47 protein-coding genes (1 of these 47 cut by a window edge) are annotated in these 49,622 nt (G+C 37.1%); 25 read left to right on the top strand and 22 right to left on the bottom strand.

The genetic code is table 11. The annotated features are described in order from the left end of the window. Positions 1–275: 275 nt before the first annotated feature. Positions 276–1,079, top strand: a complete 804-nt coding sequence (gene proC / locus AC106K_RS25730) for a pyrroline-5-carboxylate reductase (protein ID WP_482448450.1) — start codon at positions 276–278, stop codon at positions 1,077–1,079. On the opposite strand, the gene AC106K_RS25725 is transcribed toward proC, so the two are convergent. Next, positions 1,069–1,482 (bottom strand): VanZ family protein, encoded by a 414-nt coding sequence (locus tag AC106K_RS25725; protein WP_482448449.1) that lies wholly within the window; start codon positions 1,480–1,482, stop codon positions 1,069–1,071. The genes proC and AC106K_RS25725 overlap by 11 nt on opposite strands. 55 nt (positions 1,483–1,537) lie before the next feature. Between AC106K_RS25725 and lnt the strand changes: the two genes are divergently transcribed. Next, entirely contained in the window at positions 1,538–3,172 is a 1,635-nt protein-coding gene (lnt, locus tag AC106K_RS25720; RefSeq protein WP_482448448.1) for an apolipoprotein N-acyltransferase, read from the top strand. 151 nt (positions 3,173–3,323) lie between these two features. On the opposite strand, the gene AC106K_RS25715 is transcribed toward lnt, so the two are convergent. Beyond that, positions 3,324–5,033: a T9SS type A sorting domain-containing protein gene (locus AC106K_RS25715; RefSeq protein ID WP_482448447.1), complete on the bottom strand. Its 1,710-nt coding sequence runs from the start codon at positions 5,031–5,033 to the stop codon at positions 3,324–3,326. 242 nt (positions 5,034–5,275) lie between these two features. On the opposite strand from AC106K_RS25715, the gene rpmB reads away from it, so the two are divergent. From rpmB to AC106K_RS25685, 6 genes are all read left to right on the top strand, one after another. Further along, positions 5,276–5,518, top strand: a complete 243-nt coding sequence (gene rpmB, locus AC106K_RS25710) for a 50S ribosomal protein L28 (protein WP_002976757.1) — start codon at positions 5,276–5,278, stop codon at positions 5,516–5,518. Between the two features lie 6 nt (positions 5,519–5,524). Next, the gene (gene rpmG / locus AC106K_RS25705; RefSeq protein ID WP_027373683.1) at positions 5,525–5,707 is read left to right on the top strand and encodes a 50S ribosomal protein L33; all 183 of its coding nucleotides are present in this window, start codon (positions 5,525–5,527) and stop codon (positions 5,705–5,707) included. A gap of 20 nt (positions 5,708–5,727) precedes the next feature. Next, complete coding sequence (locus AC106K_RS25700; protein WP_065722020.1) at positions 5,728–5,877, top strand: DUF4295 family protein; 150 nt, start codon at positions 5,728–5,730, stop codon at positions 5,875–5,877. 89 nt (positions 5,878–5,966) lie between these two features. Then, the gene (locus AC106K_RS25695; RefSeq protein ID WP_185287671.1) at positions 5,967–6,434 is read left to right on the top strand and encodes a RidA family protein; all 468 of its coding nucleotides are present in this window, start codon (positions 5,967–5,969) and stop codon (positions 6,432–6,434) included. A gap of 15 nt (positions 6,435–6,449) precedes the next feature. Next, on the top strand, positions 6,450–7,403 hold the full coding sequence (gene ftsY, locus AC106K_RS25690) for a signal recognition particle-docking protein FtsY (protein WP_065399143.1): 954 nt from the start codon (positions 6,450–6,452) through the stop codon (positions 7,401–7,403). 72 nt (positions 7,404–7,475) lie between these two features. Beyond that, positions 7,476–7,736, top strand: a complete 261-nt coding sequence (locus AC106K_RS25685) for a GlsB/YeaQ/YmgE family stress response membrane protein (protein ID WP_047096617.1) — start codon at positions 7,476–7,478, stop codon at positions 7,734–7,736. Between the two features lie 77 nt (positions 7,737–7,813). Here AC106K_RS25685 and sppA read toward each other — a convergent pair whose 3' ends face one another. Further along, on the bottom strand, positions 7,814–9,571 hold the full coding sequence (sppA, locus tag AC106K_RS25680; RefSeq protein ID WP_482448446.1) for a signal peptide peptidase SppA: 1,758 nt from the start codon (positions 9,569–9,571) through the stop codon (positions 7,814–7,816). 20 nt (positions 9,572–9,591) lie between these two features. Between sppA and folK the strand changes: the two genes are divergently transcribed. The 6 genes from folK to fmt all read left to right on the top strand — a co-directional run bounded on the left by folK (position 9,592) and on the right by fmt (position 17,459). Further along, positions 9,592–10,008 carry a 2-amino-4-hydroxy-6-hydroxymethyldihydropteridine diphosphokinase gene (folK, locus tag AC106K_RS25675; RefSeq protein ID WP_047096619.1) on the top strand — a complete coding sequence of 139 codons (417 nt, stop codon included), beginning with the start codon at positions 9,592–9,594 and terminating at the stop codon, positions 10,006–10,008. Between the two features lie 16 nt (positions 10,009–10,024). Next, positions 10,025–11,146: an OmpA family protein gene (locus AC106K_RS25670; protein ID WP_482448445.1), complete on the top strand. Its 1,122-nt coding sequence runs from the start codon at positions 10,025–10,027 to the stop codon at positions 11,144–11,146. Positions 11,147–11,199: 53 nt separating this feature from the next. Beyond that, entirely contained in the window at positions 11,200–12,726 is a 1,527-nt protein-coding gene (locus AC106K_RS25665) for an OmpA family protein (protein WP_482448444.1), read from the top strand. Between the two features lie 212 nt (positions 12,727–12,938). Further along, positions 12,939–14,375, top strand: coding sequence for an OmpA family protein (locus AC106K_RS25660; RefSeq protein ID WP_482448442.1), 1,437 nt, complete (start codon positions 12,939–12,941; stop codon positions 14,373–14,375). Between the two features lie 78 nt (positions 14,376–14,453). Then, positions 14,454–16,361 (top strand): RecQ family ATP-dependent DNA helicase, encoded by a 1,908-nt coding sequence (locus AC106K_RS25655; protein ID WP_482448440.1) that lies wholly within the window; start codon positions 14,454–14,456, stop codon positions 16,359–16,361. A 147-nt stretch (positions 16,362–16,508) separates the two neighbouring features. Continuing rightward, complete coding sequence (gene fmt / locus AC106K_RS25650; RefSeq protein ID WP_482448439.1) at positions 16,509–17,459, top strand: methionyl-tRNA formyltransferase; 951 nt, start codon at positions 16,509–16,511, stop codon at positions 17,457–17,459. A 176-nt stretch (positions 17,460–17,635) separates the two neighbouring features. On the opposite strand, the gene AC106K_RS25645 is transcribed toward fmt, so the two are convergent. The 3 genes from AC106K_RS25645 to AC106K_RS25635 all read right to left on the bottom strand — a co-directional run bounded on the left by AC106K_RS25645 (position 17,636) and on the right by AC106K_RS25635 (position 20,501). After that, positions 17,636–18,217, bottom strand: a complete 582-nt coding sequence (locus AC106K_RS25645) for a Crp/Fnr family transcriptional regulator (RefSeq protein ID WP_482448437.1) — start codon at positions 18,215–18,217, stop codon at positions 17,636–17,638. A gap of 90 nt (positions 18,218–18,307) precedes the next feature. After that, positions 18,308–19,429: a 3,4-dihydroxy-2-butanone-4-phosphate synthase gene (gene ribB / locus AC106K_RS25640; protein WP_047096626.1), complete on the bottom strand. Its 1,122-nt coding sequence runs from the start codon at positions 19,427–19,429 to the stop codon at positions 18,308–18,310. Positions 19,430–19,496: 67 nt separating this feature from the next. Continuing rightward, positions 19,497–20,501, bottom strand: coding sequence for an LLM class flavin-dependent oxidoreductase (locus tag AC106K_RS25635; protein WP_482448436.1), 1,005 nt, complete (start codon positions 20,499–20,501; stop codon positions 19,497–19,499). A 263-nt stretch (positions 20,502–20,764) separates the two neighbouring features. Here AC106K_RS25635 and AC106K_RS25630 point away from each other — a divergent pair, with 263 nt between their 5' ends. From AC106K_RS25630 to AC106K_RS25620, 3 genes are all read left to right on the top strand, one after another. Beyond that, the gene (locus tag AC106K_RS25630) at positions 20,765–21,151 is read left to right on the top strand and encodes a hypothetical protein (protein ID WP_482448434.1); all 387 of its coding nucleotides are present in this window, start codon (positions 20,765–20,767) and stop codon (positions 21,149–21,151) included. Between the two features lie 69 nt (positions 21,152–21,220). Then, positions 21,221–21,952, top strand: coding sequence for a hypothetical protein (locus AC106K_RS25625; RefSeq protein WP_482448432.1), 732 nt, complete (start codon positions 21,221–21,223; stop codon positions 21,950–21,952). Positions 21,953–22,193: 241 nt separating this feature from the next. Then, the gene (locus AC106K_RS25620) at positions 22,194–23,033 is read left to right on the top strand and encodes a M12 family metallopeptidase (RefSeq protein ID WP_482448430.1); all 840 of its coding nucleotides are present in this window, start codon (positions 22,194–22,196) and stop codon (positions 23,031–23,033) included. A 32-nt stretch (positions 23,034–23,065) separates the two neighbouring features. On the opposite strand, the gene AC106K_RS25615 is transcribed toward AC106K_RS25620, so the two are convergent. After that, positions 23,066–25,192, bottom strand: coding sequence for a helix-turn-helix domain-containing protein (locus tag AC106K_RS25615; protein WP_482448428.1), 2,127 nt, complete (start codon positions 25,190–25,192; stop codon positions 23,066–23,068). A gap of 82 nt (positions 25,193–25,274) precedes the next feature. Between AC106K_RS25615 and AC106K_RS25610 the strand changes: the two genes are divergently transcribed. Beyond that, the gene (locus AC106K_RS25610; protein WP_482448427.1) at positions 25,275–25,727 is read left to right on the top strand and encodes a hypothetical protein; all 453 of its coding nucleotides are present in this window, start codon (positions 25,275–25,277) and stop codon (positions 25,725–25,727) included. A gap of 149 nt (positions 25,728–25,876) precedes the next feature. Here AC106K_RS25610 and AC106K_RS25605 read toward each other — a convergent pair whose 3' ends face one another. Beyond that, positions 25,877–26,413 carry a gamma carbonic anhydrase family protein gene (locus AC106K_RS25605; RefSeq protein WP_047096633.1) on the bottom strand — a complete coding sequence of 179 codons (537 nt, stop codon included), beginning with the start codon at positions 26,411–26,413 and terminating at the stop codon, positions 25,877–25,879. Between the two features lie 167 nt (positions 26,414–26,580). On the opposite strand from AC106K_RS25605, the gene AC106K_RS25600 reads away from it, so the two are divergent. The 3 genes from AC106K_RS25600 to hemH are packed head-to-tail and all read left to right on the top strand — an operon-like array spanning position 26,581 to position 29,040. Then, the gene (locus tag AC106K_RS25600; RefSeq protein ID WP_482448425.1) at positions 26,581–27,459 is read left to right on the top strand and encodes a NifU family protein; all 879 of its coding nucleotides are present in this window, start codon (positions 26,581–26,583) and stop codon (positions 27,457–27,459) included. Positions 27,460–27,465: 6 nt separating this feature from the next. Next, complete coding sequence (locus AC106K_RS25595) at positions 27,466–27,996, top strand: NADPH-dependent FMN reductase (protein ID WP_482448424.1); 531 nt, start codon at positions 27,466–27,468, stop codon at positions 27,994–27,996. A 15-nt stretch (positions 27,997–28,011) separates the two neighbouring features. Then, complete coding sequence (hemH, locus tag AC106K_RS25590) at positions 28,012–29,040, top strand: ferrochelatase (RefSeq protein WP_482448423.1); 1,029 nt, start codon at positions 28,012–28,014, stop codon at positions 29,038–29,040. 81 nt (positions 29,041–29,121) lie between these two features. On the opposite strand, the gene AC106K_RS25585 is transcribed toward hemH, so the two are convergent. From AC106K_RS25585 to AC106K_RS25520, 14 genes are all read right to left on the bottom strand, one after another. Further along, positions 29,122–31,083 carry a M4 family metallopeptidase gene (locus AC106K_RS25585; protein ID WP_482448422.1) on the bottom strand — a complete coding sequence of 654 codons (1,962 nt, stop codon included), beginning with the start codon at positions 31,081–31,083 and terminating at the stop codon, positions 29,122–29,124. 139 nt (positions 31,084–31,222) lie between these two features. After that, the gene (locus AC106K_RS25580) at positions 31,223–33,085 is read right to left on the bottom strand and encodes a glycosyl hydrolase family 28-related protein (protein WP_482448421.1); all 1,863 of its coding nucleotides are present in this window, start codon (positions 33,083–33,085) and stop codon (positions 31,223–31,225) included. A gap of 26 nt (positions 33,086–33,111) precedes the next feature. Further along, a complete protein-coding gene (locus tag AC106K_RS25575) occupies positions 33,112–36,201 on the bottom strand; it encodes a phage tail protein (protein ID WP_482448420.1) in 3,090 nt (1,029 codons plus the stop codon). After that, entirely contained in the window at positions 36,198–36,614 is a 417-nt protein-coding gene (locus AC106K_RS25570) for a hypothetical protein (protein WP_482448419.1), read from the bottom strand. The genes AC106K_RS25575 and AC106K_RS25570 overlap by 4 nt, the downstream gene beginning before the upstream one ends. Positions 36,615–36,619: 5 nt before the next feature. Further along, positions 36,620–40,804: an AAA family ATPase gene (locus AC106K_RS25565; RefSeq protein ID WP_482448417.1), complete on the bottom strand. Its 4,185-nt coding sequence runs from the start codon at positions 40,802–40,804 to the stop codon at positions 36,620–36,622. A gap of 53 nt (positions 40,805–40,857) precedes the next feature. Beyond that, positions 40,858–41,034: a hypothetical protein gene (locus AC106K_RS25560; RefSeq protein WP_482448416.1), complete on the bottom strand. Its 177-nt coding sequence runs from the start codon at positions 41,032–41,034 to the stop codon at positions 40,858–40,860. Between the two features lie 35 nt (positions 41,035–41,069). After that, on the bottom strand, positions 41,070–41,549 hold the full coding sequence (locus AC106K_RS25555; RefSeq protein WP_482448415.1) for a hypothetical protein: 480 nt from the start codon (positions 41,547–41,549) through the stop codon (positions 41,070–41,072). 1 nt (position 41,550) lies between these two features. Continuing rightward, a complete protein-coding gene (locus tag AC106K_RS25550) occupies positions 41,551–42,018 on the bottom strand; it encodes a hypothetical protein (RefSeq protein ID WP_482448413.1) in 468 nt (155 codons plus the stop codon). Between the two features lie 35 nt (positions 42,019–42,053). Continuing rightward, on the bottom strand, positions 42,054–42,383 hold the full coding sequence (locus tag AC106K_RS25545) for a hypothetical protein (protein WP_482448412.1): 330 nt from the start codon (positions 42,381–42,383) through the stop codon (positions 42,054–42,056). A 13-nt stretch (positions 42,384–42,396) separates the two neighbouring features. Next, entirely contained in the window at positions 42,397–43,095 is a 699-nt protein-coding gene (locus tag AC106K_RS25540; RefSeq protein ID WP_482448410.1) for a DUF6808 domain-containing protein, read from the bottom strand. Then, positions 43,092–43,412: a hypothetical protein gene (locus tag AC106K_RS25535; protein ID WP_482448408.1), complete on the bottom strand. Its 321-nt coding sequence runs from the start codon at positions 43,410–43,412 to the stop codon at positions 43,092–43,094. Before AC106K_RS25535 ends, AC106K_RS25540 begins: the two co-directional genes overlap by 4 nt. Continuing rightward, positions 43,412–43,834, bottom strand: a complete 423-nt coding sequence (locus tag AC106K_RS25530; protein WP_482448407.1) for an N-acetylmuramoyl-L-alanine amidase — start codon at positions 43,832–43,834, stop codon at positions 43,412–43,414. Before AC106K_RS25530 ends, AC106K_RS25535 begins: the two co-directional genes overlap by 1 nt. A gap of 70 nt (positions 43,835–43,904) precedes the next feature. After that, positions 43,905–44,849 carry a hypothetical protein gene (locus AC106K_RS25525; protein ID WP_482448406.1) on the bottom strand — a complete coding sequence of 315 codons (945 nt, stop codon included), beginning with the start codon at positions 44,847–44,849 and terminating at the stop codon, positions 43,905–43,907. A gap of 35 nt (positions 44,850–44,884) precedes the next feature. Beyond that, positions 44,885–45,841 carry an HK97 family phage prohead protease gene (locus AC106K_RS25520; protein WP_482448404.1) on the bottom strand — a complete coding sequence of 319 codons (957 nt, stop codon included), beginning with the start codon at positions 45,839–45,841 and terminating at the stop codon, positions 44,885–44,887. A 183-nt stretch (positions 45,842–46,024) separates the two neighbouring features. Between AC106K_RS25520 and AC106K_RS25515 the strand changes: the two genes are divergently transcribed. The 4 genes in view from AC106K_RS25515 to AC106K_RS25500 are tightly spaced (at most 17 nt apart) and all read left to right on the top strand, a layout consistent with a single transcriptional unit that may run on beyond the window. Further along, positions 46,025–46,492: a transcriptional regulator gene (locus AC106K_RS25515; protein WP_482448403.1), complete on the top strand. Its 468-nt coding sequence runs from the start codon at positions 46,025–46,027 to the stop codon at positions 46,490–46,492. After that, a complete protein-coding gene (locus AC106K_RS25510) occupies positions 46,492–48,009 on the top strand; it encodes a hypothetical protein (protein WP_482448401.1) in 1,518 nt (505 codons plus the stop codon). Before AC106K_RS25515 ends, AC106K_RS25510 begins: the two co-directional genes overlap by 1 nt. 17 nt (positions 48,010–48,026) lie before the next feature. After that, positions 48,027–48,452 carry a hypothetical protein gene (locus AC106K_RS25505; RefSeq protein ID WP_482448400.1) on the top strand — a complete coding sequence of 142 codons (426 nt, stop codon included), beginning with the start codon at positions 48,027–48,029 and terminating at the stop codon, positions 48,450–48,452. A gap of 2 nt (positions 48,453–48,454) precedes the next feature. Further along, a protein-coding gene (locus AC106K_RS25500) for a phage portal protein family protein (RefSeq protein ID WP_482448399.1) crosses the window boundary here: on the top strand, positions 48,455–49,622 show its 5' portion. The gene runs 104 nt beyond the window's last position; only the first 1,168 of its 1,272 coding nucleotides appear in the window; its start codon is at positions 48,455–48,457; its stop codon lies beyond the right edge, outside the window.

The raw sequence follows: 49,622 nt of genomic DNA, 5'->3' as shown, positions 1-49,622 counted from the left end.
ATACACGAAATAGTTCGTTTCTATGCATTCGTTTAGTTCACTTTATTTTCTCTGGTTCTTCAGAATTTAATTAGTATCTAATTTATTACTAAATCCTTTTGCAAATCTAAAGGCATTCGTGGCAATAAAAAACTGCATTACTCTTACTTAGCCTACTCTATTTTCTTATCCTTAAAAAAACTTTACCATTTGTGGTTCCCAGCAGCAATACTTTATCATAAACCATCTCTCATCCCCAGAAAAATACTTATTTTAGCTAAAAAATTACAATAAAGATGAAAATAGCTATTCTTGGAGCCGGAAATATGGGGCTTTCTTTTTCAAAATCATTCCTGAAATACGAACTTATCAAACCTGAACATCTTCACCTGATTATCAGAAGTCAGGAAAAAATATCCAAAATAGCAGAAGAATTTCCCAAATCAACCGTTTCCACTTTTGATGAAGTAAATGAACTGGATGCTGACCTGATCATTATCGCTGTAAAACCTCAGGATTTTCAGACAGTAGCTCAAAACATCCGTTTTACACTGAAAGAAAACCAGATGATCTTATCCATCATGGCGGGAATCAATATTGAAAAAATTCAAAACCTACTCAAACATCCTTCGGTAGTAAGGGCTATGCCCAACTCTCCTACTCTTTTGGGAATGGGAATTACAGGGTATACGGCTGCGGAAGGAATTTCTTTCAGCCAGTTAATCAATATCGAAAGATTACTCAACAGTACCGGAAGATCGGTCTATCTGGAAAATGAAGAGCTTCTGGATGGTGTAACAGCTCTATCTGGTAGCGGTCCTGCTTATTTTTACTATATCATTGATGCAATGATCAAAGCAGGAATTGAGATGGGAATTGAAGAAAACCTTTCCAAGCTTTTTGTAAAACAGACCATGCTGGGTGCTTATCATCTGATCAACAATTCTGATAAAAGTTTAGAAGAACTGATCAAAGATGTGGCATCCAAAGGCGGAACTACAGAGGCCGCTTTAAAGACTTTTGAAGATAACAGTTTCAAAGAAATTTTAAAGCAGGGAATCCTTAATGCAGAAAAACGGGCTAAGGAACTCAATAGCTAAGACGCTTTTCAATAAACCTACATATCTTCCATCCAAGATACACCCCGAAAGTATTCAGGATAATATCATCTATCTCAAAGATCCCCATTCTTGTAAAGTATTGGAGGGCTTCCACGATGACAATGGTTGAGATAAATGTAAAGATAAGGGTCTTAAAATCATTCAGTTTTGGAAAAACCCATCCCAGAAAGCCAAAAGGAACAAACATGACGACATTTCCTACTACAATAACTACGATATCTTTCCATGATTTAGCGCCCTGAATAAATTTAATGGTCGCAAACACAGGTTCCACAGTAATAAGATTATCTTCATACTGAAAACGGCCCATTCCCAGAAACATCAGGTAGAGCAAAAATAAAGTATAGGGTAGAATAACAGCTTTATAAATTTTCTTTAACATCTGGTGCTAATATATTCATTTCAAAAACATTAAATTTGTGTATTAAAATAATTTAATGAAATACGTTCTGCTTACACTTATTTCAGCAATGCTGCTGTCGGTCTCATGGCCAACTTATGGGGTTCCGTTTTTTATATTTTTCGCTCTTGTTCCGCTTCTGATGATGGAACATGGAATTTCAAAATTTTCAGATTATAAAAGAAAAGGCTGGATCGTCTTTTGGCTGTCTTACCTTTGTTTTGTGATCTGGAATATAGTGACTACAGGATGGCTATATGGTTCTAAAAATCCTGACGGAAGCCATTCTCTAATGGCTGTTGTATTCCCGGTTTTGGTCAACTCCCTTCTCTATTCATTGGTATTTCAGTGTTATCATTGGTACAAAAATGCCCAGGGAACCTATTGGGGTCTTGGATTTTTAATTGCTATCTGGATGAGTTTTGAAAAATTCCATCTGGGTTGGGAACTGACGTGGCCGTGGCTGAACTTAGGGAATGTATTTTCAGAATATCCTAAACTGATCCAGTGGTATGATACCCTGGGAGCAACCGGAGGAAGTTTCTGGATTCTCCTGATCAATGTCTTGATTTTCTATACGGTGAGAACATGGGAAGCGGGCAGAAAGAAAAAAGATCTGATTAGAAATTCATCTATTGTTGCCGCTTTCATTGTACTTCCGATGATTATTTCAGTGATCAAATACAATAATTTTGATGAAAAACCAACCGGACAGGTCAATGTACTGATGCTGCAACCTGATCTTGATCCTTATGCTGAAAAATATTCCAAAGACAGTCTTACGATTGAACAGGATCTGCTGGCACTTGCTGAGAAAAACTCAACGGGAAAAATAGATTATTATATGGCACCGGAGACAGCCCTTCCCGGCAGAGGCTCTATCTCTGAAACCGCTTTTGAAAAGAGCTTGCTTTTAAACAATATTAAAGAATTTCTGACCAAACATCCGGGATCTGTCTTTGCAACAGGAATCTCTTCACACCGTTTTTATTATAATCCTGCTGACTTGCCTAAAGAGGCATATCAGATCAACAGTGGGGTTTGGGTGAGCAGCTACAATACCGCTATTCAACTTGTTCCCAATCAGAAAGTACAGGCTTATCATAAAGGAAAACTTGTACCGGGTGTTGAAATATTCCCTTATATGAGTGTTTTAAAACCACTTTTAGGAGATGCGATGCTGAATCTGGGTGGAACTGTAGCCTCTCTGGGGACAGATAAAGAAAGAGTTGCTTTTTCAAATCCTTACAATAAAGGTAAACTGGCCCCTATCATCTGCTATGAAAGTATTTATGGTGAGTTTGTGACAGACTATGTAAAAAAGGGAGCCAATTTCTTAGGTATTATGACCAACGATTCCTGGTGGGGAGTTACGGAAGGACACAAACAGCTTTTATCTTACGCCAAACTAAGAGCTATTGAAACCAGAAGAGAAATTGCCCGTGCTGCCAACAGTGGAATTTCTGCCCACATCAATGCAAAAGGTGAAATCATGGCTGATACTTTTTATGGAGATCAGACAGCATTGTTTGCCAAAGTAAACCTGTACGATACGATGACGTTCTATACCAGAGCGGGTGATCTTCTTTCAAGGTTTTCCCTGTTTGCTTTAGGATTTTTACTGTTTTATTATCTTATTGAATGGTTCAAAAAGAAAACAAAGAAAGCCTAATTTTAAACATTAATTGCACAAATTTCTGAACGAATAACACAAAATCTGTGTGATCAATAATATTGAAGACACTAGATTTTATTCCAAAAAAAAGAGAAAAGCCAGCTGGACGTCTGGCTTTTCTCATTGATAGAAGATAGAATTGATTCAATTACTTAATCGTAAGTTTTCTTGTGGTTATTTCGTTTTTTATCTTCAGTTTTAATAGATATACACCTTTAGGCAAGTGGGACACTTCAATAGTCTGGTCTCCACTTAGGTTGACATTCAGTCTTTTTCCATCCATTGAATACATTTCAACTTCGGAAACTTTTTCTCCTCTTATATATACTTTATCAGCTACAGGGTTCGGATAAATGACCAGTTTTGCTGCTGTTTTTCCTTCTTTCACTCCCAGTGTACCATTCGTAGAAGCGTCAGAATACGTTTTTGAGGCATCAATTGATTTTACACTCCAGTATACTGTTTCTATGGCCGGATCAAGGTCCAGGAACCATGAAGGAGTCGTTACTACATATTTGGCAATATTCTGAGCTCCCTGAGTAGTTCCTACTGTTATTTCATACTGTAAAGCATTTACTGGTGTTTTATCATCTGTTGCCCCGCTCCAGGTAAAATTGAACCTGTTTCCATTTTTTGTTAAGTTGAGTTGAGTAGGCGGAGTTGGTTTTAAATTGACTTCTGTAGAATTATTTTTAAAAACTTTTGCCAGTGAAGGTAAATCAGCAGAATTCCAGTCGAATCCACCCAGCAGAATATCCAGATGATGATCATTATTAAAATCAAATAAATGAACATGTCCCGGGCCTCCCAGTTCCGTTACTCCAGCCAGTGTACCTTCTACAAAACTCTGACTGGAAGGGGTATACAAATAAGTTTTCACAACTGCATTATAATTTTTATTTCCTGAGATAATAAAATCATAATAGCCATCATTATTAAGATCTCCTACGCTAAGCGTGGCATCAGAAATATCGTTTTCTGCAATCTGATGTGGCGTCAGCGTTCCTGTTCCATCATTCATCAGCACTGCAAAATAACCTTCATCATTCTCATCACTGCCTATTACGACTATATCCTGAAATCCGTCAGCATTAAAGTCTGCAAAATCAATTTTCCCTACAGACATCGGTGGAAGATCCTGGGTATGAGTCAATACTCCAGCCTGGTTCATGTATACTTTTGAAACCGGGCTGCCATCAATATCAGATCCTATGATCACAAGATCCAGAAGCTGGTCGTTATTAAGGTCAACGACTTTAAAACTTCCGTTTTGAGTTCCATCCACCCAGTTCTCGGTCATATCAAAACCTGCTCCTGTATTTTTATAGTAATCCAATGTATTCTTGAACCCGTTTCCATGAGCATACTGAGTCCCATTAAGCGCATAATCCGGTTTTCCGTCATGATTGAAGTCAAAAACTTCCAATGATCCGTAAACCTTTCCCGGAAGCTCAGTTTCTTTCACAAATCCCGTTCCTGTATTTTTAAAACGATACTGTTTATAATTCACAATATCCATATAGCTAAGCCCTGTGGAAACAATATCCATCAGACCGTCATTATTATAATCGATAAATTTTATATCTCCCAGGTGAGTCACATCTCCACCCAGATCAGCATAGGGCACCAATGTTGTCCCATTATTCTGATATACCTCATTATAGGTACTGTCTACATTCCCGTCCCCGTCTGAATCTATTGCTCCGTTCAGTACAATATCCAATGTTCCGTTGTTGTCTATATCAGCAATATCAGCGGCAGAATAGTAAAAATTTTTCATGCCGGTCTGTATTTCCGTAAAGTTCTGTGCGGCGAGACAGATTGGGAGCATCGACAATAAAATAGAAATCCTCTTCATATTATTTTTATTTAGATTAATTAAAAACAAAGATAGAATATTAAATTTTCTTGTTGGAAAAAAGCCTGTATGAAATATATCAGCACTGATTATCTGGTATATCCCGGAAATTCGGATATTTTAAAAATTCAATATTATTAATCAGCCACTTATTTGCAAATATTTTCCAAAAGATTTGTCTATCTAAAAAATTCTTCGTTATTTTGCACTCTCAAATATTATACAAATAAGAACATCGAGATATGTCAAGAATTTGCCAAATAACAGGAAAGCGTGCAATGGTTGGTAACAACGTTTCTCACGCTAATAACAAAACGAAGCGTCGTTTTGAAATTAACTTATTAGAGAAGAAGTTTTACCTTCCGGAGCAGGATAAGCACGTAACACTGAAAGTATCAGCTCATGGATTGAGAGTGATTAACAAGATTGGAATCGAGGAAGCTATTGAAAGAGCTACTAGAAACGGATTGATTAAAAAGAATTAATAAATCATGGCAAAAAAAGGAAATAGAGTTCAAGTAATCCTTGAATGTACAGAGCACAAAGAAAGTGGTATGCCAGGAATGTCTAGATACATTTCTACAAAAAATAAAAAGAACACTACAGAGAGATTGGAATTGAAAAAATACAATCCTGTTCTTAAGAGATCTACCCTTCACAAAGAAATTAAGTAATTTATAAATAATAACTTACCATGGCAAAGAAAGTAGTAGCAACCCTACAAACTGGGTCTAAAAAAATGACTAAAGTGGTGAAAATGGTGAAGTCTTCTAAATCAGGAGCTTACGTTTTCGAAGAAAAAGTAATGAATGCTGACGAAGTTGATGGTTATTTGAAAAAATAATCCGTACTTTGTTTACAATATAAAAAACTACTCATATTTTGGGTAGTTTTTTTGTTATCTTTGTGCACCAGATTATTAATCAATAATGTATGAGAAAGATTCTTGTTCTGGTTTGCACCGTAACTTTTCTATTTTCATTCAGTCAGAAAACAATGAACCCTACAGAATATAAAAGTTCGCCAAAAGTTTTCAGCATCCAAGGACTGTCACAATCGGTAAGCATTGATTGTGGAAGTTCTAAAATGATTTTATTATCCGGGCAGGTTCCTTTAGATTCTGAAGGCAATCTGGTGGGAAAGACTGTAGAGGAACAGACGCATCAGGTCTTTAGAAATATAGAGAATATCCTGAAGGAATATGGAGGTACCGGAAAAGATATTGTAAAATTAGGTATCTTTATTACAGACATCTCCAAAACTCCGGATTTCAGAAAAGTAAGGGATTTGCATGTCAATACACAAACTCCTCCTGTAAGCAGCCTTGTGGAAGTGAGCCGGCTTTTCAGAGATGATGTCCTTATAGAAGTGGAAGCCACAGCAGTGATTAAAAATAAATAAGAATAAACTAAAACTATGAGTTGGTTTAAAAATATTTTCAAAAAGGAAGAAAAAGAAACTTTAGACAAAGGATTGGAAAAATCCAGTCAGGGATTCTTTGAAAAAATGACGAAAGCCGTAGTCGGTAAAAGTAAAGTAGATGATGAAGTCCTGGATGATCTGGAAGAAGTACTGATCGCATCTGATGTAGGTGCCTCTACTACGATCAAGATCATAGAGAGAATTGAAGAGCGTGTTGCCAGAGACAAATATGTTGGGGTAAACGAACTTGATACTATTCTTCGTGAAGAGATTTCCGGATTGCTGCTTGAAAATCCACATGCGGGTACTGGAAATATTGATACGTCCAAAAAACCATATGTCATCATGGTGGTAGGAGTAAACGGAGTAGGAAAAACAACCACTATCGGAAAGCTGGCCCATCAGTTCAAATCAGAAGGTAAAAAAGTAGTTCTCGGAGCAGCAGATACCTTCAGAGCAGCTGCTGTTGATCAGCTTACCATCTGGAGTGAAAGAGTGGACGTTCCTATTGTAAAACAGGGAATGGGTTCTGACCCTGCTTCTGTAGCATTTGATACCGTACAAAGTGCCGTAGCCCAAAATGCTGATGTGGTCATCATTGATACCGCAGGAAGACTTCATAACAAAATCAACCTGATGAATGAGCTTTCCAAGATCAAAAGAGTAATGCAGAAAGTAATTCCTGATGCTCCTCATGAGATCTTATTGGTTCTTGACGGGTCTACAGGACAGAATGCTTTCGAGCAGGCAAAACAATTTACAGCAGCAACGGAAGTAAATGCTTTGGCAGTAACCAAACTGGACGGAACAGCAAAAGGAGGTGTTGTAATCGGTATCTCCGATCAGTTTCAGATTCCTGTAAAATATATCGGAGTCGGTGAAAAAATGCAGGATCTACAGCTGTTTAATGGTACGGAATTTGTAGACTCATTCTTCAAGAAAAGATGATTTATATCATGTTTTCCCTTACATTAGTAAACAAATCATTTTTAAATATTAACAATAAAAAAATTTGCAACTATGGGATTTATAACATGGATTTTATTCGGTCTTATTGCTGGAGCAATTGCTAAAATGATCATGCCTGGAACTCAGGGAGGCGGATGGCTAATCACCATTATCCTTGGAATTTTAGGCGCATTTGTAGGAGGAGCTATTGGAGTTTACATTCTACACTGGGGAGATGTTACTTCCTTCTGGAATCCAAGAAGCTGGATTCTTTCAATAGGAGGAGCTTTAATCATCCTCTGGATTTACGGAATGGCCACCAAGAAAAGCTAATTGTAACGCTTATAAAAAATAAAATCCCGGATCTGAAACTCAGGTCCGGGATTTCTGTGTACAATATATAAATTTAGTTAGTTGTTGATTCTGATCTGATATGGCATTTCCATTTTCACTTCAGACTGCAGCTTTTTGTCTGTGATCTGCTGTAAGATCTCGTAATTGGATTTTCCAATTTTATTTTTAATGATTCTCGCAGAAACATCTTCTTCATTCAGATCTTTGAACAGCTGCTCAAACGGTGACATTTTCTTAGGATAACCTTCCGCATGATATGATTTCAATCCAGCTTTCTGTGCCGCAAATTTTACTGCATCATTCAAAGTTCCCAGTTCGTCTACAAGACCAATCTGTTTTGCACGGACACCACTCCATACTCTACCCCCTCCTACACTATCAATCTGCTCGAAAGTCTGCTTTCTGTTTTGAGTCACGAAATGTACAAATCTTTTGTAAGTACCTTCTACACTTCTGGTCATCATATTAACACCGTAAGGGGTAACCCCATTCAAACCTGAATAATACATAGAGTTAGCATTCGTAGCCACCACATCTGCACGGATACCGTTTTTATTAGCAACATCCTTATAATAAGGTAATACTCCAAAAACTCCGATAGAACCGGTAAGCGTATTAGGCTCCGAATAGATTTTGTCCGCTGCCATTGCAATATAATATCCTCCTGATGCCGCATAATCACCGAAAGAAACCACCACAGGCTTTTTCTTTTTCAGCTTCTGCAGCTCAAATAAGATTTCATCTGAAGCATTGGCACTTCCTCCCGGAGAGTTGATTCTGAAAACTACCGCTTTCACTTTATCATCCTCCTGAAGTTTTTTAATGTATTTTACATATTTCTCAGATTGAATATCATTATATCCATCACCATTATTGATAGATCCTGAAGCATACAATACAGCAATTTTTTCTCCGGATTGATCTTCTTCAGCATAAGAACTGATATAATTAGCCAAAGAGACTTTGTTCAGCTTTTCTTTTTCTTTCAGACTCAATTTGTTTTTAAGAAGATCATCATATTCAGATTTCTGAATCAGTTTATCCGCAAGCTTATATTTTAATCCCTGTTCAGGAATCATTCCGTATAAACTATCAACAATCGTTCTGAACTGAGCGGTATCAATCTTTCTTGAAGCTGCCATTTTATTGGAAGTATTCTTCCAAAGATCATTCAAAAGAGTACTTAGCTGCTCTTTGTTCTCAGGTGAAATGTCATTTCTTAAAAAAGGTTCTACAGCAGATTTGAATTTACCGTGACGGATCACTTCAATTCCAATTCCATATTTATCAGCAAAATCCTTGAAGAAAGTCACTTCAGTAGAAAGTCCCTTCAATTCTATCCCTCCCGCAGGATGAAGATAATACTGGTCTGCTACCGATCCCAGATAATAAGCGGATTGCGAAACTCCGTTACCGTAAGCGTACACAAATTTTCCACTTTTCTTGAAATCCTCAATAGCACTTCTAAGATCATCAATCTGAGTAAGACCCGCATTCAGATCGTCAGCTTCAATGCTTATCCCTTTAATATTGTCATCAGTCTTAGCTTTATTAATCGCTTCAATAGCATCATAAAGAAGAACGTTTTTGTTTTGGCTCCCTATATTAAACAATCCCATTTCCTCTTCAGTAGGACTGTCTATGATATTTGTTTTTAAATTAATCGTAAGAACCGAGTTCTTTTTCACCGTCACAGACTTATCATTCCCCATAGCACTGAACACAAGCATCATAATGAAAAAGATGAAAAATACGGCGCAAAGTATGATTATTGCTACTATATTTGCCAAAACATTTTTAAAGAAACTTCTCATAAATCAATCAATTTTCCAATATGTCGCAGCATAAGGTAGTTTTGTTACTAGGAAGTAACCTTGGAGATCAAAAAAAAAATATAGAGCTTGCATTACAGAAAATAAGTGACGCAGGAAACCAAATTTCACAAACCAGCGAATTTTTAATGTCGGATCCCGTAGAATTTGCCAGTTCCAATATTTTTTGTAATATTGCAACAATAATATTCACGCATCTTTCACCAATTCAATTGCTTGATTGTATTAAGAACATTGAAGTGGAAATGGGAAGAATTAATGATTCAAAAGTATCCGGAGGCTATACCGACAGGATTATAGATATTGACATCATTAAGTATAATGAATTAAACTTTACATCAGAAAGATTAGAAATCCCTCATAAAAAACATCTTTTTGAAAGGGATTTTTCCAGAATATTATTAAGAGATTTTATTTAAACATAAAACATATTGTATGAAATTAGGTTTATTATTATTGGCTACAACCTTGCCGATTGCTGCTTTCGCTCAGAATAGCGGCACTACAGTAAACTCTTCAACTGAGTATCCTAATACCTTTTCTTCAGGATCAGCTAATGTACAGCCTTTCGACAACAAAGCCAGACGCTTCAGAGACTGGTCTATTTCCGTTGGAGGAGGTCCTGCATTTATGGTTCATTCTGCCCTGAAATCTATCCGTAAAGATAAGATCAATTGGGGGTATAACGCTTACGTAAGTATTGATAAACAAATCTCTCATACTTTCGGATTAAGCCTTATGTATACAAGAGGAGAAACGAAACAAACCGGGCAACTTCCAGGAGCTCCGGGTATAGCTGCGGGAGTGGCTACTGCTACGACTCAATTTGACCAGATTGCTTTATTGGGAGACATTAATTTTTCCAACTTATTAAGAAGAGTGGATAATCATTCTCCATACCGATGGGCTTTCCATGGTTATGCGGGAATTGGACTTCAGGGATACAGAACTTCTCTGCATGACAATGATCAGAACAGATGGAGCGATGTTCCTAAAAGAGTTCCTTTATTTGTAAAACAGGATCTTGCTATTAATTCCATATACTATCAGGTAGGTTTAGGACTAAAGTATAACGTTTCAAAACTTGTTGACCTTGAAGCCAGAACGATGTATATCATAAGTGGTGAACAGGCATTTGATGGTAGCGGATACAATAACTCAAGCTATGACCCTGCTCAACCTGTGGCCTCACAAAACAGATACACTATTCTTAACAACAGAAGATCTTATAACGCTTGGACAGTAAGTTTAGGAGCATCTTTCAAATTAGGAAAACATGAATCTCATTTAGCATGGCATGATCCTCTTCAGGAAGCCTACTACAGAACAAGCGTTTTAGAAAATGCGTCTACTGATCTTGTAGTTTGTGAAAAAGGAGATGCTGATAATGATGGAGTTTGTGACGATTGGGACAGACAGCTTGATACTCCTGCAGGAGCAAGAGTAGATGGTGCTGGGGTTGCTTTAGACATGGACCTTGATGGCGTTATTGACCTTTACGACAAGTGCGTAACAGTGCCAGGACCAGTTGAAAACAACGGATGTCCGGTTAAATAATACAGAAAACCAAAAACATTTCCTTTAAGAAAAAAATCAAATAATAATACACGATGAAATTAAGTTTAGCAATTGTTGCCTTAGCTTTAGCAGTTCCTGCCATAAGTTATGCACAAGACTCAACGACAACATCCAACGGAGAATATCCCAATACTTTCTCTTCCGGATCTGCCAATGTTTCCCCATTCACCAATAAATCGAAAAGATTTAATGACTGGTCTATCTCTGCAGGGGTTGGTGTTCCACTTCTTCAGTCAGCAGATTTGACCTCGATCAAAAATGGTAACGGTAAAAACCTTTTTGGATATTCAGCTTATGTAAGTATTGATAAAGCGATCACCCATGCATTTGGGATCAACCTACAATACGACAGAGGTGAAACCAGACAAGGATGGTTCAATACTAAAGATGCTGCACCTGATGCCAACGCAGTAGCTGGTAGAACTCAGTATGATGCGATCTCAATCTTAGGAGATATTAATTTTTCTAACCTTTTGAGAAGAGTTGACAATCATTCTACTTACAGATGGGCACTTCACGGATATGCAGGTATCGGTACAATCGCTTACAGAGCCTATCAGAAAACAAGTGCAGGACAACAGCTTATGACAGAGGTAAAACCTTTCAAGCTAGGTTCAATGTTCATGCAGGCTGGTACAGGTCTTAAATTCAAAGTAAACAATAGAATCGATCTTGAAGGTAGATTGATGTATGTGGTAACAGGTGATGATACATTTGACGGTGGAGGTGATCCATATAGTAAAGTTAACAGAAATTCTTCACAGATTTCCGATAACTTCTTCAATGCTACCCTGGGTGTTTCTTTAAAACTTGGAAAACACGAATCTCACCTGATGTGGCATGACCCATTACAGGAAATTTATTATAAACTGGATGTACTGGCTAACAAAAAACAGGAGATTGAAGTTTGTAAAAAAGGAGATATGGATAACGATGGCGTTTGTGATGATTGGGACAGACAGCTAGACACTCCTGCAGGAGCAAGAGTAGATGGTGCCGGAGTTGCCCTTGACACAGACTTAGACGGTGTAATTGATCTTTACGACAAGTGTGTGACTGTTCCTGGACCTGTTGAAAACAACGGTTGTCCTATAGAGAAAAAAGATAACAACGAGACTGCTAAAGAAGTAGAAAAAACACTTAAAGACATTTACTTCAACTTTAATAAAGCGACAATCAGACCTGAATCTAATTCAAAACTTGATCTGGCTGCTTCAATTATTAAAGAAAATGGAGGTAACTACTTGTTAACAGGACATACAGACATCAAAGGAAGTGCTGCTTACAACCTAAGATTATCTAAAGAAAGAGCTGCTGCTGTAGTAAGTGCTTTAGAGACCAGAGGAATCAGCGAAAACGTTCTGAAATCAAGAGGTGTAGGCTCTGCAGAAGCTACTATTCCTGCTTCAGCTTCAGATGCTGAAAGAATGGCAGACAGAAAAGTTACGGTAAGATTTATCGAAAGTTCACAATGGGATGCTATCAAAAAGAAAGATTATGAAGATGCTCCAGTGAAAAAACCGGTAAAAAAAGCACCGGCTAAGAAAAAGAAAAAATAATTAGTTATAATTCCATTAAACCGAAAAGAATTTGTCTTTTCGGTTTAATTTTTTTCTACTACGAAATTTTTTACCTACCTTTATATCATTTTCAGGCCAATAGCTATCAATTCAACTGAATATCAGCTTAATTGTTTTGAAAAAAATAACACAAAAATCACTTTTTAGCGTAAAAAATCATTTAAAATAACTTAACTTAAAAAAATAACACTATGAAATTAAGTTTAGCAATTGTTGCTTTAGCCTTGGCTGTACCTACTGCCAGCTATGCACAAGACTCAACGGCAGTTTCAAAAGGAGAGTACCCTAATACATTTTCTTCAGGGTCTGCCAATGTTTCCCCATTCACCAATAAATCGAAAAGATTTAATGACTGGTCTATCTCTGCAGGGGTTGGTGTTCCACTTCTTCAGTCAGCAGATTTGACCTCTATCAAAAATGGTAACGGTAAAAACCTTTTTGGATATTCAGCTTATGTAAGTATTGATAAAGCGATTACCCATGCATTTGGGATCAACCTACAATACGACAGAGGTGAAACCAGACAAGGATGGTTCAATACTAAAGATGCTGCACCTGATGCCAACGCAGTAGCTGGTAGAACTCAGTATGATGCGATCTCAATCTTAGGAGATATTAACTTTTCTAACCTTTTGAGAAGAGTTGACAATCATTCTCCTTACAGATGGGCACTTCACGGATATGCAGGTATCGGTACTATCGCTTACAGAGCCTATCAGAAAACAAGTGCAGGACAACAGCTTATGACAGAAGTAAAGCCTTTCCAACTAGGTTCATTGTTCATGCAGGCTGGTACAGGTCTTAAATTCAAAGTAAACAACAGAATCGATCTTGAAGGTAGATTGATGTATGTGGTAACAGGTGATGATACATTTGACGGTGGAGGTGATCCATACAGCGCTGTCAACAGAAATTCTTCACAGATTTCTGATAACTTCTTCAATGCGACCCTGGGTGTTTCTTTAAAACTTGGAAAACACGAATCTCACCTGATGTGGCATGACCCATTACAGGAAATCTATTACAAACTGGATGTACTGGCTAATAAAAACCAGGATATTGAAGTTTGTAAAAAAGGAGATGCTGATAACGATGGAGTTTGTGATGATTGGGACAGACAGCTTGACACTCCTGCAGGAGCAAGAGTGGATGGTGCCGGAGTTGCCCTTGATACAGACTTAGACGGTGTAATTGACCTTTACGATAAGTGTGTGACTGTTCCTGGGCCTGTTGAAAACAACGGATGTCCGGTAGCAACAACAGGACCTGTAATAGAAACAGAAACTAAATTGGACGGAATTGAATTTGATCTGAACTCAGACAGAATTCTTCCATCAAATACTCCAATTCTAAACAATGCGGTGAACTATATCAACTCTTCAAACGGTTCTTATAGTGTAATCGGAGCTACAGATACAAGAGGTACTGATGCATACAACCAAAAATTATCTGAAAGAAGAGCCAACAACGTTAAGAATTATCTGATCAAAAATGGCGTTCAATCTGGTAAAATCAATGCAATAGGTAAAGGTAAAAAAGACCTTAAATACCCTGAGTGTGAGCCAGCAACGAAATGTCCTGAATGGAAAAACAGAGCAAACAGAAGAGTATACTTCGAAGCTAAATAATAAACGTATTAATTTATTATATGAAAGTCACGCGTTGCGTGACTTTTTTTGTTATCATACTTTCCTTATTTTTACAACATGATTACTCCACAGGATTTTCAAAAGCTAAAATATGATACTCTTAAGTATTTCTGGGGCTATACCGGCTTCAGGGATTCTCAGGAAGAAATCATCAATGCCGTAATCAACGAAAAAGACACTCTGGTACTCTTGCCTACAGGAGCAGGAAAATCATTGTGTTATCAGTTACCCGCTTTGCTGAAAGAAGGAACCTGCCTGGTAGTATCTCCCTTATTGGCCTTAATGAAGGACCAGGTCAATCAGTTGAAATTCCGAGGTATAGAAGCAGAATATCTGTCTTCTGAACTTGATGAATACGATGCTGAAGCAATTTACAACCGATGTAAAGAAGGGCTTACAAAACTGCTTTATATTTCTCCTGAAAGATTGACCAATACTCAATTTCTACAAAATATTGAAGAAATTGAACTGTCATTTATTGCAGTAGATGAAGCGCACTGTATTTCGGAATGGGGGCAGGATTTCCGTCCAAGCTATCAGAATATAAAAGGCTTCAGAAGCAGTAATCCTGAAATACCTTGCTTAGCTTTAACTGCTACAGCAACTCCCAAAGTACTGGAAGAAATTAAAAATAAACTGGAGCTTAAAAATCCAGCCGTTTTTCAGAAAAGCTTTAAAAGAAATAACATCAGAATCTTTACAGAAGAAGTTTCTGATAAATTTCAAAGGGTCTTCGATATTTTAAAATATAATAACGACTCGGGAATTGTCTATGTAAGAACCAGAAAAGAGGCGGAGCAGCTTGCTGAATTTCTGAAAAAAAATCAACTGAAAAATGTCGATTATTTTCACGCAGGTCTTACTGCCAAGGAGAAAAATGCGAAACAAACACTTTGGAACAATAGTGACAATCATGTTCTGATCTCAACGAATGCTTTCGGAATGGGTATCGACAAAGACAATGTCCGGTTTGTGATCCACTACTCCCCTGCCGCCTCTATAGAAAACTACTATCAGGAGATCGGAAGATCCGGAAGAGATGGAAAAGAAAGTTTTGCATTCATGCTTTGGAACAAACAGGAACTTTTGAATTTTGATCAGATCTTAAAAAATCAGATTCCCAATAAAGCAGAGTTTTTGAAAATTATCAGCTACCTCTACTCCATTTTCCAAGTAGCGGAATTTGAACTGCCGGAAAAAACCTTCCAGCTGAATGCCATCGGTATACAGAATTTTACAAAGCTGTCGAAAGCAAAGATCAACAATGTTCTCAACTTTCTGCACAACCAGGAGATCATTTATTACAACGACAATAAAAGCCTCTCCTCACTGGAACTTTTCATTAAATCTGATGAAATAGACCAATTGCCGCAGAAGGATGCTTATTTCATAGAGCTTCTTTTCCGTACTATATCAGGAATCACAACTCATAAAGTGATGTTCAGTGAGCAGCAAGTAAGCAATAAGATCAATGTTGGCATTCCTTTAATCAAAGAACGTCTGAAAGAACTTCAACAGAAAAATTATCTTGAATATATAGATGGTGCCCTGTCCAGTATCAAATTTTTGAAACCCCGTGATGAAAGAGCGGTGAGCAGCGCGTATTGGAAATTATTTGAACATATACAGAAAAATAAAATCCAGAAATGGGAAGAAATGAAGTTTTATACCGAAAACAGCAGCTATTGCAAAATGAAACTGATTCTTGCCTATTTTGGAGAGAAAAACTCGAAGAACTGTGGTCACTGCTCTGTCTGTGAAAAGAATAAACAATCTATTTTCGGAAAAAATATTTCCCAGCAGATCATCAACCTGTTGGCAAAGAAACCTTCTACTATCGAAGAACTTTCCATACAGCTCAGCTACCATTCTAAAGAAAACATTCTGGAAAACCTGATCTTCCTTTTAGATTCCGGAAAAGTAAGAATGCTGAACTTCAGAACGTATATGCTTAATCATGAGTAATCAGTAATGAGTAATGAGTAATCCCAATCGAAGTTAAAAACCCAATCATAAGGCCTAATATCTTTACTCAACACATACGCTCCCACCCTCTCACTCTCAAACCCTCAAACCCTCTCCCACTTCAAATCAAAAACTTATCTTTGCATCATGAAATCATTGAAAGTTGTTTTTTTAGGAACTCCTGAGTTTGCCAAAACTTCTTTGGAGGCTATCCACCAATCTCACCATCATGTTGTAGGAGTAGTAACGGTTGCTGATAAAGCCAGCGGACGAGGACAGAAAATTCATCAGTCACCTGTCAAAGTCTATGCTTCAGAAAATAATATTCCTGTTTTTCAACCGGAGAAATTAAGAAATCCTGAGTTTTTAGAAGAGCTTAGAGCATTGGATGCCGATGTCTTCGTTGTAGTAGCATTCAGAATGATGCCCAAAATTCTTTTTGAAATGCCTAAAATGGGAACATTCAATCTGCATGCTTCTTTGCTTCCGGATTACAGAGGAGCAGCCCCAATCAATTATGCGGTCATCAATGGAGAAGAGAAAACCGGAGCCACTACATTCTTTATCAATGAAAAAATTGACGAAGGAAACATCCTGCTTCAGGAAGAAATGGAAGTTTTATTGGATGAAAATGCAGGAAGCCTTCATGACAGATTGATGGAAATGGGTTCTAAGCTGGTTGTTAAAACATTAGATGGCCTGTCAGAAAATTCAATTGAAGAAAAGCCTCAGCCCCAGGTTGCAGAGCCTAAAAATGCCTATAAAATCTTTAAAGAAGATACCAGAATCAACTGGAATGCTCCTTCAAAAACGATTCACCAGTTTATCCTTGGAATGTCTCCTTATCCTGCTGCTTTCACTACTTTAAAAATAGGAGATGAAGAAAAAGGATTAAAAATATTCGGGGGAAGATTTGAACTTTCAGATCACGGACAAAATTCCGCAACACTGGAGATTTCAAAAAATGAATTTAAAATCTATACAGAAGACGGAATTTATTATCCACAGGAGCTTCAATTGGAAGGTAAAAAAAGAATGAATGTGAAAGATTTTCTGAATGGTTTCAGAAACTTTGACGAAATCACCCTTCTGGATTAAGATACAAAAGCAATTTTAAACACTTCAGTTCGCTTAAGAAAGCGTACAATCATATGATATAAGAAGTTCACAGAAGATTTTCAAGAACTTAACTGTACTTAATATCTATAAAGTTTGTGCCTTAAAAGTAACTGAAGTGTTTAAAAAATTGTGCCTTTTATGATTAAAACTATCAATTAAGTTTTATTAACGATCTTTCTGCGGATTCTGCTGATAAATTCCGGAGTAACGCCAAGATAAGCCGCAATCTGAATATTCGTAAGACGGTGAGCCGTTTGAGGATAATCTTTCAGAAAATCCTGATACCTTTCGTCTGAGGGTTTGCTCAGATTATCAATAATTCTACGCTGTAAGGCAATGATTGACCGCTGAAACTTGAGCCGCATCAGCCTTTCAATTTCCGGCATTTCCTGATAAAATCTTTCTTTATCCTTTTTTGAAATCAAAAGAATTTCGCTATCCTCCAGAGCCTGAATATTGAGCTTTGAAGGAATACTGTTGATAAAGCTGTCTATATCCGAAATCCACCAGTTTTCAACCCCGAAATACAGGATCTGCTCAACGGCATTGTGGTGGGTATGGAAAACCTTAAAACATCCCCTGACAACAAATCCTTCAAATTCACAGATGTTTCCTTCTTTTAAAAGAAAATCTTTTTTCTTTATTTTCTGAAGCTGAAAAGCATGACAATACCTATCCAGATGATCTTCAGAAATTTCTATATATTCCTTAATGTGTTTTTTTAAAGACTCAGTCATGATCTAAAAATAAAAAAAGGTTTAGAAAAATCCTAAACCTTTTATGTCTTATTGTAGATAGTTATTCGCCGTAAAGCCAATTACTATTTATTATAATTGTACCAACTCGGTAACCTCTACATCATATCCTCCAACCTGAGGCTTAATATTAGGGTTTTGAGTGATTACTTTAAATTTATTGATTCCCAGATTCTTTAAAATCTGTGTTCCGATACCATAATCTCTGTAGTTATATGCTAACGTAGGATGCTGCTCCTGTCCGTCCTGATAGTTCAGGAACTGCTGAAGTTTTCTTAATGTATTTTCAGAATTTGAAACGTTGTTGATAAAGATGATCGCTCCTTTTCCTGCTTCATTGACCATATTGGTTACTTTTTCCAATAATGGTTTTTCACCGTTATTCAATCTTGTCAATACATCGAAATAAGAATCGGAAGACTGTACTCTCACCAAAACCGGTTCATCTACCGTCCATGCTCCTTTCGTTAAAGCAAAGTGGATCTGATCATTGGAAGTTTCTCTGAAAGCATAAAAATCAAACTCACCATAGTGCGTTTTTACTTTTTTCTCTTCAAGTCTTTCAACAAGGTTTCCTTTTTTAAGCTGATAATGGATAAGATCTTCGATAGAAACGATTTTCATATCATGTTTCTGTGCGAGAACCTGAAGGTCCGGCAAACGGGACATAGTACCGTCTTCATTCATGATCTCACAGATCACTCCGCCTTCTTTCAATCCTGCCAGGTGGGTAAGATCAATTGCAGCTTCTGTATGCCCAGCTCTTTTTAGTACCCCTCCTTTTCTTGCACGAAGCGGGAAAATGTGGCCAGGTCTCATGAAATCTGTAGGCTTGGATTTTTCATCCATCAAAGCTAAAATGGTTTTTGCTCTGTCTCCTGCAGAAATACCTGTAGAAGTTCCGTTCCCCAAAAGGTCAACAGATACGGTAAAAGCAGTTTCTTTAGGATCGCTGCTTCTGCTTACCATTACTTCAAGCCCAAGCTCATCACATCTTTTTTCAGGAAGCGGCATACAGATCAGTCCTCTTCCGTGAAGAGCCATAAAATTAATAATTTCCGGCGTTGTCAGTTCCGCCGCACAAAGAAAATCTCCTTCATTTTCTCTGTCTTCATCATCTACTACTATGATTATTTTACCATTTCTAAGGTCTTCGATAGCCTCCGGAATAGTATTTAATTTAATATCAGACATCTTTACTTTTTATTTGTGCAAAGATACTCATAAAAATAAGCATCTGCCAATTAATATGAATGGTTTATTACGCTTTGGATAAAGACTTCACAGCTTCCCTGAAAATCTCGTAAGATCTCAGTCTTTTCTGATGGTCATAAATATGCGAATTGATCATCAGCTCATCCACATTAAATCTCTCCTGAAAGTCTCTCAGCTTTTCCTGTACCTCAGCCTGATCTCCTATAAAAGTATACCTTAGTTTCTGCAAAACCATCGATTTTTCCATAGGTGACCATATGTCATCCATATCATCTACCGGTGGTGCGAAAGGTTTTCTGTCGTTTCTTACAATATTGATGAATGCCTGGAATAAAGTAGTGGAAATTTTATGCGCTTCTTCAGAAGTCTCTGCTGCAACTCCGTTTACACAGGCAATGATATAAGGTTTTTCCGCATATTCTGAAGGCTGGAAGTGTTCTCTGTAGATTTTAAAAGCCATTTCCATCTGCTCAGGAGCAAAATGCCCTGCGAAGGCATAAGGCAATCCAAGTTCAGCAGCCAGCCAGGCACTATCTGTGCTTGATCCCAAAATATAAAGCGGAATATCCAGCCCTTCTCCCGGAATCGCACGCACCATTGCATCTGCATTCTCTTTGGAAAAATACCTTTGAAGCTCCAGAATCTGTCTTGGGAATTGTTCGTTAATTATTGCAGGATTTCTTCCTAAAGCCTGTGCCGTCAATCCATCAGTTCCGGGTGCTCTTCCCAACCCAAGATCAATTCTTCCGGGAAACAGGGATTCCAGAGTACCGAATTGTTCAGCAATGATCAGAGAACTGTGATTTGGAAGCATAATTCCTCCGGAACCAACTCTGATTGTTTTTGTTCCGTTGGCTATAAAACCAATTAAAACAGAGGTTGCAGAACTGGCAATGCTTTCCATATTATGATGTTCCGCCAGCCAGAATCTTTTATAATCTAAACCTTCTGCGTGATTGGCTAAGGACAGACTGTCCTGAAATGTATCATGAATGCTTTTCCCCTGCTTTACCGGTGCAAGGTCTAAAACAGAAATTTCAAAATTTTTCATATTGAGATGTTATTTTTTTAAAGGTGATGTAAAATCTCCTTCTTTCGGGTGGTATTAAAAACCATACAAATTTAAAACATCTGAATCGTATTAGTTACTTTTTGTAATTAATAGGATCTATTGGTAAGTTCAGGGAAAAACTATTGGAAATGATCATTTAGTTATTGGAGTACATATGAAACTTTATATGAAGAAAAAATTAAACGCTCTCTTAATTATTCATTATCTTTTCTATATTTGAATCACTAATAACTTATCAACTTATGGAAGAACAAGTAGAGTTCACACGAAGAATACTTACGGTCAACGATCTGCCTTTTGAATTATGGATCAATACAAACGTTATAGATGATCCGGAGAAAAGCACTTTTAGCTGGTGCTGGTATGTAGAACTACAAAAATTTGATGATGTTGAAAATGATGATGCCAACCTGCAGAACTTAATGGTTGAGATCATCCAGAAAATACTGAAAATTGCTGATATTAAAATCACCGGAATCACAGTTCATAAAAATCTTTACGAGATTATTTTCTATGCTAAAGAAGAAGATGCCACGAAAATCGCAGGTGAATTTATTGATATGCCTCATGAACTTGAAGACAGAGAAAATAGATTTATAAGGTATCATTCTAAAAGAGATCAACATTAGGATAATGTAAAATTATATTTTGATGTGATTACTAATAGTTAATGTGATAATTTTAATCTCCACAATTCTATGAAAAAAGTATTTTTAATTCTGTTTTCTATAGAATCTTTAATCTGTTGTACTTCTAAAAATATAGAGGAAGATACTTCTGGTAAAAATCCTGATTCAAAGTATTACACAAAATTGGATACGGTAGCCATCACCACAGAAAATGATGATACCATTAAGTATAGTAAAAAGAAATTCAATGAATTGATCGATAAACATCCTGAATTTGTCAATGATCTCCCTGAGAATCCTGACAGACTTTATTTTTGTTTTGGCAACAATGCAGAATTTGGAAGTGAAGCAGGACAAGATCAGTATTATACTTTATATACTTATTTTTTAAAACAGCGAAATGGAACTGAAAAATATACCGAGAAACGTAAGAAACTTACGGCTATTTTCTCTAATATCAATTCAATATTTGGCTATATTGCCTACGGAGGCACCTATTTTGGCCATCAGGGATACAGAATTCCAGCATATGCAGAATATTTAGTCTATCTGCTTTCACTTGATAAAGAAAAAGATACCGATCAGTATGATATTTCAAAACAAAAGAAACTTTATATCCAGACTTTAAGACAGATTATCGAAGATGAAAGTGCAATTGATTTTGAATCTCTGGGACAAAATAAAATTGACAGGATAAAAAAGATGCATACTCTGGTTGATGAAATTGATCACCTGATTACCAATTCATACGATCTTCGGTGTGCTCAATATTTTCATTATCAATATTATTCAAAATTTTAATAGCAGTTCTGCTATTTTCTTTGGCAGCATCAACAGGCAATTTGCCTTAGAAGTTTAAAATTTTTCCGACAATAAAAGGTTTTGACAAGCTACCGTCAAAACCTTTTTCATTTCTAAACTCTAAGACAGGTTCACTTCTATTCAAAACTTGTCAATAATATTTAAATTTTAATAAAATTAATTCATTAATAAGAGAAATATTTATTATATTCGTATTCACCAACCATTTTAAAATAATAATATGAAAACAAAATCTGAAGTATTTTTTTACACCAAGGCATCGGCCATTAAAATGATGTGTTTAAGCTTTATGGCAGTTGCCTTTCTATCTTCTTGTGATAAAAGCAACGATGAAATAGCAACAAATTCGTCTTCCCCAAAAGAAGAAGTCAGAAAAGGGCAGCTCAACGGACAGCCTATCACCTATGTCAAAAAGGACGGGCTGAATTTTTTCCAAGGTGACATTGTTCTTTCTGATCAACAGCTTGCAGAAGGGAATGCAGCCAATAAAGGCGGCGCCAGCTTTTCAAGATGGCCAGGCGGTAAAGTTTATTATACTGTTGCCAGTAATATGGGCTCTATTAACGCCAATAAAATCACCAGTGCAGTGAATGAGTATAATAGCAAAACCAACACACAGTGGATTCCCCGAACGAATCAGTCCAGCTATGTAGAATTTGTCTTCGGTAGTTCATCCGGATCAGATGGATGGGCTCATATCGGGTATCAGGGAGGAAAACAGACAATTTCTCTGGATCAGTACATTTCCGTAGGTTCCGTCATTCATGAAATGGGGCATACCGTAGGACTTTATCACGAGCATTGCCGTAAAGACAGAGATCAGTATCTGAGCATCCAATGGGGCAATATTCAGGATGGGCAGGCTTATAACTTCAATATTTACAGTTCGGGAACAGACATCGGTCCTTTTAACATCAATTCAGTCATGATGTACTGGCCTAATTCTTATTCTAAAAACGGACAGCCGACCATTAAAAGAGCCAATAACACCACTTTCACTTACAGCAGAACAGGCTTCACAACCGGAGATATTAATACCATCAATGCGATGTATCCTTAAAAGAAACCTTGATATAAAAAGAAAAGAATTCGTTATGAATTCTTTTCTTTTTTGTAGTTATAGTGATTGATCAAAATCCTGATCTCATTAAATTCAAAATTACTTGGCAGTGCATTCTTCCACTCGGTTAAAGTTTCGTGCGGATTTTTGTAGAATTCCGTTTCAAAAGCTTTGATCTTATCTGAGGTGATCACTCTCGAAATATCCAGTAATCCCTGCTCTGCAAATTTGGCAAGATGCCCGATCACGGTCTCTTTTACCAAACCTCTTTCCAGGGCAATTTCTCCAATGGTCTTCCCTTGTTCAAATAACTGGAACGTCAATACCTGGGACGGAACTTTTGCAATTTTAAGACTGATTTCCTTATCATTCTTTTCATCTAAAAGTTTCGTATCAAGAAGATGAACGTCTTTCAGGTTATTTAAATATTCTTCTATATCTTCCAGCCAGCTTTTAAATTCTTCGTTATACTGCTTCAAACCTTTAGCTCCTTTGATTTCAGCATAAAAATCTTTCAACGGATCGAATATTTTATTTCGGGTTTCTGTAAAGAAGAAATTAACCGCTCCTTTTGATTTGCTTTCAATTTCTGACCACTCTTCTTTCTGTGCAATAAAATTATTGACCTTCTGAAAAATCACACGCTCTAGTTTTTCAAAAATCTTTCCGAGATTTACAGCCTCATGTTTCAACTGAAGATACAGCTGTTTGGCTTTAACGTGGTCTAAATTTTTGGTAACAATCGAAAGATTATTCCATTCTTCAACTTCTTTTAAAAACCATAAACAATCTACCGTACGAAGTACTTTTCTGATGCTGTAGTCATACTTCTCCTGATTCAGAATGGCTTCCACATGGTCATTGGCCACAGTATCCGTATGGAAATGTCGAATCCTGTCATCTTTAAAGATCACTTCAGGAGTGATTTTTGATTTTAAGACAATCCCTTCCAGCGTTCTGCATCGGGACAAAGCGACATATACCTGCCCGGCAGTAAAACTTTTCCCGGCATCAATGATTACTTTATCAAATGTCAGTCCCTGGCTTTTATGAATGGTAACGGCCCAGGCAAGTTTTATCGGAAACTGTTCAAAGCTTCCCAGTACTTCTTCCTGAATGTTTTTATCGGTATCAAGGAAGTATTTTTTCTGCTCCCAGGTTTCCCTTTTCACAACAATCTCCCTTTCGCTTTCATCCAGAACTACCCGGATCTCATTTTCATCCAGACCGATAATTTCACCCAGCTTCCCATTAAAATATTTCTTTTCTCCGGAAACATCATTTCTGATAAACATGATCTGAGCACCGATTTTCAATTCAAGAAACTGCTCATTAGGGAACTGGTTTTCCTTAAAATCTCCTACAAGCTTCGCCTCATAGGTTTCGGCATCTACTTTTATTTCCGCCAGCTTTTCCTGATTGATCTCATCTGCCATCTTATTGTGAGAACACAGATAGACATACGATTCTTTTCCCATGTCAAAATCAGGATCATACCTTTTATTAAGGTGATCAAAATCGATATTGGCTACATCACCGTCACGAATCGCATTCAGAATCTCCAAAAATTCTTCATCAGACTGACGGTAAACCTTTGTAAGCTCAATGGTAACGATCGGAATATCTTTGATGGCATGGCTATCGAAAAAGAAAGGCGAGTTATAATACATTTTCAGAATATGTTCATCCCTCACCACCGGTGGCAGCTGATATAAATCTCCGATGAACAGCATCTGTACCCCACCAAATCTTTGGTTATTTCTTCGGATAAACCGTAAGGAAAAATCCATCATATCCAGCACGTCAGCCCTCAACATGGAAACCTCATCAATAATAATGATCTCAACTTCTCTTAAAAGTTTGAGTTTATCTTTTCTGTATTTGAAATGAGGCATCAGATCGGCAATATTATTTGCCAAACTGGTATCTATCCTTTCTGTAGTAGGAAGAAAGGTTCTCAACGGCAAACCAAACATGGAGTGGATGGTAACTCCCCCTGCATTGATCGCAGCAATTCCCGTAGGAGCCACAACAATATGTTTTTTCTTTGTCCGCTTTACAAAATCATTAAGAAACGTCGTTTTCCCCGTCCCGGCTTTCCCGGTCAGAAAAACACTTCTGCTGGTATACTCTAATAAGTCAAAAAAATGATTGTTCATCGTTGTCAAAAATACGGAAATGAATTTGAATTTCTTACCTTGGCATAAGTTTTGAAAATTCTTAAAAAGAAAAAAGTCTACTGTGAAAAAAATTTTACGATCTATCCCAGCCTTAGTATTATGTACTACAATGAGTCTGGTTTCCTGCAATACATCGAAGAATCTGAATACCAATCTTCCTGTAGATATTGCCAACAGACCCGCTGATGAAGACAGCCAGAAGTATGATCAGGCTCAGCTGGATAAATTAAAGGCATCTATTGAATCTGAAGTAAACGGATTGGAATGTAATGATGCAGGCGATTGGGCATTTACGCCAATGGGAGCAAAATCATGCGGCGGACCTCAGCAGTATATTGCCTATCCTAAAAAAATACAAGCCTCTTTCTTAGCCAGAGTCAATGACTATACGGATAAAGTAAGGGTTTTTAACGAAAAATATAATATCATGTCCGATTGTGCGGTTATTCCCACTCCTACTTCTCTCAAATGTATCAAGGGAAAGATCAGACTCATCACCCCGGACAAAGATTAAAAATAAAGCAAAGGTTCCCTATCAAATCGAAAAACGCTCTGTCTCAGGACAGAGCGTTTTATGTATATTCTGATCAATGTCAATGATCAACTTTAGTTCAAAAAAATTGATAAGCCAGCAAATTGGCTATTGATTCACCCAACAACAGATTATAACTGGTGATCTTTTACATTTTCTTTATACCATGAAGAGTATTTCACATAATTATCTGCAATTCTGTTCACTTCTCCTTCCAATAACTGAGCGTTAATATCTTTAATTTTTTTTGCCGGAACACCACCCCAGACTTCTCCGGATTTAATATGCGTTCCCTGAGTCACCACTGAACCTGCTCCTACGATAGAATTTTCTTCCACTAAGCAGTCATCCATCACGATTGCTCCCATTCCGATAAGAACGTTGTCTTTGATCGTACATCCGTGAACGATAGCATTGTGCCCGATAGAAACATTATTTCCGATATTCAAAGGGTGTTTCTGGTAGGTACAGTGCAGCATGGCATTGTCCTGAACATTTACTTTGTCCCCCATTTTAATGTAGTGAACATCTCCTCTGATCACAGCATTATACCAGACGCTGCAGTCTCTTCCCATGGTAACATCACCAATAATAGTAGCTGTCTCCGCTAAAAATGTGTTCTCTCCGATCTGTGGTATTTTCCCTAAAAGTTCTTTTATAAGTGCCATAGTTTTAATTTGAAAATTTGAAAAATAAGCTCATTTGAAAATTACGATTTTTTGCTTTTAATTTCCCGCATCTAACTTCTAAATTATAGCGATAGCAAAAATCTAACTCTCAATTTCCAGCTTCTAACTTCTAATGCGTATTTTTGTATCTCAAATTTAACGAAAAAATGCGTACCGTACTTATAGAACCAACCGAAAACCCGAAAGTGATGAAATTTGTTGCAGATTACAACTTGATTCCTGGGTCTTTAGAGTTGGACAGAAACTCAGATATTTCAGAAATTCCTTTAGCTCAGGAACTTTTCAATTATCCGTTTGTAGAAAGAATTTTCATTACAGCCAATTTTGTTGCTGTAGCTAAACAGGATACTATTGAATGGGAACATGTAGCGGAAAATCTGAAAAATGCAATTGAGGATGAATTATTGGCCAACCCAAGAATTTACCTTCAGAAGAAAAAAGAAATGTATCAGATCTATGCTGAGATGACTCCGAATCCTAATGTAATGAAATTCGTTTCAAGTAAATTACTGATGGATGGTTTCGTGGAAGTAAAGTCGAAAGAAGCTGCTGAAGAAGTTCCTTTGGCACTGGCTATTTTTAACGAGTTTGATTTTGCAACGGAAGTTTTCATTTCTGATAATTTCGTAGCCGTTACAAGAGACAATTCTGTAGAATGGCACCAGGTGATGATGACTGTTCGTGCACTGATCGCTGAATACCTTCAAAATGGAGGAGAAATCGCAAAAATTGAGCCTCAGAAGCATGAAAACCCGGTTGAAAAAATCATCAACAGAGATTATACGGAAGATGAACAGAAGATTTCTGACATCTTAAATGAATATGTGGCTCCTGCAGTGGAAAATGATGGTGGAAAGATTTCTCTAATGGAATATGACCAGGAGAATAAAACCGCAAAAATGCTTTTACAGGGTGCATGCTCCGGCTGCCCAAGTTCTACGGCTACGTTGAAAAACGGAATTGAAAATATTTTAAAACAATTCGTTCCGGATCTTGTAGAAAGAGTGGAAGCTGTAAACGGATAATCAACCATGATGATCTCTCCCAAGAAGATACTGATTATTGTCGGAAGTGCCACAAAGAACTCCAGCAATCAGAAACTTATGGAACAGGTATTGGAAAAAAATCCCGATATTCATTTCCTGATGTATGATGATCTTTCGGTTCTGCCTCACTTTGATACTTCTCTGACGGATGTTGATACACCGGAAGAAGTAGTGAAAATCAGAGAAAATATTAATGATTCAGCGGGGGTAGTGTTTTCTACTCCGGAATATATTTTCAGTATTCCAGGCAGATTGAAAAATTTACTGGAATGGTGTGTTTCCACCCATGTTTTTTCCGATAAACCTGTTGCAGTGATTACAGGTTCTGCCAGCGGAGAAAAAGGTCATGAGGAATTGTTATTGCTTTTAAAAACACTTGGGGCAAAAACGGATGATAAACATCAGCTTCTAATAAAAGGGATAAAAGGCAAATTGGGGCCGGACGGCTCGGTGGAAAGTAATACCTTTGCCAAAGTATCAGAATTAGTAACAGATTTTACCACTTCTGTTTCATAATTAAAACATAAAATATTGAATAGTAAAGGAATTTTATTGGTCAATCTCGGATCACCGAGGTCTACGGCTGTAAAAGATGTAAAGGAATATCTTGATGAATTTTTGATGGATGAAAGAGTGATCGATTATCGTTGGATCTTCCGTGCTCTTCTCGTACAGGGAATTATTCTGAAAACAAGGCCTGCCAAATCTGCCGAAGCTTACAAAACAGTTTGGACAGATGAAGGATCGCCACTGATTGTCATTACTGAGAAAATTCAGAAAAAACTTCAGAAACTGGTTGACGTTCCTGTGGAAATCGGGATGAGGTATGCTGAACCAAGCATTGAAACGGGTATTCAGAAGCTGGTTGATCAGGGAATTTCAGAAATCGTCCTGTTTCCTTTATATCCTCAGTATGCAATGAGTACCACGGAAACCGTTATTGAAAAAGCTGAAGAAGTAAGGAAAAAGAAATTTCCTCAGGTGAAGATCAATTATATCCAGCCTTTCTATAACAGGGATATTTATATCAACTGTCTTGCAGAAAGTATTAAGGAAAAGCTTCCTGAGAATTTTGATGCCCTGCAGTTTTCCTACCACGGAGTTCCGGAAAGACATATTTATAAGACAGATCCCACCAAAACCTGTAATCTTAATGATTGCTGCTCCAGAGATGATAATCCCAGCCACCAGTTCTGTTATCGCCATCAGTGTTATAAAACGACACAGCTTGTGATTGATCGACTGAATCTTCCTAAAGAAAAAACCATTGTTTCTTTCCAATCAAGGTTGGGAAAAGATAAATGGATAGAGCCTTATACTGACGAAACATTGGAAACCATTGGTAAAAAAGGAATAAAAAATCTGGCCATTGTATGCCCGGCTTTCGTATCTGATTGTCTCGAGACTCTGGAAGAAATTTCTGTAGAAGGTAAAGAACAGTTCATGCATGGTGGCGGTGAAAACTTCCATTATATTCCTTGTCTGAATGATGAAGACCGATGGATTGAGGTTGTAAAGACACTTTGTGAGGAAAAACTCAATGACTTTTATTTCGTATAAATTTTCTTTGATTCAAAATAAAACAAAAGGCCGTAAGACAATACTTACGGCCTTTTTGTTAAAATATATTAAAAATTTGGTTTACTTTTTAATCAGGCTTCCTGCCTTTTGCCCGTTGACCATCACAATGTATACTCCCGGAAGAATACCAGAAGGAATCTGAATTTCCAGTCTGTTCATTCCGTCAGTCATATTCACTTTTTCAGAAATTTCTCTTTTTCCTGTAAGACTAATCAACTCTATCGCTCCTCTTCCTGCTTTTCCTTCAAAGCTCACCGTAAATCTGTCTGTTGCAGGATTAGGACTTATCGTATAAGGAGAAACATTATCTACAGCTGCTGCCATAAGTCCGGCAGGAGAAGTTCCCCCTCCTACTCCTACGGCATTCCATGCATTGGTAACCTGGGTCACTTCGTTGCTTCCTGCTCCATAAAGATCTGCTGCCGCCTGAAGCGAGTAAGTTCTGGTATTGGCATAAGTAGAAGTAGAAGTCAGGTAAGTAGTCAGGGTACGGTAAGCAATTGCTCCTGCTTTATCTAAACCTATTCCTGAAACATTATAGGCAAACCCGTTATCATTGGTTCCTGAACCTCCGGTTACCAATAAATAATACCAGAAATTCAACACTCCGGAATTGGTATGAACTCCACAATAGTCATTGGTGGTCTGCCCCGGAACAGCACAGCCTGTAGTGGTTGCATCTTTCCAGTAGGTTCCTTTATAAGTATCCGGCTGACGATAAGCATTAGGATTAGACATATCCCGGATTACATAACTGAAATCTTCACCTAATGTCCAACTTGCCTTGGTAGGTCTTGCCCAACGTTCTATCGTATTTCCGAAAATATCAGAAAATCCTTCATTCAAAGCTCCCGGCTCTCTCTGATATACAAGATTAGCGGTCTTGGTAGTCAGCCCGTGTGTAATTTCGTGACCGCAAACATCAATAGCTGTTAAAGGTTTTCCTCCATTCGTTGTAGGACTTCCATCTCCGTAAAGCATTCTCGATCCGTCCCAATACGCATTGAATACATTATTTCCGTAATGCACATACGACTTTATCGCAAAGTTATTGTTGTCAATACTCTTTCTGCCATACTTGGTGTAATAATAATCCAATGTCATCTCAGCTCCCCAATGGGCATCGGTGGCATATTCATCTTTATTGGTATTCACATTATTCCAGACATTATCGGTATCTGTAAAATCTACAGCTCCGGATAAGCTGGTACTTTTTTTCGCATTATAGGTCTCTACGGCTGTACCGGCATTTCTTCCTGTTTCTCTCAGTCTGTAGCTACCGTTATAAGAGTCTGTCGTGATATTCCGGCTTCCGCTATAAACTGTTGTTGCCGTTCCCGGTGTATTCACTTCATGGATAATAGCATCTGTACCTAAAACATTTCCGTTTTTAGCATCTACAAAAACATATTGTCTGCTGAGTGGTTTTTCCGAGTAAATATCAAACTTATAAGCTAATTTTAAATCTTTTAATTTTTCATCGGAAGGATCTGAATAATACACCAGCTCTCCTTTCGGGGCAAAACTGGCATCTGCATTATTGGTTTCTCTTTTCACAAAATCTTCTTCGTCTTTGTTTTGCCATTTGTATGAATCAGCTCCTACAAATGACAGAGCACTTTGCAAAGCTACATCTTCAGAGATATTAGCTTTCTTTTCAGCGATCTTTGGTGTTTTAAGGATCCATGAACCGGACTGTCCTACAATTTTACCGTCTCTGGTCTGCACTGCCATCATTCCGTATTCTACAGGAATATCATTGATGGTTTGCTGAAAACGATGGGTTTCAAATCCTAATTCATCCTTTTCATGCCCCAACTTACGGCCCTGCCCCGGAGAAAGTCTCTGAGAAGCTTCATCAAATAAAACAGGACTTCCCTGAAAAGTCGGCCCGTTTTTTTCAAATCGCATAAATTCTGCGTGTAATCCGTTTTTAGCCGGAGCAATTTTCGATGGGGTGTTTTGTCCAAAAACAAAAGAACAGGCAGCAACACTTGCCACTAAGATAAATTTTGCTTTCATAATAATATTTTTGTTTTGATTGTGAAAACGAATTTATAAACTATAATCGCGAAAACATAATATCCCAATTTTGAAAACATAACATCCAATTTTTTCTCAAATTTAAAAAGCCTTCCCAATTCAGGAAGGCTTTTTAAAATCATGAATACTGAGCTGTTTTAATAGATCCAACATTGTTGACACCAATATTTATATTTGGATTATCAACATACGTGGTTGATCCTGTCGTTCTCACATTTGTCGGAAACGGGTAAAAGTGTGGAGCGGTAGAGAATCTCGTAGCACCAGATAGTAACAAGTTTGAACCTATATTCAGAATTGCGTTGGTTATTGTTCCGGTTCCGTTTCCTCCGTTTCCAAGCATGCAGTCTCTGATCACAGAATTACCTTTACAATTGTCTATTTTGTAGACGAACCCGCCTCTAATACCTTCAGACCAACAATTGTTGAAAACAACATCGACACCCTCACCTCCGGCAGAAATGTTTTTAGCATGCACCCCTCCTGTTGTTTCGTCTCCGGAAGTTCCACTATCCTCGAAGTTACACGAATTGAAAACGAAGTTTGAACCTCCGTTCAATTCTACACATTTTTTCTTCGCATTTACGAAGTACAATCTGTCGTATTTGATAAGGTTGGTTCCCATGCTTCCGGTAACATGATCAGTTATCAACGATATGTTACCACCAGAGAAATATATATCAGAAATAGTGTGATATAGACCACCAACCATCTTAATACCATACTGTGGTCCACCTTCAATCAAACAATTAGATATTTTAAAATCAAATGTGTTGTTAATATACACTGTGCCCTGAGTGGTATTTTTACCATCTATCAGGAGATCAGATATAAGTCCTCTATTTACTCGACCATCTGGTAGGACTATTATGTATCTTGCAGTACTACCCGGATCGGTTCTTAAAATTGTATTTGTATCTCCTGCTCCCGTTAATGATGTATTAGGTTGTAGTATTATCTCGTTTACTTGGAATATGCCCGGCGGAAACTTAATGACCCTTTGCACCGTTTTTTTCGACTCGTTTTCTATAGCCTGATTTATAATATCGGTATTTTGGGCCGCTGAATTACTTTCTTTCACCCCTAGCACTCCAAGGTCTAAAATGCCGGAATATCCCGATCCTAAAGATTTAATTGTCTTCATTACAGCATCCTCTTCAACCGGAAGATTTACTTTTGATTGTTTTTGCAACACAGCTCCATTCAAAGGGCGGGAATATTTATAATATGCGTACTGATCATCCAGATTGATTTGGGCAACTCCATTGACGATAATACCAGACTTTAAAACGTCGAATGTATTGTCCGCTCTAAATCCGATCCACCAAGAAATAGTTCCGCCATATTTATCCATATTTGGTGCTGTTATTTTGAGGCTCGATATACCTGCCAGACTAGCTGCGGACATTTCGCCCCAAGCTCCGCTTTGCTGAGCTTCTCCAGCCGCATTCTGATTTAATATGTAGCCTGCATATTCTGTTGAAGGAAATGGCATTGTTTGCCACGGGCCCGGGCCTTCAGGATTAACAAAGCTATCCAATGCCATTAACGTTTTGTCCCAACGATCCGCGGCGGCTTTCATTGTTGATGCTTTTTGATCATCATTAGGATTATAGGTATTCGTAAGGGGGAAGTCTGGCATTGTTTTCTTTGATAAAGAAGGTACACCATTAGTAACTCTGATTCTGATCTCTAAATAATCATCAAAATCCTGGAGTGTAATTGCTGGCAATGCGACTCCGTTTATGATATAAATACCGGCTTCATTCGGATTAAAAGTATAGCTTCCAGTTGTAGGGAAGTTATATGACTTTGGTAATTCTCCCAGATACGAAGTTCCAACTATGGATGTGAGCTTATCTTCTAACTGTACTTTTGAATATGTACTACCTATTAGATTTAAATCTTGACGATCCAGTGTAGCCACATTTTTAGGGCTGACGGATTCTGTTACGTTTATTTGCATGTTTACGCCTGACATGGTTTTTGTTTTATAATTTTGTTTTTTTATCCTACTAAAATTCCTTTGATAAAATTTAAGTTCGTTCCTCCAATTATTTTAGTGCCAGTAAATCCATCCTGCCACCCAATAGCATTATCATATACCCTTATACCTCCTTTTCTTATTCGTAAGGCTACATTATCACTGCCTTTATCTATAGATATATAAACTCCTGTTTTTCCAAAAGAGGCAGGTTTCTCATTACGGATGTCGATACTTGCCTGACCATTACCACTGGATAAGAGCATTGCCATTCCATTTTCCTGAGCAAATCCGTCCTGTTCTCCAAGCCATACATATCCCATTTTAGATATAATCCCATCTGAATAAACGCTGAAGCCTTTATCTCCTGTTCCGAACCAGCCAGAAGTCGCCGTTATTTTACCAGTAAATTCACCATCCGTTGCTTTTACATATCCTTCGATATGTGCATCACCAGCGTACAATTTCCCATTTCTGTAGAACCTCACTTTTGCCTGATTTCGGTTTGCATACGTAGAACCTCCCCATAAAAATACATCATCCACTGTGCCTTCTCCAGTAATACCTGCATTTGTTCCGGTTTCATAATTACCCAGAAGCACTGTTCCTGTAGCAATAATATTCCCATAGATGGAAGTAGTCAGGAAGTTTGTTTTCTTTTCAACCTCTTCAATTTTCAGATCTGCATCATATTGAGACTGACTGTAATCGGTAGGTCTATTACCAATTTCCATTTTTGGCTTTTGCATTTGAACCTCCTCTCCGGATGGGTTCTTTACAATTTTTATCTGAATATTTTTATACTTGTTTAAAAGCGTTTTAAATGATACCCAAATACGTTCTAAAAACCCTTTTGTTTTAAATTCTTTTTGCGCCATCACCTCATAAGTATTTGTATTGTTATTTTTTCCAATGACAATCAATAAAGCATCAAAAATGCTAGTTGAAATACAGTCTACAGACATTGTAAAAGGAAGTTCCTGATTAAGATACCTTCCCTTTGCCTCAAGCATATCATAATAATCTCTCTCCTCAATAGTTCCTATCAGAAGATTTTCTCCACCAATGAAAATCTGATTATTGATTTGTTCAAAGGCAATTGAGTCGTCTGCAAATTCAACATCTGCATGAATTTTAATTTTATCCTGTTGTATATCAATAAAGCTTCCGCCGAATGGTGATGATATTTTACCAATGGATAGCTCTGCCGGGTTGATCATACCAAAACCATGAGTCATTTTTATCTGACGGTAACCATCATTAACTGATGATAAGACACCCGCTTCAAAAAAATAGTAATTGGGATCACTATCAATCTTCAATTGTTCCTCTGTAATCACGACAGAGGCTATTGAGCCTTGTTTCTCTGCTTTTATGAATATATAATTGAAATTATTCGTAATATCAGTTATAATATTCTCTGTTAAAAACCATTTCCTTGTTCCATTTTGTTGCAAACCAAAATGAACGACCTCTCCAGAGGTATAGGAAACTGATGTTAAGGTGTTCTCAACAAAGAATTTCACATATGGCATAGCAAAAGCCTGCATAGGACTTCCTAGGGAAATCATTTTTGTTTCAATGGAAAGTTTTCTGATATTTTCAGGATCAAAATATCCATCACTATCATAGGTTTTATCAAACATTTCCCGTGCAAAATAATATGACTGTCTTGCCAGTTCTGTATTGAATTTAGTATTCTTAATGATTCCTGAAAGAGTATTGCTATTATTGATCGCTGTTCTTACCACACCTGGTAATGAACTTACTTCAGCCATATCAAACTGTACATCATATTTATTTTGCAAATCTTTTGTTACACCTGTCACTCTTATATTATCATCCAGTCCAAAAGCTTCATCAATAAAATGAACTGAAAAACCAACGTTAATATTGATATTATTAGTTTTAAAATAAAGAGGATCTGATGTCACAAAATACTGGTTCCTTATGTGAGAGTTCTTATCCAGGTATTCCTGAGCGGCAATTTGTAATTTTGCTTCTGCATCATTAACATATGCAGAAGGCATCATTATATCGACTAAAATATACTTATCCCCAACAGCAGGGCGGATCATATCAGATGGAATCTCAAGCGTTTTCTCATCTTTATTGATAAGAAGTGTAAATGTTTTTGTAGTTGAATTGAATCCAGATTCCCGGATCTCTAAAGTATAACCTGCCAATTGTCCGGTTTGAAAGATCACTTTTGCTGATATCCCTTTGATAAGAATTGTAGTATTTCCATTACTGTCCGTTGAGTTCAGATCAAAAGGTAAATTCTGATCTGTGAAAATTAAAGGATTTGAACTATCAACAGCTGTCACAACTCCTTCATACTTTGGAAAGATCTCTTCAAAGGTTTTAGTCTGCTCAATTACTTTATATATATCTACATTCTTCTCAAGATATGGAACTGGCATTCTCAATTTTTTCTGGCCATTTCTATAGTTTACAGGAAGGTTTCTGTCACTTCCAACAGCGTAAATACGCGTCACCAGGTTAAAGTCCTGTAATTGAGATCTGCTGATATTTTTAAGCCCTTTCCCTTTACCATATTTAAAAGTATATCCTGAATGTTGATCTCTTTTTGTAAAATGAATGGACTTGTTACCATCTATCCAGAACTCAAGATCAAAAGCCTCTGCAATTACATTGAGAGCTGAAAGACAGTTATGTCCTGAAAAATCTACCTGTTTATGTTCGGTATCATCCACTACTCCTTTAACCCAGCCTGACTGTGTTCTATTAGCATTCGATACCAAAAGATTTACCAATGTTTCTGCATTTGTAATCAAATTAAATTCTGGGACGGTAAGATCATTATTACTATCATACTGGAAAAACTGGACATCGGCCAGATTATATTTTACTCCGGCAAATTGAAGGTCATACACATACTCACGAGATGAGTTCTTTGTGTAAGAAGGATCAGAAATCAGATAATATGTATTATCGTATACATTAACTGTATCTCCGATCTGGAAGCTGAGTTTTTCCGTCAATGTAAAAGACATACTGATCAGTTCTTCTCCCATTAATTTAGTAGAAACCTTTCCTTCAGCTCTTACACTTGCAATAATATTTGAATCTCGTTTTATTTGATAAATCATGATTTTACGTCTAATGTTAAAGTAAATTTCACCGCTACTTTAGGAACATTTTTTAAGCGTTTACTTGCTTTTTTGAAACCTGATGTTTTCTTATAAAAAACCTGATAGGTTTTAGAGTGGTCCTCAATAAATAAATTTTGAAGACCGGGTTTTGTAATCTCAGCAAAAAATGCATTGTAACAATTCCAGTACTCAGTATCATTGGAGACTATGAAAATACAGTTCAGGTTTACTTCTTTGTCTTTAAATCGCACAAGTTCAAGATCTGTTTCTGTTCCGTTCTCTTCTCGCCAGTCATTGCTTAAGGATTCCTTTCTTTCCGGAAATTCCAAAAGCTCATGAGTTCCGGTTTGTATTACGAGCTTATAAATGCTCAGTAAATTTTTATTATTGATTGTATCTAAAAAAGCCATGATGATTAAGGTATTATTCCAGCTGCTTGAAGGGCATTATAGTGCTTTGTTTGGCCCTCCACAACCTTTTCAACGTTGGTGTTTACATCTTTTATTTTGTCTGTATTCTCAGCAGTTCTACGGGTATTCTTTTCAATGTCCACCTGTAATTCTACCATTTTACTCAGCCGGGAAAGCTGTTGAGCGCCGCCGGATTTTAGAATCTGGTTAGTCTCCAATTGTGCAAGCCTCATTCCTCCTAACTGTCCGCTCATAGTGTCAGCACTCTCCTGAGTCATGGAACGGAAAGCTCCCTGAAGGGAGTTGGCATTGTTTGTACTCGTTGTTAGATCTACTCCGGCCTCATTGATAATATTCATATACTCTTGAGACTGCTTCACAATGGCTAGATACATTTCCTGAAACTTTGCTCTTTCATCAGAGGAAAGAATACCATCTCCCATCATATCTGCTAATGCATCCTGTAACTTTTGAATTTCAGGCTCTATCACTTTTGCTGATATTCCTGCCAAAATGGCTTCACGTAAAAATCCCTCTATATCATTAGCAAAGTCTGCAAATGTTTTCTTACCTGATTTAAGCCCCTCTTTGATACTATCTGCTAAAGCTTGAGCGGTGGTTCCGGATAGAGTATTTTTAAGTTCAATCTCCAATTGTTTATTGAGTTCCTGAATGCTACCATATTCATCCCTCAATTTTTTCAATTGCTCAAAAGCCGTTTTAGCAGCTCCAGTAAAGGGATTATTAGCGTTTATTTGTTCAAGTTTATCAAAAAGTTCATCCGTTAACTCTACCTGACCGGGTTGAAATATTTGAATACCACCTGCACCCCAAATGCCGGGAGCAGCCTGGTAAGAACCAATTCCCAATAATTCTGCAACTGTTTTTAATTCTTCTACAACCCGGGTTTTCTTACCCATGCCTAAAAATCCACCATACTTTTCAGTGTGCATTCCTGCTACTGTTTCAGCTCTTAGTAACTTATTAAAAACCTCCTGCTGATCTTTAAGCACCTGAGCTGTATTTTGTTTATTGGCAGCCATTTGCTCCTTTATGTTATCAACACGGGATTTATATAGATCATTGAGCTTTATTTCATCAGCAATCCTCTTACGTAGTTCAGCATTATAATCAAGCTGGCTCTGGAAGATTTCTTCCTGATATTTTCTCATTTCTTCCTGGGCCTGTCTTTCGCTTTCCCTTGCTCTTTTACCCATGGTGAAAAGCTTGCCTACCCATTTAATAATGGAGGCTACAAGAGATACTATACCTTCTATAAGCCCTTTCTGAAATGCCCCAATAACACTGGAAACATCTTTACCAAGTTCAGATATTGTCTGTAGAGTCTGAGTCAGTGCTGAATTACTGTCATCGATGGCCTCACTCATGTCAGAAAATGAACCTGCTATATCAGAAGACCAATCAGCAATTTTTTGGAACTTTTCCAAATTAATATCTCGGAGCTTTTCATTCACAAAAGAAAGTTCATCCAGTAAGGCAATAATTAAATTATTTTCAACAACCGTCAGTGCATTACCTTTACTTTTCAAACTATTAATATCTTTTAAAATCTTTGCTTTTCGGTCCAGAAGTATTTTTTCATCACGATTCACTTCGTTTGTACTGGTTAATGATTCTATCTTCTGTACTTCAGACATAAGCTTTTCTCGCTGTTCTTTTGTAAGAGAAATTTCACTACTTAAAAACTCTCTCAAAGTCTGAAGCCTGCTTTTTAATTGGTTGGTAGTAATATTTAAAAGATTAGCGCTTAATTCCTCTTCCATCCGTCTTCTTTCAAACTGAAATGAAGTAATGCTTGCCAGTTCTTTGTTTTGCTCACGTTCTAATTCTTTCAGTAAATTGTTACGGGTATCTGATCCAATATCTTCCCTTTTCTCTATACTATTTCTTAATGTTGCATATCTATTAGTAATATTGTTTTTTTGAACTTCAAAATTCTGGTGACCTACAATAAATTCAGCGACCATACTTTTCAGATCATTTCTCTTTTGGTCAATTTGTAAATCCAGAAAAGAGTAAAAACCTTTATCAACATATTCGTTGGTAAGTTCATCTCTTTGTTTTACCAAATAATCTATTTGTTGAGAGATTGTAGGGAGTTCCTTTAGCTGTAACTCTGTTTTTTCTGAAAAGAGGTCAAATTCATTTTTTTCGCCTGATAGCTCACTTCGTTTAAGTGTGATAAGCTCCAGTGCTTTCTTCTGTTCTTCAGTTAATACACCACCATTATTGGTGATACTCGTTAATTCACCTTTTTTATTATCCAGCCATTGATAGAATGATGCTCCTTCTGCTCGTAAAGAAGAGAACTGTTCTTTTGCTGCTTTGGTTCCAAACTCCCTTTCATACTGATAATATGTTTTCCAGCGTTCTTCAGTGTCAGATACCGTTTCTGTAAGATTTTTGTATCTGAGCTTCCTTTCCAGTTCATTATACTTAATCATTAAGGCTGCTCTTTGATCCATTGCCGTTTTTTCTGATACAACTATATTAGTTGCATATTGCTTCCCATACTTATCAATAGCACGAAGACGAACCTCACCATTTTTTCCCATACGCTGTAAAGCACCATCTAAAAGCATAATCTGTTGCTGTAGTTTCATCATGCTTTCTGTGTCAAAAACCTCTGCAAGATCCTTTGGTTTTTTCTCTTTTTTAGGCTTAGTTTCCTTTCCTAAATTTTCGCGGAAACCATACTTTTTATAAATTTCATCTTTTCTTTTTTCAAAATCTACAGCATCACCAATAAATTTTTCATATTCTTTTTTAGCTTTGCCAGATTCCTCATGCACTTGGTTTACATATTCTTCTGTACTTTTTCCTAATACCCCCATTTGCCACCATTGACCAATATTTTGCCCTATGGTAGGATCTTCAAGTTTTTCATTTTCTTCCGAAAATTTAACTAGGTATTCCTTGAATTTTTCTGATGCAAGCTGCATTGCCGCTGCGGCCTCAGCTCTTGCCATCATAGATTCAACAAATGCAGTTGTGTTACGAACCAAAACATTTTCAGCATCGGCTACGCTTGTTACTTCAACCCCTAATTTTTTAAAGGCATCCTGATTTCCGTTTATAAACTTTTGTTTTGACTTAAGATCATCTGCAAGTGAATTCCATTGTATTTGTAGTTTTTTATAAGCAATCATCTGCTCTGCTGCTGAATCAGCTACAGCTTCTGAGTGCTTCTTTTGTGCATCTGCTATTTCTTTTTGTTCAGCCTGATATTTTTCAAACCAGACCATGACAGCAGCGATAGCGACAGTTAACCCCAATGTTAATGTTGCCAGAAGAGCTTTCGATGCAATATTGGCGGCATTTGCAGAAAGTCCCCAAGTAACCAATGAAGCGGAAACCCTGGTATTCGCTGCAACATAAAAATTTTGAACGGCGATCAATGCTCTAACTGCTGCAGAATTTCGATTATTCAATACTTCATTGATCTCTTGTAAACCTATAGTAATAGCCATTAAAGACTGAACTTTTAGCATAATACGTTCAAGGTTCTCATTTTCTCCAGCAAAGAGCCCCATGGTTCCTTGGGCTACGGCGAGACCGGAAGACATCAAAGTAAGAAGTCCTATAAATGCGGAAAATGAATTTCTAGAGGTTTGATCAAGATCCTCATTTAAGCCCCTTAATGCTTCACGGTAATTCTGTACACTTTGCAAAAGCGATTGATATTCCTCGCTTGAGGTTTGTCCGGCAAGTGCAAGCTCTTTTAACCTTGCTAACTGACTTTCATATTCATTTGAAAGCTGTTGAGCTGCATTTCTATTACTATTATAGGCAGATTCCACTTCTTGTAATGCCGTACGTTCAGCATTCAATTCAGATTCCAAAGCTCTTGCCTCCACAATCAATGCTGCTTGTGCAGATCCAGGAGCCAAATTTTCAATATTTTTATATAGCTCTTTGATCTGATTCTCCAACTCCTTTATTACCTGTTTTTGGATCTGAATATTCTCTTTATCAATTCCAAAGCTATCAAAATCAGCATTTAATGTATTAACAGTATTTCCAATATCTCTGAGGTTCTGATTAAAATCTCTACTCCCATTAGTAGCAGATTGTTGTTCTTTACTAAGTTGAGAAAATTTATTTTTCAATTTGTCTAATGCAGCATCAGCTTCCTTACCACCAGCAAGGAACTTCTGAAACTCATCCATAAACTCTTTGGAGTTCCAGTTCAATTCTACTTCTATTGGGTCTAAGTCTGCCATTATTCTATATGGGTTTTAAAGAATGAAGCAAAGTCTTCATCAGTTGTTAGTTTTTTGTTTTTATTTTTTTTCTTTATCAGACGTGGTGAGTCGGACAGCATAAAATTGAGCTCAGCAAAACTGAAATCGTTCAGAATCTGTTTTTTTGTCCATCCTGTTTTTTCAGCAACCATCATGATAAATCCAAAGATGCTATGGAAGCTTTCGCTTTTTAACTCATCTTCTCCTCCGGACTCAGATTCATCGGTTTCGTTATCATCGTCGTCTCCACTAATCTGATAGTATTGATAAAATCCTCAACGCCTCCATACACTATAATTAGGTGAAATAGATAATTGATGTGATCTTGTGTTAAACTCGTAGATAAAAGCCGGGAAAGTATTCCTTTAATCCACATTTTCTTTGGCGAATTCAGTATACATATTGCAATAATATCTGTCATCCCTTTACTATGATCTTTCAAAAGTGAAAAGGCTTCAGGAACTGTAAGTTCATCAGTTTTGCGTATTCCCATAGAGAGATAAGTATGAGCGATCTTTAGTAAAGTATTCGTAGTAGGAGCTGTAATGGTAAGATCAATTGTTTTCTTCCTGAATAGTCTAAAAAAAAGAGGTGCGAGGATTTGCACCTTTACACCTCTTTTAAGTAATAGACTGGCAGCTCGTTTTTCAGTGCCGGTACTATTTCCCACTTTATGCAGATTTACTGATTCTTACCTTTGATTTTGGAGTGAACGTCACATCAATTAATGCAATATTCTTTTTCACCAGTTTAAGGTTTTTCTTTGCGAATAACTTTACCGATGGCCATGCAATGATGTGACCTGAATCTGTTTTAAAGCGAAGGGCTATATCCTTACCACGATTATCTCCCTCTGTCCATACACCGTCAAGAACTGTACCTCCCATTAATTTGGTTAGTATTGCAGGATCATACTCATAGGCAGAAAATTTACCATTTGTTTTTCCAGCCTCCAGAAATATTTCAATAGGTTCAGATACCTGGTCACAGTATTCTTCTGCAATATCTGCATCTTCATCTACAACTTCCACGGAATCTCTGTAGGTTTTACACAGTTCTGTCCATTCAGCTTCCAGAGGAAGTGTTCCATCAGTTTTTACTTCTGCCATTTCAACGATTTTTGTTCCAAAAAGTGCCATTTTTTAAATAGGTTTTAAAAGGTTATTAAATTAAATTACGATTTGGCCAATTCTTCTTTTTTGGCAGCAATCTTTTCCTTTAGTTTAGGAATTCCAATATTATGAGCGGCTTTTTCATTAAACAGCTCTTCATATTCCTTCATAAGAGCCTCCCTGTCATTACTTGAGTCAGCATCTACTGTAACTTCATCAGAGTCTCTTTTAAAAGGTGTTATAGTTTTGTTTTTGTGATAACGGGCGTTATCTTTAGCTTTTTCTTCATCGGTGAAAGCTTGACCATCTACAGTCATGTAGATCTCTGAGATATTTGGGTTTGCCTCAAAAATATCAGATGCAATTTTTGTAAGATCTTTTTCTTTTGACATGATATAATAATTATTAAAATTCAGATAAATTATAGTTTAGCCCAGCCCCAAAATAGGGAACCATTTTAAGCGTGTTTCCGTCTTTTGCAACTCCATAGCCAACACTTAATCCAAGCCCAAAACGTTTTGGAGGCTCTTCCTTAACCCTAAAACTTTTCAGGCCATTGATAGTGATTCTTTTGTCTTCCGGATATAAATCTGTATACCTGTTCTCTTTTCCGAAAATCCATTTTTTATACTTGTATCTTACATCGTTGAGATGAATATCATAAGCCATTTTAAGGGAATCTGTTTCAGGATAATAAGTAAGATCGAGATATTTGTCTTTATGGGTTTTAACAGTTTGCCCTGTTGGTGTCTGCTTTGTTGATAATGCCACTTGAGCTTCAAGTTTAGCAGTGATTTTTGTAAACTGATCAATTTTGTCCAGTGATACTTTTAAGGCTTTTTGTAAACTATCAGCATACGTTTTTCCAACTGCAAGTTGTTTTTCATTTTTAGAATTATTGATTATACGATCTTCATAAATAGTATGTGTAATACTGTCTTTGACATATTTTTCAATAATCTTATTACTGCCATTGTCGGTAATTAATGAAGATAGTTCCTGATCGTGTTTTCTTTCTTCAAACTTCTGGTAAATATTAAATCCTATACTGACCACAAAAGCAACTAAAAGTAAACCGATAAAAATTTTATAAGTAGTTTTCATGGTATTAGTTTTTGCACGTAAGGTGCTGTTTTGTTTTTAAGTAAACTGTCTTTTGCTTTTAGCTCACGGGATTCATTTTTATAGAAGATCATCTGTTCATAAAAATAGATCCTGGCATTTCTTTCTTCAATGATTATATTATAAAGACCTTTGGTCTCTTCCTTACAATCATCTGCTTGTTTTTCCTTCCGGTAATACAATACTCCAATAACACTTCCGAAGATTAAGAGAAGTCCTATTAAAAGTGCTATAACTACCGCTTTTGGGTCTTTTCTGATTGCTTCCTGTTCAAAGGGCTGCGGTAGTTCTGGTGTCATTAAGCTTTAAAGTTTATTTGCTTGAGCCATTCTTTAACATTAAAACTTGGACAATCTTTTTTTACTCCTTTAAAATCTCTGTGTCCTAAAATTTCAGCATCAGGAAACTGTTTCTTAAGTTCTTTTAGGAGTTTTATCTGTGACTGTTTTTGAGCTTCTGTACGGTTATCAATCGCTTTGTTTTTTGAGTCCACACCTCCAATGTAGGAAATATGAATGCTTGGAGTATTCCAATTCTTTACGCCATTTGAAATTTTATCAATAGAAAGAAGGCTCACAATTTCTCCATCCACTTTAATGATGTAATGATAGCCTGGGTTTTTCCACCCTTCAACCGTCTTCCAATAGTGTTGAATACTTTCAATGGATGTATTTTGAGGAGTAGCAGTGCAATGCAGCACAATATATTTAATGGTTCTCACGGTTATTAGTTTTTTGAAAAACCCCTCCTTCCAAAAAAGAAGGGATTATTATATATAGATATGAAAAAAATTATGCAGCGCTTGCCTGCTTCATAACCACAACACCTTCAAAGTTTTTACGCTTTGCTCTTCCTCCCATTCTCACCAAGAAAGAGTATATATCTCCATAATAAGCTGGGTTTCCAAGGTCTTCAAAAGCCTGTGTAGTACCGATTGCCTTTTCAACCATGTTTTTATTCCATGCAAAAATCCCTTCGCTATCTGTTGCAGCTACTATGGAACCAAAGGCTTTGAATGTTTTATCTTCCGTAAGGATGTATACACTTGATCTCACAAATATGTTAAAACCATGAGCTTTATACATCATTCCTTGACGTCTTTCTTCCTCTGTCACAGAAGCCATATAGGTTGCTGTTACAGCAGAATCAGCAGGAAACATTTGTGTAGCAGCATCAGCTGTCAACAGAACATTCATATTGTTATTACTCCAGGCTTTCTGTTTTATGAAAAAATTTTTAAGAGTCTGAAGGTCATTTATAGAATATGCCTTTCTATTCCCTGACGAACCAGCAAGGCCAGACTGAACAGCAGCTCCTGAAGTTTCCAGAATACTCGAAGTAGGTAGTGTTCTATTATCACCTATAGGCGATACAATAAAGTTGGTCAACATTCCCTCAGCAACTTCCTCAGATAGATTAGCCACATCCTGATCAAGCACACTTCTACGCTTTTCATAAGACAACTCTTTTGTTTCTGCGTTGGTAATATTGACAGGATCAGTGGTGTATTCATCAATTAAATACAAGATCTCTCCATCTGCACGTCTTTTGATAGTGGCAGGCAGAACAGATCTGTTTTTTATCACTTTGGAGGGCTCACCAGCTTGAGGTATGTGTACAATTTTTCCGCTGATAATATCATCTTCTGATACATCTGCTACTTGAGTTAAAAAACTATTGTCTTGTAGCAATTTTTCTTGTATGGTCTCATGCCACACTTCAACTTCTAATCCCATTTTTTGATTGAGTTTTTTATGATTGTTATTAATTTTTACTTAGTTGGTTTCTTTCCAAAGTGCTGTTCAAAACGCTCAGCGTAGTACTCCGGAAAGTCTGCTTTCAGCTTGCTTAACTTGTTGGTTTTGTCAAGCTCTGACCAGCTTAATTTTCCGTACATTTCCTCAGGTGTTTTTTCACCAGCTTCAATTTCTTTTGCCACTGATTTTCTTTTCGGTAAAGATTTCAGAAGCTTCATAGCGCTTTCGTGGGCAAGTTCCAGAATAGGAGCCTTACCTGCTTCATCAATTCTACCATCTTTCACAGCAGCTTCTAATTCTGCCGTAAGTTCAGCAGTGTTCTTTTCTTTGGCTGCATTTTCAAGATTTTCAATTTTAGTCTTTAAAGTAGTATTCGTAGTTTGTGACTCAGTAAGCTTTGATTCTAAAGCTTTAACAGCTGATAAGATTGCCTCTTCTGTAGCATTTTCTGGAAGTTGCAAATGAGTGGTTAATAATTTCATTGTATTATTGTTAAAATGTTTTTCGGATTGAGAAAGACAAAGTGATTTTATTTCCTGTTCGGATAATTGCTGGCCGGACATATTAAACAGAGCAATAGCATTGGCATTAGACGGAACAGCTACGATTGATACCTCAAACAGGACACATTTTGTTAAAGTCAATCTGTCATTCATGAGAACCATATCTACCGGATCAAACATGATCCCGATTGAGCTGGCCTTAATAGTTCCTGACAAAACTTTTCTCACGACTTCCACCCCGTCAGTATCTTTTGTATCAAATACAGGTCTCATTAACAATTTTCCAGATTTAACCTCAATATCTTGCCATGAACCCAGTACATGACGGGTATCATTGTTGTGATTATTCAGGCAGATAGGATTGTCTTTGAACCTTTCCTCATAATTAATTCCGGAGGTTAGTACACAGAAGCCATAAGAATTTAATACTGCTTCGTCACTAACAACAAATAATGGAGCTTTACTCATGTTTTTTAGTTTTTGTTCACTTTGAATGATGCAAAGTTTCACTTAAAAAAATGCTCTCAAAAGTTCTCATTTTATGATACCCTAAATATTGGGGTATCATACCCCTGATATAGCTGTATGATAAAGCGTGAACTTCTGTAACGCCTTATATAAGAGCAATTTTGCATTACTAATAATTATGTAATGGCAAAAAAAGGACGATTAAGCAGAGAAGAACTTTTGCAAAAACAAGAGCTGGCAAAGCTTATTTATATCACTGAAGATGTAACTCAAAAAGAGTTATCTGAAAGAGCTGGTGTAACTGAAAAAACTGTTTCTAAATGGATAGATGATGAAGGTTGGGCGAAGCTTAAAAGAAACATTCCTTTAACGAGGGATGAGCTTTTGGCTTCATGGTATGATGAACTTGCAGAACTCAAAGAGCATATCAAAAATAAGCCTATAGGACAAAAGTTTGCAGACTTTAAAGAAGCTCAGTTAAGAAGATCTTTATTGAAAGATATTGCTACACTTGAGCATGATTCTGGTATACCAGAGGTTATCTCTGTGATGACAGGTTTTGTAAAGTTTATCAGGAGAAATGATCTTGACAGCGCAAAAGAGGTTTCACATCTGGCAGATGCTTTCATTAAATCTAAAATCCGTGGGTAATGGTAATCAAAAAAAAATTAGTCAATACCCGGGAGGAAAAGGAAGCCATAAGCTTCTGGGATGAATACTACAAAGGTCTTCAGAATACAGATATTGTCGATTCTACAGAGAGCGAAGAGGAGAAGGAACAGCGGATCAAGGCACTGGAAGCAGATCCCGAAAAGTGGTTTAAATACTACTTTGAAAAGTATTGTACTGCTGAACCCATGCCTTTCCACAAAAACTCAACGAAAAGAGTACTGGAAAACCCAGAATATTATGAGGTAAGGCCCTGGTCCCGGGAGCTTTCAAAATCCGGGCGTACCATGATGGAGCTTCTTTACCTGCATTGTATAGGGAAAAAGAAATTTACCTTGATGATTTCTGCTAATAAAGATGCAGCAGTCCGATTATTGAAGCCTTACAAACTTGCCTTTGAGAAAAATCCACGAATTATTAATGACTATGGCAGTCAGGTGAATTATGGCAGCTGGGCAGAGGATGAGTTTGTAACCAGATCCGGATCTATGTTTATTGCTATTGGAGCGGGGCAAGCTCCCAGGGGAGCAAGGAATGAAGAGTTCCGGCCGGATTCCGTGGTGATGGATGATTTCGACACCGATGAGGATTGTAGGAACCAGGATATAATAGACAAGAAATGGGAATGGTTTGAACAGGCCGTGTACGGTACCCGTTCCATATCAAATCCGTTACTCGTTATTTTCAACGGTAATATTATCGCCGACTATTGCTGCATTAAAAAAGCAATGGAGATTGCCGATTGCTACGAGATCGTGAACATCCGGGATGAAAACGGAAAATCAACATGGCCTACCAAAAATACAGAAGCGATGATCGACAGGGTACTGTCTAAAATTTCCAAAGCTTCAGCCCAAAAAGAGTATTTCAATAACCCTATAATTTTAGGGAAGATCTTTAAAAAACTGTACTATGGTAAAGTACAGCCGATCAGTAAATATAAATATCTGATTGCTTACACTGACCCTTCCTATAAGAAAGGGGGAGACTTTAAAGCTATGTTCATTATCGGTAAGTATAAAGATCAGTATCACGTTTTATTTGCCAGATGTAGAAAAACAACGGTAGCAGAAATGATAAACTGGCAGTTTGAGGCTATCAATTTTGTTAACGACAAAAGTGCTTTATATCTCTTTATAGAATACCCGTGGATAGATACCGATCTAAAAAGGGAAATTAAAAAGGCCAATAAGAAGTATAAACGAGTACTCAACCTTAAAGCTGATGAGCGAGATAAACCGGATAAGTTCTACCGGATTGAGGCCAACCTTGAACCACTGAACACTAACGGTAATTTAATTTTTGCTGACTATCTGGAAGGCACTGAAGACATGAAAGAGGTAGAGTTCCAGTTTTTGGCGCTATCTCCAAAGTCAAGGGCGCATGATGATGCGCCTGACGCCGTAGAAGGTGGGGTATGGATTATCAACAATAAGCCTGTAGTAAAAAAAGAGCCTCCTAAAACTTACTACCTCAAAATAAAAAAACAACGCTATTAACCATTAATACTATAAATATGAGCCAATATATAACAGTGGACGAACTTAAAACACATGCTTATGATGAAGAGCTTAAAGAGATCATCCGAGATGATGAAAGCATTGCTCTGGCATCAATAGACATGGCCATTGAATATGCAGAAACCCGATTATCAAAATTTTATGATACAGATATAATTTTCTCTAAAACAAATGATGATAGAAGCAAACTTTTAGTGGGATTTATAAAAGATATTGCCATGTGGTATCTCATAGGTCTGGCAAACGTATCAATAGATTATGAAGATAAAAAGTTTCGATATACCCAGGCTGACAACTGGCTGAAAGCAGTTTTCAAAAACCAAGACATGAAACTTTCACAAAAAGATTTCCCACGGAGAGACGACAAAGCCCCCATAAGCTTTTCCGGAAAATTTAACCCTAAAAGAGAAAACCGTTATTAATCATGAAAAATACTGAAGTAAAAACATTGGCAGCCAAAGGCAAAGACGGAAATTTCAAAGTTTCTCAGGTTGTGGTGGTACAACCTCCCAAGCGCGATACAATGGACATATCCAATTATATTAAGGGGTTGAAATCAGCTGACAAAGGAAGGAGAAACAGTTTGTATGATGTTTATGAAACTATCATAAAAGATCCTGTGGTAGGTGAAGCGATTCGCAAAAGGGTGAGACATATCACCAACGGAGGGCTGACATTTAAGTCAGATAATGAGGAAATTGATGAAATGACTGACCTCATAAAAACTCCGGAGTTTAGAAAACTTCTCAGAGATATTATTATGACACGATTCTTTGGCAAAACGGTTATTGAGCTTGACTTTACAGAGGGTATTAAGGTAAAAATGATACCAAGAAAAAATCTTGATACCAATAAAAAAATTATTCTCAAAAAGATTGGTGAAGAAGGAGGAATCCCATATGAAAATGATGATTTCCTTTTAAATATAGGTGAAGATGATGATCTGGGGCTTTTGATGGAGGTTGCACCTTATGCAATTTTCAAAAGAAACGGCGGCAGTGATTATGCTGAGTTTTGTGAGTTGTGGGGTATCCCTATCCTGGCTGGATTATACGATCCGGAGGAAGAAGGAGCTAGAGAAGAAATGGAAACAACTTTTGAAAAAAGAGGTACTGGAGGTTCCGTAGTCATGAGTAAAAACAGTGATCTTAAACCCATCAATTCGGAAAAACAGCCGGGAGCAGTGCATGATAAATTTTTAACCTGGTTAGATGAACAAATTCTTATCGGCATTATTGGTCAGACTATGACAACAAAGGATGGGAGTAGCCGTTCACAGTCAGAAACTCACGCACAAACTGAAGATGACATTAATCAGGATGATAGAATATATACAATTGAGATTTTAAACTATGCCCTCTTACCAAAACTGGAAAAAAGAGGCTTTCCGGTTAAAAATGGTTGGTTTCAGTATCCAGAGAAGGATAATATGAGCCTTAAGGATAAAATTGAAATTGCTGAAAAAGTCAACACTTTAACAGAAAGTGGTGTTGATGAGGATTGGTGGTTTGAGGCTACAGGATTACCCAAATCTAAAACTGGCAAAAAGAAGCCTGCTGGAGAAAAAGTAAATGATCCAGAACCAGAAAAGA

Source organism: Chryseobacterium sp. FR048 (assembly GCF_056844665.1).
The sequence above is the reverse complement of the archived record's forward strand: the minus strand, read 5'-3'. Positions and strand labels throughout refer to the sequence as shown.

What these genes read in the sequence shown, in the direction of transcription:
- AC106K_RS25545 (WP_482448412.1), bottom strand. Translation starts at nt 42,383, where the DNA reads ATGTCAAAAGAAAAAGATCTTACAAAAATTGCATCTGATATTTTTGAG.
- sppA (WP_482448446.1), bottom strand. Translation starts at nt 9,571, where the DNA reads ATGAGAAGTTTCTTTAAAAATGTTTTGGCAAATATAGTAGCAATAATC.
- AC106K_RS25725 (WP_482448449.1), bottom strand. Translation starts at nt 1,482, where the DNA reads ATGTTAAAGAAAATTTATAAAGCTGTTATTCTACCCTATACTTTATTT.
- rpmG (WP_027373683.1), top strand. Translation starts at nt 5,525, where the DNA reads ATGGCAAAAAAAGGAAATAGAGTTCAAGTAATCCTTGAATGTACAGAG.
- AC106K_RS25580 (WP_482448421.1), bottom strand. Translation starts at nt 33,085, where the DNA reads ATGTCAGGCGTAAACATGCAAATAAACGTAACAGAATCCGTCAGCCCT.
- AC106K_RS25615 (WP_482448428.1), bottom strand. Translation starts at nt 25,192, where the DNA reads ATGAACAATCATTTTTTTGACTTATTAGAGTATACCAGCAGAAGTGTT.
- AC106K_RS25700 (WP_065722020.1), top strand. Translation starts at nt 5,728, where the DNA reads ATGGCAAAGAAAGTAGTAGCAACCCTACAAACTGGGTCTAAAAAAATG.
- AC106K_RS25510 (WP_482448401.1), top strand. Translation starts at nt 46,492, where the DNA reads ATGGTAATCAAAAAAAAATTAGTCAATACCCGGGAGGAAAAGGAAGCC.
- fmt (WP_482448439.1), top strand. Translation starts at nt 16,509, where the DNA reads ATGAAATCATTGAAAGTTGTTTTTTTAGGAACTCCTGAGTTTGCCAAA.
- lnt (WP_482448448.1), top strand. Translation starts at nt 1,538, where the DNA reads ATGAAATACGTTCTGCTTACACTTATTTCAGCAATGCTGCTGTCGGTC.
- AC106K_RS25695 (WP_185287671.1), top strand. Translation starts at nt 5,967, where the DNA reads ATGAGAAAGATTCTTGTTCTGGTTTGCACCGTAACTTTTCTATTTTCA.
- folK (WP_047096619.1), top strand. Translation starts at nt 9,592, where the DNA reads ATGTCGCAGCATAAGGTAGTTTTGTTACTAGGAAGTAACCTTGGAGAT.
- AC106K_RS25525 (WP_482448406.1), bottom strand. Translation starts at nt 44,849, where the DNA reads ATGGGATTAGAAGTTGAAGTGTGGCATGAGACCATACAAGAAAAATTG.
- AC106K_RS25635 (WP_482448436.1), bottom strand. Translation starts at nt 20,501, where the DNA reads ATGAAAAATTTTGAAATTTCTGTTTTAGACCTTGCACCGGTAAAGCAG.
- ribB (WP_047096626.1), bottom strand. Translation starts at nt 19,429, where the DNA reads ATGTCTGATATTAAATTAAATACTATTCCGGAGGCTATCGAAGACCTT.
- rpmB (WP_002976757.1), top strand. Translation starts at nt 5,276, where the DNA reads ATGTCAAGAATTTGCCAAATAACAGGAAAGCGTGCAATGGTTGGTAAC.
- AC106K_RS25645 (WP_482448437.1), bottom strand. Translation starts at nt 18,217, where the DNA reads ATGACTGAGTCTTTAAAAAAACACATTAAGGAATATATAGAAATTTCT.
- AC106K_RS25550 (WP_482448413.1), bottom strand. Translation starts at nt 42,018, where the DNA reads ATGGCACTTTTTGGAACAAAAATCGTTGAAATGGCAGAAGTAAAAACT.
- AC106K_RS25625 (WP_482448432.1), top strand. Translation starts at nt 21,221, where the DNA reads ATGAAAAAAGTATTTTTAATTCTGTTTTCTATAGAATCTTTAATCTGT.
- AC106K_RS25505 (WP_482448400.1), top strand. Translation starts at nt 48,027, where the DNA reads ATGAGCCAATATATAACAGTGGACGAACTTAAAACACATGCTTATGAT.
- AC106K_RS25605 (WP_047096633.1), bottom strand. Translation starts at nt 26,413, where the DNA reads ATGGCACTTATAAAAGAACTTTTAGGGAAAATACCACAGATCGGAGAG.
- AC106K_RS25565 (WP_482448417.1), bottom strand. Translation starts at nt 40,804, where the DNA reads ATGGATGAGTTTCAGAAGTTCCTTGCTGGTGGTAAGGAAGCTGATGCT.
- AC106K_RS25685 (WP_047096617.1), top strand. Translation starts at nt 7,476, where the DNA reads ATGGGATTTATAACATGGATTTTATTCGGTCTTATTGCTGGAGCAATT.
- AC106K_RS25575 (WP_482448420.1), bottom strand. Translation starts at nt 36,201, where the DNA reads ATGATTTATCAAATAAAACGAGATTCAAATATTATTGCAAGTGTAAGA.
- AC106K_RS25670 (WP_482448445.1), top strand. Translation starts at nt 10,025, where the DNA reads ATGAAATTAGGTTTATTATTATTGGCTACAACCTTGCCGATTGCTGCT.
- AC106K_RS25600 (WP_482448425.1), top strand. Translation starts at nt 26,581, where the DNA reads ATGCGTACCGTACTTATAGAACCAACCGAAAACCCGAAAGTGATGAAA.
- AC106K_RS25585 (WP_482448422.1), bottom strand. Translation starts at nt 31,083, where the DNA reads ATGAAAGCAAAATTTATCTTAGTGGCAAGTGTTGCTGCCTGTTCTTTT.
- AC106K_RS25620 (WP_482448430.1), top strand. Translation starts at nt 22,194, where the DNA reads ATGAAAACAAAATCTGAAGTATTTTTTTACACCAAGGCATCGGCCATT.
- AC106K_RS25570 (WP_482448419.1), bottom strand. Translation starts at nt 36,614, where the DNA reads ATGGCTTTTTTAGATACAATCAATAATAAAAATTTACTGAGCATTTAT.
- AC106K_RS25595 (WP_482448424.1), top strand. Translation starts at nt 27,466, where the DNA reads ATGATGATCTCTCCCAAGAAGATACTGATTATTGTCGGAAGTGCCACA.
- AC106K_RS25660 (WP_482448442.1), top strand. Translation starts at nt 12,939, where the DNA reads ATGAAATTAAGTTTAGCAATTGTTGCTTTAGCCTTGGCTGTACCTACT.
- AC106K_RS25540 (WP_482448410.1), bottom strand. Translation starts at nt 43,095, where the DNA reads ATGAAAACTACTTATAAAATTTTTATCGGTTTACTTTTAGTTGCTTTT.
- AC106K_RS25655 (WP_482448440.1), top strand. Translation starts at nt 14,454, where the DNA reads ATGATTACTCCACAGGATTTTCAAAAGCTAAAATATGATACTCTTAAG.
- proC (WP_482448450.1), top strand. Translation starts at nt 276, where the DNA reads ATGAAAATAGCTATTCTTGGAGCCGGAAATATGGGGCTTTCTTTTTCA.
- AC106K_RS25560 (WP_482448416.1), bottom strand. Translation starts at nt 41,034, where the DNA reads ATGATGGTTGCTGAAAAAACAGGATGGACAAAAAAACAGATTCTGAAC.
- AC106K_RS25665 (WP_482448444.1), top strand. Translation starts at nt 11,200, where the DNA reads ATGAAATTAAGTTTAGCAATTGTTGCCTTAGCTTTAGCAGTTCCTGCC.
- AC106K_RS25515 (WP_482448403.1), top strand. Translation starts at nt 46,025, where the DNA reads ATGGCAAAAAAAGGACGATTAAGCAGAGAAGAACTTTTGCAAAAACAA.
- ftsY (WP_065399143.1), top strand. Translation starts at nt 6,450, where the DNA reads ATGAGTTGGTTTAAAAATATTTTCAAAAAGGAAGAAAAAGAAACTTTA.
- AC106K_RS25630 (WP_482448434.1), top strand. Translation starts at nt 20,765, where the DNA reads ATGGAAGAACAAGTAGAGTTCACACGAAGAATACTTACGGTCAACGAT.
- AC106K_RS25715 (WP_482448447.1), bottom strand. Translation starts at nt 5,033, where the DNA reads ATGAAGAGGATTTCTATTTTATTGTCGATGCTCCCAATCTGTCTCGCC.
- AC106K_RS25520 (WP_482448404.1), bottom strand. Translation starts at nt 45,841, where the DNA reads ATGAGTAAAGCTCCATTATTTGTTGTTAGTGACGAAGCAGTATTAAAT.
- AC106K_RS25535 (WP_482448408.1), bottom strand. Translation starts at nt 43,412, where the DNA reads ATGACACCAGAACTACCGCAGCCCTTTGAACAGGAAGCAATCAGAAAA.